The sequence below is a fragment of the Loktanella salsilacus genome, assembly GCF_900114485.1.
Taxonomy (GTDB): domain Bacteria; phylum Pseudomonadota; class Alphaproteobacteria; order Rhodobacterales; family Rhodobacteraceae; genus Loktanella; species Loktanella salsilacus.
In genome coordinates this window covers 1-57,671 of the sequence record NZ_FOTF01000020.1, presented here as the reverse complement: position 1 = coordinate 57,671, position 57,671 = coordinate 1, and the positions used below count along the sequence as shown (strand labels likewise).

41 protein-coding genes, 1 tRNA gene and 1 pseudogene (1 of these 43 running past the window's edge) are annotated in these 57,671 nt (G+C 58.2%); 13 read left to right on the top strand and 30 right to left on the bottom strand.

From position 1 onward, the window contains the following. From BM131_RS15530 to BM131_RS15515, 4 genes are all read left to right on the top strand, one after another. A protein-coding gene (locus tag BM131_RS15530) for an ATP-binding protein (RefSeq protein ID WP_090190953.1) crosses the window boundary here: on the top strand, positions 1-1,067 show its 3' portion. Its footprint begins 253 nt before the window's first position; the window shows 1,067 of its 1,320 coding nt (coding positions 254-1,320); its start codon lies beyond the left edge, outside the window; its stop codon occupies positions 1,065-1,067. A gap of 352 nt (positions 1,068-1,419) precedes the next feature. Beyond that, positions 1,420-2,352, top strand: coding sequence for an MYG1 family protein (locus tag BM131_RS15525; RefSeq protein ID WP_090190951.1), 933 nt, complete (start codon positions 1,420-1,422; stop codon positions 2,350-2,352). Positions 2,353-2,424: 72 nt separating this feature from the next. Then, positions 2,425-2,498, top strand: a tRNA-Cys gene (locus tag BM131_RS15520). An 89-nt stretch (positions 2,499-2,587) separates the two neighbouring features. After that, a complete protein-coding gene (locus BM131_RS15515) occupies positions 2,588-3,967 on the top strand; it encodes a tyrosine-type recombinase/integrase (RefSeq protein WP_175499380.1) in 1,380 nt (459 codons plus the stop codon). 120 nt (positions 3,968-4,087) lie between these two features. On the opposite strand, the gene BM131_RS15510 is transcribed toward BM131_RS15515, so the two are convergent. Together BM131_RS15510 and BM131_RS15505 are read right to left on the bottom strand one after the other, a co-directional pair. Continuing rightward, complete coding sequence (locus BM131_RS15510; RefSeq protein ID WP_139222654.1) at positions 4,088-5,107, bottom strand: hypothetical protein; 1,020 nt, start codon at positions 5,105-5,107, stop codon at positions 4,088-4,090. Between the two features lie 278 nt (positions 5,108-5,385). Next, a complete protein-coding gene (locus BM131_RS15505; protein WP_090190947.1) occupies positions 5,386-6,021 on the bottom strand; it encodes a recombinase family protein in 636 nt (211 codons plus the stop codon). A 250-nt stretch (positions 6,022-6,271) separates the two neighbouring features. Here BM131_RS15505 and BM131_RS20675 point away from each other — a divergent pair, with 250 nt between their 5' ends. Continuing rightward, on the top strand, positions 6,272-6,406 hold the full coding sequence (locus BM131_RS20675; protein ID WP_281245350.1) for a hypothetical protein: 135 nt from the start codon (positions 6,272-6,274) through the stop codon (positions 6,404-6,406). A gap of 325 nt (positions 6,407-6,731) precedes the next feature. Here the strand turns inward: BM131_RS20675 and BM131_RS15500 are convergent, their stop codons facing one another. The 18 genes and pseudogenes from BM131_RS15500 to BM131_RS15405 form a co-directional block, all read right to left on the bottom strand. Continuing rightward, the gene (locus BM131_RS15500) at positions 6,732-7,556 is read right to left on the bottom strand and encodes a ParB/RepB/Spo0J family partition protein (protein WP_175499379.1); all 825 of its coding nucleotides are present in this window, start codon (positions 7,554-7,556) and stop codon (positions 6,732-6,734) included. 467 nt (positions 7,557-8,023) lie between these two features. After that, a complete protein-coding gene (locus tag BM131_RS15495; RefSeq protein ID WP_139222652.1) occupies positions 8,024-8,377 on the bottom strand; it encodes a hypothetical protein in 354 nt (117 codons plus the stop codon). 35 nt (positions 8,378-8,412) lie between these two features. Continuing rightward, on the bottom strand, positions 8,413-8,760 hold the full coding sequence (locus BM131_RS20755) for a hypothetical protein (RefSeq protein ID WP_425434309.1): 348 nt from the start codon (positions 8,758-8,760) through the stop codon (positions 8,413-8,415). A 339-nt stretch (positions 8,761-9,099) separates the two neighbouring features. Next, positions 9,100-9,294 carry a hypothetical protein gene (locus tag BM131_RS15485; RefSeq protein ID WP_090190941.1) on the bottom strand — a complete coding sequence of 65 codons (195 nt, stop codon included), beginning with the start codon at positions 9,292-9,294 and terminating at the stop codon, positions 9,100-9,102. A 309-nt stretch (positions 9,295-9,603) separates the two neighbouring features. After that, positions 9,604-9,964: pseudogene (locus BM131_RS20545) on the bottom strand (transposase); the annotation flags it as partial. A gap of 619 nt (positions 9,965-10,583) precedes the next feature. Then, positions 10,584-12,350: an adenine deaminase gene (locus BM131_RS15465; protein WP_090190934.1), complete on the bottom strand. Its 1,767-nt coding sequence runs from the start codon at positions 12,348-12,350 to the stop codon at positions 10,584-10,586. Further along, positions 12,340-13,248 (bottom strand): nucleoside hydrolase, encoded by a 909-nt coding sequence (locus tag BM131_RS15460; RefSeq protein ID WP_090190933.1) that lies wholly within the window; start codon positions 13,246-13,248, stop codon positions 12,340-12,342. The genes BM131_RS15465 and BM131_RS15460 overlap by 11 nt, the downstream gene beginning before the upstream one ends. Further along, on the bottom strand, positions 13,245-14,258 hold the full coding sequence (locus BM131_RS15455) for an ABC transporter ATP-binding protein (protein WP_090190931.1): 1,014 nt from the start codon (positions 14,256-14,258) through the stop codon (positions 13,245-13,247). The genes BM131_RS15460 and BM131_RS15455 overlap by 4 nt, the downstream gene beginning before the upstream one ends. Next, entirely contained in the window at positions 14,251-15,027 is a 777-nt protein-coding gene (locus tag BM131_RS15450) for an ABC transporter permease (RefSeq protein WP_090190929.1), read from the bottom strand. Before BM131_RS15450 ends, BM131_RS15455 begins: the two co-directional genes overlap by 8 nt. A gap of 4 nt (positions 15,028-15,031) precedes the next feature. Beyond that, positions 15,032-15,853: an ABC transporter permease gene (locus BM131_RS15445; RefSeq protein WP_090190928.1), complete on the bottom strand. Its 822-nt coding sequence runs from the start codon at positions 15,851-15,853 to the stop codon at positions 15,032-15,034. A 63-nt stretch (positions 15,854-15,916) separates the two neighbouring features. Further along, complete coding sequence (locus BM131_RS15440) at positions 15,917-16,936, bottom strand: ABC transporter substrate-binding protein (RefSeq protein ID WP_090190926.1); 1,020 nt, start codon at positions 16,934-16,936, stop codon at positions 15,917-15,919. Further along, positions 16,933-17,910 carry a LacI family DNA-binding transcriptional regulator gene (locus BM131_RS15435; protein ID WP_090190925.1) on the bottom strand — a complete coding sequence of 326 codons (978 nt, stop codon included), beginning with the start codon at positions 17,908-17,910 and terminating at the stop codon, positions 16,933-16,935. Before BM131_RS15435 ends, BM131_RS15440 begins: the two co-directional genes overlap by 4 nt. Positions 17,911-18,468: 558 nt before the next feature. Continuing rightward, complete coding sequence (locus BM131_RS15430; RefSeq protein WP_090190923.1) at positions 18,469-19,530, bottom strand: dipeptidase; 1,062 nt, start codon at positions 19,528-19,530, stop codon at positions 18,469-18,471. Further along, complete coding sequence (locus BM131_RS15425) at positions 19,527-20,285, bottom strand: ABC transporter ATP-binding protein (RefSeq protein WP_090190922.1); 759 nt, start codon at positions 20,283-20,285, stop codon at positions 19,527-19,529. Before BM131_RS15425 ends, BM131_RS15430 begins: the two co-directional genes overlap by 4 nt. Then, complete coding sequence (locus BM131_RS15420; RefSeq protein ID WP_090190920.1) at positions 20,282-21,115, bottom strand: ABC transporter ATP-binding protein; 834 nt, start codon at positions 21,113-21,115, stop codon at positions 20,282-20,284. Before BM131_RS15420 ends, BM131_RS15425 begins: the two co-directional genes overlap by 4 nt. Further along, positions 21,112-22,023 carry an ABC transporter permease gene (locus tag BM131_RS15415; protein ID WP_090190919.1) on the bottom strand — a complete coding sequence of 304 codons (912 nt, stop codon included), beginning with the start codon at positions 22,021-22,023 and terminating at the stop codon, positions 21,112-21,114. The genes BM131_RS15420 and BM131_RS15415 overlap by 4 nt, the downstream gene beginning before the upstream one ends. Further along, entirely contained in the window at positions 22,020-23,084 is a 1,065-nt protein-coding gene (locus BM131_RS15410) for an ABC transporter permease (protein WP_090190917.1), read from the bottom strand. The genes BM131_RS15415 and BM131_RS15410 overlap by 4 nt, the downstream gene beginning before the upstream one ends. Next, the gene (locus BM131_RS15405) at positions 23,081-24,682 is read right to left on the bottom strand and encodes an ABC transporter substrate-binding protein (RefSeq protein ID WP_090190915.1); all 1,602 of its coding nucleotides are present in this window, start codon (positions 24,680-24,682) and stop codon (positions 23,081-23,083) included. The genes BM131_RS15410 and BM131_RS15405 overlap by 4 nt, the downstream gene beginning before the upstream one ends. Positions 24,683-25,447: 765 nt before the next feature. Here BM131_RS15405 and BM131_RS15400 point away from each other — a divergent pair. The 3 genes from BM131_RS15400 to BM131_RS15390 all read left to right on the top strand — a co-directional run bounded on the left by BM131_RS15400 (position 25,448) and on the right by BM131_RS15390 (position 28,720). Further along, the gene (locus BM131_RS15400; protein WP_090190914.1) at positions 25,448-26,419 is read left to right on the top strand and encodes an ABC transporter substrate-binding protein; all 972 of its coding nucleotides are present in this window, start codon (positions 25,448-25,450) and stop codon (positions 26,417-26,419) included. Between the two features lie 144 nt (positions 26,420-26,563). Next, positions 26,564-27,601 (top strand): ABC transporter permease, encoded by a 1,038-nt coding sequence (locus tag BM131_RS15395; RefSeq protein ID WP_090190913.1) that lies wholly within the window; start codon positions 26,564-26,566, stop codon positions 27,599-27,601. 12 nt (positions 27,602-27,613) lie between these two features. Then, positions 27,614-28,720, top strand: a complete 1,107-nt coding sequence (locus BM131_RS15390) for a quaternary amine ABC transporter ATP-binding protein (RefSeq protein WP_090190912.1) — start codon at positions 27,614-27,616, stop codon at positions 28,718-28,720. Positions 28,721-28,868: 148 nt separating this feature from the next. Here the strand turns inward: BM131_RS15390 and BM131_RS15385 are convergent, their stop codons facing one another. From BM131_RS15385 to BM131_RS15345, 9 genes are all read right to left on the bottom strand, one after another. Then, on the bottom strand, positions 28,869-29,189 hold the full coding sequence (locus tag BM131_RS15385; protein WP_245754271.1) for an antitoxin Xre/MbcA/ParS toxin-binding domain-containing protein: 321 nt from the start codon (positions 29,187-29,189) through the stop codon (positions 28,869-28,871). A gap of 312 nt (positions 29,190-29,501) precedes the next feature. Then, entirely contained in the window at positions 29,502-33,005 is a 3,504-nt protein-coding gene (locus BM131_RS15380; RefSeq protein ID WP_090190910.1) for a hypothetical protein, read from the bottom strand. Positions 33,006-33,018: 13 nt separating this feature from the next. Next, positions 33,019-46,005: a DUF7507 domain-containing protein gene (locus BM131_RS15375; RefSeq protein ID WP_425434308.1), complete on the bottom strand. Its 12,987-nt coding sequence runs from the start codon at positions 46,003-46,005 to the stop codon at positions 33,019-33,021. Between the two features lie 12 nt (positions 46,006-46,017). Then, entirely contained in the window at positions 46,018-46,689 is a 672-nt protein-coding gene (locus BM131_RS15370; protein WP_139222650.1) for a hypothetical protein, read from the bottom strand. Between the two features lie 601 nt (positions 46,690-47,290). Further along, positions 47,291-47,779, bottom strand: coding sequence for a cytochrome b (locus tag BM131_RS15365; RefSeq protein ID WP_175499377.1), 489 nt, complete (start codon positions 47,777-47,779; stop codon positions 47,291-47,293). Between the two features lie 123 nt (positions 47,780-47,902). After that, positions 47,903-48,394, bottom strand: coding sequence for a nuclear transport factor 2 family protein (locus tag BM131_RS15360; protein WP_245754270.1), 492 nt, complete (start codon positions 48,392-48,394; stop codon positions 47,903-47,905). A gap of 52 nt (positions 48,395-48,446) precedes the next feature. Then, positions 48,447-49,289, bottom strand: coding sequence for a nuclear transport factor 2 family protein (locus BM131_RS15355; protein WP_139222649.1), 843 nt, complete (start codon positions 49,287-49,289; stop codon positions 48,447-48,449). Positions 49,290-49,325: 36 nt separating this feature from the next. Next, positions 49,326-50,189 carry an SDR family oxidoreductase gene (locus tag BM131_RS15350; RefSeq protein ID WP_090190902.1) on the bottom strand — a complete coding sequence of 288 codons (864 nt, stop codon included), beginning with the start codon at positions 50,187-50,189 and terminating at the stop codon, positions 49,326-49,328. A gap of 30 nt (positions 50,190-50,219) precedes the next feature. Next, the gene (locus BM131_RS15345; RefSeq protein ID WP_090190901.1) at positions 50,220-50,504 is read right to left on the bottom strand and encodes a DUF2218 domain-containing protein; all 285 of its coding nucleotides are present in this window, start codon (positions 50,502-50,504) and stop codon (positions 50,220-50,222) included. A gap of 94 nt (positions 50,505-50,598) precedes the next feature. Here BM131_RS15345 and BM131_RS15340 point away from each other — a divergent pair, with 94 nt between their 5' ends. The 5 genes from BM131_RS15340 (at position 50,599) to BM131_RS15315 (ending at position 56,239) form a co-directional block, all read left to right on the top strand. Continuing rightward, positions 50,599-51,486, top strand: a complete 888-nt coding sequence (locus BM131_RS15340) for a LysR family transcriptional regulator (protein ID WP_090190899.1) — start codon at positions 50,599-50,601, stop codon at positions 51,484-51,486. A 203-nt stretch (positions 51,487-51,689) separates the two neighbouring features. Continuing rightward, positions 51,690-52,748 carry a LacI family DNA-binding transcriptional regulator gene (locus BM131_RS15330; protein WP_090190896.1) on the top strand — a complete coding sequence of 353 codons (1,059 nt, stop codon included), beginning with the start codon at positions 51,690-51,692 and terminating at the stop codon, positions 52,746-52,748. Then, positions 52,745-54,262 carry a sugar ABC transporter ATP-binding protein gene (locus tag BM131_RS15325; protein ID WP_090190894.1) on the top strand — a complete coding sequence of 506 codons (1,518 nt, stop codon included), beginning with the start codon at positions 52,745-52,747 and terminating at the stop codon, positions 54,260-54,262. Before BM131_RS15330 ends, BM131_RS15325 begins: the two co-directional genes overlap by 4 nt. A gap of 50 nt (positions 54,263-54,312) precedes the next feature. Then, complete coding sequence (locus BM131_RS15320; protein WP_090190892.1) at positions 54,313-55,263, top strand: ABC transporter permease; 951 nt, start codon at positions 54,313-54,315, stop codon at positions 55,261-55,263. A gap of 28 nt (positions 55,264-55,291) precedes the next feature. Continuing rightward, the gene (locus BM131_RS15315; protein WP_090190891.1) at positions 55,292-56,239 is read left to right on the top strand and encodes an ABC transporter substrate-binding protein; all 948 of its coding nucleotides are present in this window, start codon (positions 55,292-55,294) and stop codon (positions 56,237-56,239) included. A gap of 128 nt (positions 56,240-56,367) precedes the next feature. Here the strand turns inward: BM131_RS15315 and BM131_RS15310 are convergent, their stop codons facing one another. Then, a complete protein-coding gene (locus BM131_RS15310; protein ID WP_245754269.1) occupies positions 56,368-57,258 on the bottom strand; it encodes a sensor histidine kinase in 891 nt (296 codons plus the stop codon). Between the last annotated feature and the right edge of the window lie 413 nt (positions 57,259-57,671).

Sequence of the window (57,671 nt, the reverse complement as noted above, 5' to 3'; positions counted from 1 at the left end):
AGCTTGCAGTCTCATGGCCCTACGACATCCCCGATATCGTTAGTGACCGGCAATGGTTCGACTTTACCGGGCGTACCGTGGCCATCCGCCTGCGCGAGGCTGTGCCGCAAATCGGGGCCGTCTCTATGGCGGACCGCCGCCGCGTGACTGTCTGGATCGCGACCGAACAAGGCCCGATGTCCGTCGATATTTCCCGCACGCGGCTCTCTGCCTCGAACCCGCATCAGTTGCTCGTCATTATGGTCGTGCTCGGCGCCGTGCTCACCGCGATTTCTTACATCTTTCTGCGGAACCAACTGCGCCCCATCACCCGTATGGCCCGCGCCGCCGCCGATTACGGCAAAGGCCGCATCACGCCCTACCACCCCGGCGGCGCGGCAGAGGTGCGGGCCGCCGGCATGGCGTTCCTCGATATGCGTAACCGGCTAGAGCGGCAGATCCAGCAGCGCACCATGATGCTGTCTGGCGTCAGCCACGACCTGCGCACCCCCCTGACCCGCCTGCGCCTTGGCCTATCCCTGCTCGACGACGAAGAGGCAGAGCCGCTAACGCGCGACGTCGACGAAATGCAGCGCCTGCTGGACAGCTTCCTTGACTTCGCCCGCTCTGACGCTGGCGACGCGATGGAACGGGTCGATCCGGCCGGTATCGTCCGCGATCTGGTCGCTGACTTCACCCGCATCGGCCTTGCGGTCACGCTGCAACCCGGCAGCGGCCCGCAGGTCACCATCCCGATGCGCCCCGCCGCAATCCGCCGCGCGCTGGACAACCTTGTCGGCAATGCCCTGCGTTACGGCAACAAAGCGCATATCGCCGTCCATGTCACCGACCGCGCGATCCGCTACGTTGTCGAAGACGACGGCCCCGGCATTCCTGCGGATCAGCACGACGACGCGATCCGCCCTTTCACCCGCCTTGATGCTGCGCGTAATCAAGACAAGGGCGCAGGCGTCGGCCTTGGCCTTGCGATTGTCGCCGATATCGCCCGCAGCCACGGCGGAGTGTTGCGTCTGTCGGCTAGCGACACGCTGGGCGGGCTTAAGGCAGAACTGGTCCTTGCGCGGTAACGCACGCCCGCTTCAACCGACACTGGTGCAGGCCCGCGACATGGTGCCGCCCCCCGGCTTACTGTTATTGCACCCACACACTATTTCTGACCGTTCAGCTACCAGCGAACGCACCACCCAAAAATTCTTAACCCTTTGTTCGAAAAAACGATTCTTTTACATAATATGTATCGCATGCGAAACATTGCGTTTTTGAAATGTATTTTTCCATTCAGCCAAACCGTCCCCGACCAACGCACCTCCCCTAAAGCGGGTGCCAAATATGCCGCGGCCCCCAAAAAACCCGTCATTTCGAGTTGAACTTGACACTGTTTAAAGGTTTCAGAGGGTAACAATCAAAGGCGCTATTACCATGACGACATCATATTTGGTGACCCATTCCGGCGGTTTTCACGCGGACGAACTCATGTCCAGCGTTGTACTCACGCGCCTGTTCCCACAGGCCCAGATCGTGCGCAGTCGCGACGCAGCATGGATCACCCCCGGACCGGACCGCATCGTTTATGACGTCGGCGGCGGGTATGACCCTGACCTGCGCCTTTTCGACCACCACCAACGCGACGCCCCGCTGCGCGACGATGGCCAGCCGTTCAGCTCTTTTGGTTTGGTGTGGAAACACCTTGGCCGCGATTACCTTGCCGCCCACGACATCCCTGCGCATGACATTGAAACCGTCCACGCCAAGATCGACGCCGGCTTCGTGCTGCCGATTGATCTGCTCGACAATGGTGCCGTGAACCCCTCTGTTGCTGGACCGCTCTCGGGCATGATCCTGCCCAGCCTGCTGGAAACGCTCAAGCCCGTCTTTGACCAAGGCGGACCAGAGGCCGACATGGCCGCCTTTCACGCCGCCCTGAACATCGCCCGCGCCTTTCTAGAAGCCCGCGTCGCCCGCAGCGCCGCAGGCCTGCGCGCCGACGACATGGTGATGAACGCAATCGCCGCCGCTGGTACAGGCCGCGTGCTGGAACTGCCGATGGGCATGCCGTTCCGCCCCGCCGTGATCAAGGCCGGTGCCGATCAACTGCTGTTCGTCATCACGCCCCGCGGGACCGACGACTGGACGCTTGGCGGGATCTCTAAAGACCCCAACAGCTTTGATCTACGCGCCGACCTGCCCGCAGCATGGGCCGGACTGACAGGTGCCGCTTTGGAAGAGGCTAGCGGCGTGACCGGTGCCAAATTCTGCCACAACGGCCGTTTCATCGCCGCTGCATCATCCTATGAGGCGATCCGCGCTATGGCCGACCAAGCCGTCACACAGGCCGAAGCAGACGGCCTTTAAGCCATTTGCGAAAAGCACTTGCACCGGACCGCCGAAAACCATAGGTCACACCTCACAAGACCCTATCCCGGCGGCGAGTTGGCGGAGAGGTTACGCAGCGGATTGCAAATCCGTGTAGACCGGTTCGATTCCGGTACTCGCCTCCACTTTATCTAAGCCATTGCTTAGTCTAAGATTTTCATGATGTTGTCCGTCGTTCTGTTGTCCGTTACGTACCACAGTTATGGACGACGACATGCGATACCTCACCCAACCACGTGGCGCTGGCTTTGTTTTTCGGATGGTAACGCCACCTGAACTTGTGGGCGTTCTCTGTCCTTGGACTGACAAGCCGTTCGGCAAAGAGATCAAACACGGCCTAAGCACACGCCAGAGAGCTGAAGCCCGTCAGAAGCGCGACTTAGTTCTAGGAAAGATCAGACAGCTTCAGCTTGGCGTTACAGATGCAGGCAAGTTCTCTGCTGACACCGCGCGAGAAATTCGGGCCGACATAGCCAAGCTTAGGCACGCCCCCGGTAACTACGATAAAGTTGAAGCGATGGAAGGCGGCCTGTCCGACATTCTCTACGCCGCCGAGCAGAGAGGCGTCGCCCTCACTCAACTCAAGTCTTTCGCGAAAGTAGCCTTGGGTGACGGCATCTTGCTTTCCGATGCTGTTGAGCGGTGCATCCAAGACCGCAGCCCCAATTCAAAGGCAGGCCTCAAGGTCCTCGCGCCGACAACTGTAGCCGCCCTTCGTACTGCCGTTGGCTACCTGAAGGAATTCATGGGAGACACCGACGATACGTTGTCGTTAGCTGACGTGAGCGCCAATGATGTGCGGGCGTTCATTCGCGTCTTCTTGCGTGATGTGAGGACGGTTCGCGCCCCAAACGGCTTGTCTCGTGGCTCAATTGACAAACAAGTGACTATGCTCAGGGGCTTGTGGGCATGGGCGGAACAATTTGACTTCATTGCACCTGACGCCTCTTCGGTCTGGGATCTTCCCCGCCCTATTCCGCAGCAAAGAGCTGATGACGCGGTATCTCGCGACACGTTCCGGCCAGAAGAGTTCCAAGCGCTCGTAGACCCCCTGCCGATTGGTGATCGTGGAGGTGATCTGCTGCGCCTAGCGCTAGCGACAGGCTGCCGGTGCGACGAGATTGCAATCCTTAAGGTAGCTGACGTGGCCCCCGGCGCGGAATACTTCGTGGTAGCGAAGGGAAAGACCAAGAATGCTCGGAGGATTGTTCCGATTGTTCCTGCCGCGCGAGCCATCATCGCCAATAGGATCGCAGAACATGCAGCGACAGGCCGCGTTTTCCCTGAATGGCCCATCAGGCCCGCAAGTGGCAAGGCCGCAGCGCTATCCCAGTGGTTCACTCACTACCGCCGCAAACGGCTTGGACGGGAAACTGACGGCAGGCTTACGTTTCATTGCCTACGTCACACATGGCGGACCGCCGCCCGCCGCGCTGACATCCCACAGGCAGACATTGATGATCTTGGTGGTTGGTCCGGCGAGAAACGGTCCGACAAGGTCTACGACCACGGCAGGCTTCTTGAACAGCTTGCGCCGATGCAGGAGAGAATTTGGGGGCAACTGATCAGCGAAGGCTTTTCGCTATTCCCGTGACGCATGAACTGGTCCGTCAAAACACAAATTGTTAGCCAAATGGATGGCGAAGGTTTTGTAACTACTTCGAAGCAAGCTCACTTCTCACTACCTTGTCGAAGATCTGCCTGTCTATTAAAGTCATTCGACCGCCCCCCCGGTCTCGCCCTCACTCCCAGAAATCAATCTGAGCAACTTCGACAATCCCGAAAACAAGCTGTCAGCATCGACGAACGCAAGAAGGGTAGTGGCTACACCAAGCGCAAGAGCAGTCAAAACACCTGTAGCGAGGCCCGGCCATACTTCGTCGAGAAACGATCTTTGGGCCTGAGCCAAACGGATTTGCGCTAGGGGAACGGTCGTTTGATGAACTCGCAGCAGAACCAACATAGCGATCATGGCAATAACGGTGACGTACAATCGATTAACTACGCCGGGGACTCCGGGAAGCCAAATTAGAAGAGCCAAGAATACTCCGGTGTTAAGCAATGAGCCGTGTTTGCGGTAAAGTGTTGCAACCTTCGACTGCTTGTCAGCGAGTTGAGCGTTGACCGCCTCAAGGACCCCCGTGACCCAGACTTCGTCACCCCCAGCGACCCTTATCTCATTCTTTTCATAGCGGCCAAGCTCGATAGTAACGGTTCGATCCAGTCCGTCAGGCCCTTGGGAACGAGCATCCAATCTCATCTGTTGAAGTATTCCCAATTCCGCCGCACTCGCGAGGAATTCAGGTGCGAGAGTTGTTTGGCCAGCCTCCTTCTCAGAATTGCCTAGTGCGCTGTGGTTAACCAGAACTGTGCTGCCCGGGAGCTTTTCCTGTAAAAATTCGATGAGTCTCTTGATGTCTCCGAATGCTAAACGGACGACACCTAGCTGCCGATTATGAATGTGGAGCCGAAGCCCCAAGGCTTGTTCATAAGGTAAACTAGTTTTTTCAATGTGGTCATGCGGGAAGAGCTGCATCGTTCCTGCATTGCCAACGCTTGTTTCCCAACGCCCTCCAAAAGCCCCTCCGTCATTGAGTTGAAGGTTTGCTTGAAGTGAGACGACAACATTTTCTTCCTCAATGCCGCCCTCAGCTTTGTTTTGCTTTAGTTGCCCGTCGAAATTTAAGTATTGACCATTGAATGTTCCGACCACATCAAACTGGAGTAATCCCACGGCATCATCGTTTAGGCGAAGTCGCCCCTCGACTCTGTCTCCGGGGCCAGTTGTCATGTACTCAAGAAACAACCTGCCAGTGTTCGTACCGTAGATGTGACCCGCCATGTGTCGAATGGGCTGGAGCTCCGCTTCTGTCTCAATCGGCCTAATATTCATCCGTTACGTCCGTTAGATGCATCACGATACCTTTGATCAGGCCAATCGCTTATGTGAATATTCGGACACATCTCAACGCTCGCGGCAACCTATAATTGCAATATCGTTAGTTCCAACATTCACATACCCCATTTCGCAAGGGCTGCCTCCGCATCTTTCGGCTTGTCTCTGATCCGCAGTACCGTTTGACGCGTCAGACCCGTAGCTCTTGCAATAGCCGAAGTGCCGTCGCCTAGACTCAAACGGTTCTGCACTATCTTGAAAGTTGCACGGCTGTAGCTTGGCTTCTTGCCCCGGTATCGGGTCTCATCGCCCTTAGCAGCCGCAATCCCGGCCCGCTGAGCTTCTTTCGTTGCCTCTGCCTGCGCTTGTGCTGTCGCGGCCATGAAGGCGATCAGAGCGTCCCTCACAGCTGCCTGCATTGCATCCGTTGTCGCTCCATCGAAGGTAAGGCCGTTGATCACAGTCTTGATGATGACACCGCGCCGCATGAACTCTCGGATCGTGTCGGTGACGTCTTCATAGTTTCGGCCCAGACGATCAACCCACCGGACGACCAGCACATCGCCCGACCGAAGAAGGTCAAACAGACGCTTGCCTTCGGGACGCTCTGCCAGCCGTGTGCTGACACCTGAAACACCGTGATCGCTCACGACGTGATCAATGGTAAAACCTGCTGCCTGCGCTTGTGCTGTCTGGTGGGCAATGTTCTGGTATGCAGTCGAAACGCGAGCGTAGAGGATTGTTTGGGTCATAGTAGCCTCAGGGTGTACGATGGGGTTATGTACATTGGTATGTGTGACCGTTGATGGGTGTCAACCCTATCGTACACCTTCAAGGCAAGGTTCTGATGTGTCCGATGTGGTATACCCTTGCGGACACTCGCGACCCCACGCTTACCAGACCCATCCGCCCCATGCTAAGACATTGAGCAACAGGGACTAACGCCACTTGGCATAGCTGCCGTAAGTTGCACGAACACACTTGCAACCGAAAGGCCAGCCAATGAAGACCTACGCTTTCACCGCCCTCGCGTTCACCATCACCCTGATCGACCACGGCCCAGCTCTGCCACTGACACGGCCCATTGTGGTTCCTGATGTTGGCCCCGGTGAGCGCGGGCTGTGCATGGCAGGCTGAAGCTGCTCATCACCTGCCCCGAACCACGCGGTATCTGACGGCCAGCTGCCCCGCCTTACATCGATCCGATTGACGTAGCCTAGAGAACGGCTGTAGCGGCCCTCTCTTTGCCCTCATGCTTTTTGTAGTGTTCATGGCTTGCTGCAACAGGATGCTTTGAGCGGGGCACTGAGTGGCGCTGACGACCCATTGCTTGACTAGACCCCCACCCCCTCATTCATCCTGCTACCGTGGCCCCCAGTGTATCGATGGGGGGAAGCGGCAGCGCGGGCTATAACGTAAAGCCGCTCAGAAATTTGCCGTGAAAATGGTCCGTGTGCTGTCATCACCCGAATGGTTCGTCATCGTCGTCTGGCACTTCTCCCTTGAGGCCGTCCAATAGCGTGACAGTTCCGTCAAACTCATCGATGTCCACCTCGTGGAAGCCGTGGTATTCCAGCCCTCCTCTGAAGCGGTTATCGCCCAATATCTCCCAGACTGCCTCAAGCACAACGTCAGCTTTCCACTGCGCATAGGGGCCAATGGGACCACTGATCTGTTCTTTTATCTTAGCTATCGCATCCTCACGCCACTGCGCTGCCCGGTCCTCGTCGAACTCGCCCTCGTCCACATCCCTACAGGCCCGCTGAGCCTCTTTCCATGTCTTTGGCAGATCACACCACCCTGCGGCCTCTAGTTTGTCCCGTACAGGCCTCATACGGCCCACCGTTGATGTGCTGCGGTTGCATATCCGGCTCACCTCAGCCTTTGAAAGCCTGCGCTGTTCGCATGTCAGTTCCCATGCCCAATCCGACCTGTCCTCGTCGGCCATTTGAAGCCGATGCTTTGAGTTCTCGCGGATTGCTACGCGTTTCCCTTCCTCTTCCGTGCAGGCGTAAACCAGTACAGGGACGCTGCGTTGCCACATGGCCTGTCGGTATGCCTCCAGCGAATGGTGGCCGTCCAGCACCACGAACAGCCCATCGTGTTGCTTGCGGACACTGATCGGGTCTAGCGCGTCACCACGCTTCAACGTCGCTCTCAAGTTCGACACATGGCCGTGGTTGATGCCGTCTTGCCGGGGCTGGAACACCTTCGGATTGGTTGTGATTTTTTCAAGCTTTACAGTTGTCTGCTTTGGCTTCGGTAGTGCATTGATATTACTGTTCATATGGGGTCTTTCGTCGCCGATGAATGGGGCGTCAGGGTGTACTATTGGTACAAACCATAGGTGGTACCCCCAGCTTACGCTGAAGACCCTCAGGCTTCCTCTAGCTTCACCCCCACCCCACCGGGGCATGTAAGGCGTAAGCCAGCTCTCGCCTCCTACGGTGCTGCTGTTCAATGGTGGAACCCAAAGCCTGCTGAAGCTGCTCGTTCGTGGCCTATCGCGGTCATGTCCCACGCTGGAATGTGATGAACCTAAAGCCAGCCCTACCCACTTCAGGAAGTTCAAGCTTATCCAGACCCTCCTCGTCCTCCGAGAGGACAGGCAAGCTTAAGATAAGCTATAGCTTCCCCCTTCAGGCTTTTCTTTGTCAGGGACGGGGGAAGGGGAATTCTTAGGGAAGCTATAGCTATGGTGGAACTCAAATGGTTGCGCCGCCATATGCCGGAACTAAACGGGAAGTAGGAAAGTTAAAAATCAAACATGCTGAAAAATGCGCCATGATCGATGAGGCAGTACAAGGTGGCCAAGTCATCTAATTCAATATCGTAGGACACCCACGATCCGTCCTCAAACAATGTCATCATCATGTGAAGCTCGCTCGAGTACTGGTACCCACTTTCGTGCATCCGCCCAGACAAAATTAGTTCGTGCTCTTGTTTCGCTTCCGTAACGTTTTCCGCTACGCGCTGCCAAAATATGTCTTGCGTAAGGCATCCCCAATTAGGTTCTGCCGCTGTTGATGTTGCCGCTGCAATTAAGAACACAGTTGTTATGGTTTGATGCGAAGAAGTCCTAAAGAGCATTGCGGCAATCCTTGTCATGTTTGTTCTCATTATCTGCCTAACAACCTATCGATCTAGCTCTTGCCAGCTCTAGGTCCCGGCCCTCGTTGATCTGTCAGCGCCGTCACGCGATCCACTGCCCGATCTAGGCGCTTTCTGAGGTCGTCCACAGTGTCCCTGTCGCACTCCACCCGTCCCGCCTCACCCTTCAAGTTCCAGCTCACAGACAATCCCACCACCGACTTGCCCCGTTTCTGGGGGACTATGCTCACCGCTAAGTCCGTCAGTGCGTTCACCTCTGTCATCGCAGGCTGGATCGCTTGCAGGCTCAGGTTCTTGTAGGGGCGAGCTTGTCGTCCTCCACGCTCAGCTTCTTCCTTAACTACCTTTGCCCTATCCAGATGTTGGCAGAAGTCATGCACAGTTTTCTGTCGCAATAGGGTTGCTCCTTCAAGTTTACCTCATTGACAGCCAACGGCATGTATTGGACGTTGTCCATCGTGGACTACAGTTTGAATGGACAACTTCAGGCGACTTCTGGCTTATTAAACAATAACTTAGACTTTCAGGCGTAGTTTCCGGTACTCGCCTCCAATGATTTCAGTGACTTGCGTCATAAGCTCACTTCTTAAGTGTAGTTTTTGAAACAGCCGTTGAAACATTCACGTTTAGGACCTGTTCTGGACCATGCGATTACCGGCGTCCTGAGCACGTGTAGCCAGTTCGCGTTGCCTCACCTGACCACCATACTTTTTCAGCAATCACACACCTGAGCGCCCGGTAACGGCCTTGACCATCTCTTCATCGCGTCCGGACTGGTAGAGTTCGATTGTCGCATTCTTGCGCAAGCCGTGCATGACGTAGTTCAATGCGTCTGGATGTTGCATTTCTGATTTCACCTTGCGCATCTCGTCGGCAATCGCATGTTGGTGTACCGGACGTCCGCTCTTATCCATGACGACCGTCAGACCGTTCTTTTCGACCGTCGCTAGATGGTCCTTAAGGCGATCCGTCAGCGGTATCCAAAGAGGCTTGTCGGTCTTACCTTGAGTGAAGTCGTAGACCCCATCCTAAATGTGGCCCCACCGGATCGTCACCACGTCACCGATCCGCTGTCCTGTGCCTAAACACAGTTCATAGGTTAGACCTGCGCGGGGCGGAGCAACGGCTTCAAACTCTGCTTTGACATCATCCGGCAAAGGCCCCCAGCCGTCGCTTGTCTGCTTAGACAGAGGAATACCCTTTGCCGGGTTCCCATGCTCTTTCTTGAGAAAGCCGCTCAGACGTCCACGCCCCCCCCTTTTCGCCCAGAAACTTGAAGCCGTCCGGTGTGTTTTAAGGTGCGCCGCATCGAAGGAAATCGTCTTGTTGTCGGGTGCCTTTGCCGCCAAACCCGTCATAATCTGCGCGAAAATGCCCATGTCGCTCCACATTTTCTAGCGGTTGCAGAACGTCTGGTGAGAGCCATACTCACGGTTCATCTCGCCAGCGCAAGCCGTTGCGATTGATGAATACTAGGCCGCTGAGGACAAGCTGGTCGTCCACACGCAGCACGCCATGGCTCTTCGGGAAATACGGCGAAATCTGCTCCATCTGAGCCTCGTTCAGCCAATACAGATTGCCCATAAAGCCCACTTTCGTTCGGGGGCGGTGAGGTCAGGCAGGCGTCGCAAGTTCAGTCAGATTAATGGGTCCTGTCCCTAGGAAGAACAATATAAACAACGTCAACGTTTGGATCAGAAAGCAGGTCAGCCAGGTCCATGGATAGTGTTGAAACCCGTATTGTGACTCAAACTGTTTCAACAGATCTGGGTTTCGGCCGTGAATGAAATAAAGCTGGGAACCATTGCGCTTGACGATCCTAGCAATGGCCTGGTGAGGAATAAAACCTGTGCTGATAAGTGCCAAATTCAGCGCCATCTTTTCCTCATAATTCTTCTATTTATGCTGGAGCGACTAAAGAAAAGAGAAGATAGGCCCCAACCTACAGATAAAAGCGAGAACGGGAACGTAGCACTGCGACAACACGATCAATTCAGGAAATCTACACTGCATCAATGCCTTATTTTAATTTCTCGCAACCGCCTATAGTCGGTTACAATCGGCCGATATCGTTGTCTTGCATAGAGGGTAAGTATTCAAGATTTTCAAAATAACAAACGCGCCTTAGCCCCCGAGCATTTAGCCAATATTTATGTCCACGGAGATATGCAAACATCGTCGTGTCATGAATTATTTAAGTCAATTACGAAATTACGCAGCTTTCGAGGACTACGTTTTCGAAAACATCAACAAGACCAACATCGCTGAGGCGTGGACCTGCATTACAGACTAAGGACGCCCCGAACAACGCCTTGAAGACAAGGTATGGCGGCTGCCAATCCACGAGCGTGTCCAATGTTGCGCGAAGATCTGCAAATTCCTTTGCGACATCTTCAAGCGGCTGTTCACTGATAAGACCGGCAATAGGCAAAATTAGTTTCGCAACAACCTTACCGTCAGCCACGACAACAAGCCCGCCTTGCATTTCGCGTAGTGTATTCGCAGCCACGGTCATATCGTTGGGATCACGCCCGAAGACTGTGATGTTATGGCTATCGTGAGAAACAGTCGACGCAAAAGCACAGCGCCACGTCCCCCAGTTTTCCAAGAATGCGACCCGCGTTGGAGTGTTGAGACCGTAGCGGTTACAAACAGCCATTCGGATCATGTCATCGGGCAACACGAGATGGCCCTCTTTAACCTCGACATCGCGGGCACCCCATTGCGGGAAACGCGGCTTAGATAGCGTGGCAATGTGCACAACTGTACCTTTGGCCGCGACACCGAAGTCTGCGGTATCGAATTTCCGCGTTTGGACCGTATTCGTAATTGCGGGCAGCACGGGGATATCTTGTACCGGTTGACACAACTCACCTGCGAGGGCCGCCAATTGACCAGCTACAAAAACATGTGATGCGGTAACCTTGTGCAGATCGGACAAAAGTACAAAATCGGCCATTTTCCCTGGCGCAACGAGGCCAAGTTCAGGCCGTCCAATGCGGCACGCTGCATTCAGTGTGGCCGCGCGGTAAGCCCAAGCAGGCGGCACACCGTTTTCGATGAGCATCGCGATCACATGGTTTAGCCCGCCTTTGGCGTATAAATCATCTGGAAACACGTCGTCGGTGCACAGTGTGACTGTTTGCGGGAGGTGCCCCAAATCAATGATGGCTTTGGCAAATTCTGGTATCAGGTGGGGGTGCGAGCCGCGCAGCTCGATGGTCATCCCCGCCTCTAAGCGGGCGATCAGGTCGGCGGCTGACGTGAGCTCGTGATCTGTCTCGACGCCTGCGGCGACGTAGGCGGCCAAGTCGCCACCTATGAGGCCACGGCCATGCCCACAGACCCGTTTACCGCTTGCGAGACCTGCGGCGACGATCCCTTGCACGCGCGGGTCGCCGTCCAGCAGTTGGTGCATTGTCATGAGCTCAGCGGCACCGTGGATGTCGGGGCGGGCCAGTAGTTGTGCGATTTCGGAAGGCCCAAAATCTCCACCGCTCACTTCAAACATGGGCGCCGATGGCACGCAAGTGGGTGCAAGCGGTAGCAGCCGTATAGGCAGGCCTTTTGCCGCGTCGCAGGCGTAATCAACACCGGCAATACCAGCCACGTTTGCCAGCTCGTGTGGGTCCCAAAGTGCAGTCGTCACGCCGCGCGGAACCACCGTGCGGGCATATTCGGCGGGCGTCACCATAGAGCTTTCGATGTGTAAATGCGTGTCGATAAAACCAGGCACGACATATGCGCCCGTTGCATCAATTTCGGCGTGGGCTTCGCGTGTAGGATCTGGCGCGTGAACGCTGGCGATGAGCGGGCCAATGAGGCCGATATCAACGAGCCGTTCGCGACCCGTGACCATATCGAGCATCACCGCGTTGCGCACAAGCATATCAAACGGACGCAAACCACGCGCCGCTTTGACAGCATCGGCACGAAGGATCGGGTCATTCAGGTTAACATCAGTTGGCATTGGCGTGGTTCCCTGTGAGCGCGTCCAGACAGATTTCTGCGGCCTCTAATGTGGTTCCAACAACAAGGCGAGTTGATCCATTGGTCGTGTGTTTGAATGTTGTCTGTCCCTGCGTCGCATTCAAGGCCACTGAAACGGACATGTCACACTGGCGGTATTCGAAGGCGTCTGGTTGAGACGCAACAAGTGCGGCAAGCGGGTCATAGATCGACATGGTCGGGCGTCCCCTCGTTAGCCCAATATCTAGATACCCGCCAAGCAGGTCGGCGGTGAGGGGGTCGGTGCGCGGAAGTTGGTCAGGGCCAAAGGCCACTGTGCGGCAAAACATGAGATCCACCACGTCAAGCGGGAGGCCAGCCTCTGCGACGATTGCGGCCGCGTCTGGATCAGCCAAAGCGTTAAATTCGGCCAGTGCCGAGTGATTGCCCGCACCGTCGCTGCCGCCCATCCAGATAAGGCGCGTGATGTTTTGCGCCAACTCGGGTGCGTCTTGCACAAGACGCGCGATGTTTGTGAGCGGGCCAATCGCCAGAATGTCGCGCCGCATGCCGTACTGTGCCGAGCCGAGCCAGCTTTTAAGCGCTGTATGGGCGTCCGTGGTTTCTCTCAGCGGTCCGCCATCTGGTATATGCTGGCCACGGCTTTGCATGCCGCGCGTTCCCAAAATACGCTCTGCCGTTTCTGGATTGCGCAAGAGTGGGCGGGCCGCACCCGCGTAGATCGGCGCGTCCAAACCGTAAGCCTGACGTGCGCCAAGGGCGTTTGAGGTGACCTGCGCCAGTGTGGCGTTTCCAGCCACGAGCGAAATGCCCGCAATGTCATCACCCAAATGGCGCAGCGCCAAAAGTGCCCAAAGATCATCGAATCCAAAGTCCGTATCGACCCAGAATGTGCTCATGCGGACAGTTGCCTCGCGTTAGATTTCGGAAGATCAAACGCAATGTTTTCGCCAAGCGGGACTTCTAAAGTTTCAATTGGCGCGTCTGCTTTGATCTGACCAAGGGCGGTATCAATGACATATTCGCGGTGTCCTCCTGCAAAGCTACTAGCGGAGACGCGGCCACTTAACGGGCCCTGACCGACCTGCACGCCGCTTGGGCGCCACGCAAGCATCGGTGAGGTTGCTTTGAACCCTAGCGGGAGTTGACCAAAATCAGACACAAGATTTTCGCCTTGGACGCGGAAGATGTTTTCGAAACCCATGAATTCCGCCGCAAACGCCGTGGCCGGTTCGGCATAGAGTTGATGCGGTGTGCCCAGTTGTTCGATCTTGCCGTCTTTCATCAAAACAATCCGGTCTGCCAGCGCCAAAGCTTCGGATTGGTCGTGTGTGACGAACACCATTGTGACGCCGGTTTTCTTTTGGACGCGCTGGAGTTCGGTGCGCATTTCTAGACGCAGGCGTGCATCGAGGTTTGATAGCGGTTCATCCAGCAGCAGCACCTTTGGCTCCATCACCAATGACCGTGCAAGGGCGAGTCGCTGTTGCTGGCCGCCTGACATCTCTGCGGGTTTACGTTTTTCGAACCCTGCCAATCCGACGGTCGCGATACCTGCCTCGGTACGCTGGCGGATTTCTGTCTCTGGCATCTTTTGCAGGCGTAACCCGAAGGCCACGTTTTCAAAGGCGCTAAGGTGCGGGAACAGTGCGTAGGATTGGAACACCAAGCCGATGCCCCGTTTGTTGGCCGCGACGCGGGTAACGTCGCGCCCGTCAATAACGATGGTGCCAGACGTAGGTGTCAGCAGCCCCGCGATGGCACGCATGGTGGTGGTTTTGCCGCAGCCCGATGGCCCCAGTAGCGCGATCAGTTCGCCTTCGACGACATCAAGGTTCAGGTTTGGGACTGCAACCGTTTTGCCGTAAGACAGGGTGAGGTTACGGAGGCTTACATATTTTTCAGACATAGCGAGAAAATCCCAATAGGCGTTCGGCGATAAAGACGATGGCAAGTGACATGAAGGCCAGAAGCGCAGAGAGTGCAGCGACTGATGGATCATAGGTGATTTCCATGTATGCGAGCATATCGATGGGCAACGTCCTTACTCCCGGCCCTGACAGGAACAGCGACACGGGCACCTGATTAAAGCTGGTCACAAAGCCCAGAATAAACGCGGCAAGCACGCCGCCGCGAATGTTAGGCAGCACGACTTTTGTGAATGCTTGCAGGCGGGTACAGCCGAGCAACACGGCGGCCTCCTCCATGTCAGAGCGCAGGTTGTTCAGGCTCGATGACACGACGCGCACGGCATAAGGCAATACAAGCGCAGTATGCGCCATGAACAGTGCCACCGTGACAGTAACATCCAATGGAATGACCATATACCGCAGCAGCGCCAAACCGACGATAATGCCAGGCACGATGATGGGCGAGGCCACGACTGTGCGGATGGTCTCTGCACCGGGCAATTCGTAGCGGTTCAGAGCGTAGGCCGCAGGAATACCCAAAAGCAGCGCCGCCAATGTGCCGAAGATGGCAAGACCCATCGAAAGCACAAAGCTTTGACGGAAGCTCTCAATGGTGAAAACCTTGAGATACCATCTGAGCGACAAGCCGTCGGGCGGGAAAGCAAGGGATTCACCGGCAGACGCGCCCGCGAAAATGATGATGATGAATGGCCCAATCAGAAAGATGAGGGTCAGGCCGATGATCGCCCAGCTTGTTAGATTTTTCATGGGGTTACTTCCGCGCCGTGGCGATCCGCTTTAGCAGCAGATTTGCCGTAAAGGACATGATAATTAAGATCATTGCGATGACACTGGCCGACACAAAGTCATTCGAAACGTTAACCTGTTGGTAGAGCAGCGTTTCCAACATCAGCACCTTGGAGCCACCCAGAATGGCGGGCGTAATGTAGGCAGTCAGCGCGCCAGTAAACACCAGCGTGCCTCCAACGACCAAACCTTCTTTGGTAAGCGGCAGGATCACACGGAAAAACACCTGAAACCAGTTGGCCCCCAAGACACGCGCGGCAGGAATAACGTCGCGCGGGATATTCTCCATCGCCGATAGCAGCGAGATAATCATCAAAGGCATAAACAGCTGCAAGAGGCCAAGGAAGACCGCCGTTTCGGTGAACAGCAGCCGGATGGGCGTGTCTGCTAGGCCCAATCCAACCAAGGCGTCGTTCACGATACCAGTCCGACCCAAGATCACGATCCACGCATAAGTCCGCGCGACGGGAGAGATCATAAGCGGTAGAATAACGAGCCCAAAAACGCGGCCCCGTGCTACGGGAGATAAATTGCTAATACTAAACGCGGCGGCATAACCGATCACGGCAGCCGTACCCGCAACGAGGACGCCCAGTTTAAGCGTGCGCAGGAAAACGGTTTGGTTCAGAGGTTTGGAAAAGAAATCTGTGTAGCCGCTTAGCGTCCATCCCGCGTCTGATTGAAACGCCTCTGACAATAGAATGCCGACCGGTAGGATAAATAGAAGAAGCGCGAATATTGCGGCGGGCAATGCCAGCGCAAGACCTTCGCGAGTATTTGAGAACATCTGCTGGCTCCATTTTGAACTGGAAGGGGGGATGAGGGGCGACCCATCGACCGCCCCGCAATTTCACTGGATAACTTCAGTGTTCCACTGCTCGACCCAAGCCTCGCGGTTGTCGATAATTTCAGCAGGCGAAAGAAGGTTCAGCGAATTGATCAGGTCCGCACCATACGTCAGGTTGTCCGCAATTTCATCGCTAACGACAACTTCTGCATTTGCTGGGCTATCGACCAAAGCCTCTGCAACTTTGGTCTGCACTTCTGTTGACAACCAATAGTCCATGAATTGGTAAGCCAAATCTTCGTTACCGTTGCCTTTAGTCATGACCATAACATTCATGCCGCCGGCTTGGCCTTCGGCAGGTTCAGCCCATGCAAAAGGCAGTGGGGAATCCTTAAAGGCACTCCACGCAAATCGGCCAACCGGAGCCGCAATCACCTCTTCTTGGTTCATCAATTGCGTCAACTCGGAAGAGCGCGAGTAAAATGTCACGATATCGTCTGCGTGCTTTCCCACCTCTGAAATCACGCCCGTAAGGTCACTACCGTCGTTGCCAGCGGCCTTATCGAGCATCATCAAAGTCAGAGGGCCCTGCGTTCCGGTGATGTTCGGGAGCGCCACATTTCCAGCGAGCTTTTCATCAAGCAAATCGGCCCAGCTGTTGACCTTGATTAGATCGGAACGATAGACAATCGAGCTTGCATAAAAAGTGTATCCAACGGCAAAGTTATCGCCGATCGGATCCTGCGCTGCGCTGTAAAGCTTGCTGAGGTTTGCAAGCTTCGAGACATCAAGTTGTGCCAACAAATCTTTGCGTGCTAATTCTAGCGCATCTTGCGATGCGATGACCGCCATATCGATCACGGGGTTTGAAGCGTTCGCTTCGATCTTGGCCATCCGCTCGACGCTATTGCCAGTTTCGACGACAAGCGTACAATCGCAAATCTCTTCAAACGGATCGTAAAGAATCTCTTTGTATTCATCCTGTGCAAATGAATAAACCGAGATTGTCAGCGTCTTGTCTTGCGCAAACGCGCTTGTCGCAAGCGCACAGCAAAGGGCTGAGAGTGAGATTGCATTTTTCATTGTAGGATCTCCGGTTTAGTTTTCGAGTTTTGTTTGGTGGTAGAGTTTCGTATTACAAGGCGCATCGCGACGTTTGCGTTTTGCGCGGGCAGGGTTTCGCCCTGAATTTCGAGGATCAGCCTTTCGATTGCCAAACCAGCAATCTGTTCAACATCCTGTGCCACTGTCGTCAGTGTGGGGTGCATCGCGATTGCGAATGGCAGATCGTCGAATCCTGTCAGGCTGACATCATGCGGCACGACAATCCCGTTGCGCGTTAAATGAGAATGAACACGAAGCGCCAACAAATCTGATGTCGTAATAACAGCGGTCGCGCCGTTTTGGATCGCCGATACAAGCTGATCAATCCCGCTCTCACCCCAGATTTCTTGCAGGTGAATTGATGGATCAAAACCGGCGCGCATCCCTGCGACCCGATCCCGCTGCACCTCTGAAACGCGGTCTTCACCAAGCAGGATAACATGGCGGTGGCCCAGCGACGCAATATGCTCCGCGATCATTCTACCGCCCCCCGCATGATCCGCACTGACCGAATTGTCGGGGTCTGAGGCCGTGTTGATAATCACTGTCGGAACATTCTGCAGCCCCGGCGCTGTGCCTTTTTGCGGCACGATCAAGAGACCATCCACGCCCCTGTCCAACAATCTGTTAATTGCTTGCGTCTGCTCGTCGGGATTACCGCGTGAATCCGCAATAAGGATACCCAACTGCCGATCCGCAGCCACCAAAGACAAATGCTGTGCGATGCGCGGGAACAGCGGGTTGGTCAAATCGGGCATGACCAATCCAAGAATACCAGTCTGACCACTGCGCAAAGCACGACCCGCAAGGCTGGGACGATACCCTAGATCGTGTGCGCGCTTCTTAATCCGCTCAACCATGTCGGAAGAAACACGTCCTTTCCCAGTCAGCGCATTCGAAACGGTCGCGGCCGAGACACCCATATCCATAGCAATTTGTTTAATAGTCGTCATGCTTCTCGCCCCATTGGTAAAACGATTAAGCAACCGAAGTGGGACGTGTCAACGTTTTTTGATTAAACGATTAATCTTTAACCACTTCTAATATTGAACCCGAACGTTCTCGTGGGTAATGACGCGGAGGTTGCACTTTCGGTGGCCCTATCGCCCCGTCATGCCCTCGATCTGGGGTAAGGGTGTTGACTGCGTGACGCGTTCGGATGGCCGTTTTCGTAGAAGACATTGCCGCCATTACGGCCGTCGAAATGATCGTCTGAAATCTGACTTTTTGACGTATCGCTTTTGATCGCGGCTACAGCTTAGGTTCTGACCTCAGACATTGTCAGCCTGCGACACTTATTGCGCGCCCTGCCCGCCTCTAGAAGAGTGCCTTTGACAATGCCCGCACGACGGCGTCGAAAACCTTGAGCAGACTGAGGTTACGACTGGAAAGGCGCATGAATATGGGAAACCACAGCTCCCCGCGTCCCAAAAATGCCAACCTCGCCGCACCGACGTGGCAACGCATTTTAGCGCTAGTCGCCCTAGGATGGTGGCGCAACCGGGGCCGGGTCAGGCTTTCCACGTCCTGTCCAACACGCCGAACCAGTTGTTATGGCACAGCTTTTCAAGCAGGGGCGCGTCAAAGCCATGTGCGCTAAGGGCATCGCGGAATGCACCAAGGCCTGCGACGTCGGCCATGGCCTTAGGGACCTGCGCCCCGTCAAAGTCAGAGCCAAAGCCAACGTGATCTTCGCCTAATCTACCGATCAGGTGGTCGAGGTGGCGCAGCATTGGATCGAAACCGCGGTCTTCGGCCTTGGCCCCGTCTGGATTCAAAAAGCCGGTGGCAAAGTTCAGTCCGACCATGCCGCCTGTGTCGCGGATCACGTCTAATTGTCGGTCTGTCAGGTTGCGGGCCGACGGTGTGATCGCATGGGCGTTTGAATGGGTCGCGACCAGCGGTGCATCGGACAAGGCCGCGACATCGTTAAACCCAGCCTCGTTGAGGTGCGACAGGTCCAGCATAATGCCAAGTTCGTTGCACAACCGCACAAGGTCTTTCCCCGCTTCCGTCAGTCCGGGACCGGTATCTGGGGATGACGGAAAGGCAAAGGGCACACCGTGGCCGAATACGGTTGGGCGGCTCCAGACGGGGCCAAGCGACCGCAGGCCCATGTCATGAAATAGATAAAGCGCATCAAGGTTGGCTGCGATCGGTTCCGCCCCCTCTATATGCATGATGCCCGAAATGATGCCCTTGGCCTGACAGTCGCGCAATTCCGCGACCGTGCAGCAGATGCGAAATTGCCCATCGGAGGCGCGTTCCATCCACTTAAGGTGCCCGGCCATCGCCAGTGCCGTGGGCTGCGCAGCGTCATGTTCAATTAGGGGCGGCAGCGGGACGTCATAAGGCGGATGTGCCATCATGTCGTCGATATCAATGGGCTGATCGGGCGATGATATATAGATTGCGAAGAACCCACCACCAAAGCCGCCCTTCTTCATGCGCGGCAAGTCAAGATGACCTTGTCCGGTATCGGTCAGCCACGTCTGGCGGCGTTGATCCGGGTCACGTAGCAGGCGAAGCAGGAAATCGTTGTGACCATCAAATATCATCGGAACGTCGGTCATGGGGCTTTGAATCCTTCGCTGGCGACCAGCAATTGTTGCGTGTATTTTTGCGTTGCATCCCGGCCTTGCAAGGCGGTTCGGGTCAGTTCTTCGACGCGAGTTCCGTGCTGCATCACCAGAAGGCGTTCGCACATATGCGCCACCACAGCGAGGTCGTGACTGACCAAAAGATAGGTCAGTCCTTTTTCTATGCGCAGTGCGTCCAGCAAATTCAAAACCTCGGCCTGAATGGATGCATCAAGGGCAGAGGTCGGTTCGTCCAGCAGCAGGATTTGCGGTTCAAGGATCAGGGCGCGGGCGATAGCGACGCGCTGACGTTGGCCTCCGGACAATTGGTGCGGAAAGCGGAAGCGAAATCCACCGCCGAGGCCCACGTCGTTCAGTGCTTTTTCAATCCGGTCTTCGGCGTTCTTAAACCCGTGGATCGCCAGCGGCTCCGACAGCACCCGGTCAATCGTATGGCGCGGGTGGATTGACCCGTAAGGGTCCTGAAAAACCATCTGCACTTGGGCATAGAACGCCGGATCGCGGGGCGAAGCGAGCAGCTTTCCGTCAATCTTGATGGTGCCCGCGCTTGTTGGGGCAAGACCACAGATCGCACGCAGCACAGTGGATTTGCCAGACCCACTTTCGCCGACAAGGCCAAAGCTTTCGCCCTGTTGAACGTCAAAGCTGACGTTCTGGACAGCCTGAACTTGGGACTGACGCGACCCAAAGGTCACGGCCAGATCACGGACTTCGATCAGGGCGCTCATGCCAGCCACGCGGGATCACGGGTCAAGGTTTGCAGCGGACCGCTGTCGCCGTCAATCTGCGGCAGGCAGTTTAGCAGGCCTTGGGTATAGGGATGTTGCGCGCTGTGCAGGTCCCGGGCGGCGATTTCCTCGACCACACGGCCCGCATACATTACAAGCACACGGTCACAGAACGATGATACGAGCCGCAGGTCGTGGCTGATAAAGATCAGGCCCATGCCCCGGTCGCGCACCAGACCGTCAAGGATGCGCAGCACGTCGAGTTGAACGGTCACATCAAGGGCCGATGTCACTTCGTCCGCTATCAACAGGTCCGGTTCCGCAATTAACATCATGGCAATCATTGCCCGCTGGCCCATGCCGCCTGATAGCTCGTGCGGGTAGGCCTCAAAGACGCGCTCTGGGTCGCGGATTTGCACGGCTTCTAGCATCGCGACGGCCCGGTTGCGGGCGTCCGTGCGCGTAGCATCGCCGCGACGGCGATATGCCTCTACTATTTGGCGGCCGACCGTCATGACGGGGTTCAGCGAATACTTGGGGTCCTGCATGATCATGCTCATGCGAGGCCCACGCAAGGATCGCCACGTTTTGGCCGAGGCATGCCGTAGGTCGATCCCGTCGAAGCTGAGCTTGTCGGCGGTTACCGTGGCAGAAGCAGGCGTTAGCCCAAGGATCGCGCGTCCGGTCTGGCTTTTGCCCGATCCGCTTTCGCCCACGATCCCCAGCCGTTCGCGGCCTAGCGTAAAGGTCACATCGCGAACGACGCGCACGGGGCCATCGCGGGACGGAAAGGAAACGTTAAGGCCTTCGACTTGCAGCATGTTGGTCATGTTTCGCCTTTCGGGTCCAGCACATCGCGCAAACCGTCGCCCAACAAGTTAAAGCCCAAGGAGACAACAAAGATCGCAATACCCGGCATCGTGGCGACCCACCAGAAATCGATCATAAAACGGCGTCCAGCGGCGATCATGGCCCCCCATTCGGGCTGTGGGGGCTGTGCGCCAAGGCCAAGAAAGCCAAGGCCGGCAGCGGTCAGAATGATCCCGGCCATGTCCAGCGTGACGCGGACGATGACGGATGACAGGCACAGCGGCACCACGTGACCCCAGATGATCCGTGCGCTGCCCGCGCCTTGCAGGCGGATCGCGGCTATATAGTCGGCATCGCGGATTTGCAGTGTCTCGGCCCGCGCCAGACGGGCGTAGGGTGGCCAACTGGTGATCGCAATGGCGATGATTGCATTTTCAATTCCCGGCCCTAGGGCCGCGACAAAAGCCAGCGCCAAGATCAAGCGCGGAAAGGCGAGGAAGATGTCAGTGATCCGCATCAACACAACATCGACCCAGCCACCGAAATAGCCCGCAGTTGTGCCAACGGCCAAACCAATCGGTGTCGCAATGATCGCGACCAGCGCCACAACCATCAGAGTAAGGCGCGACCCATGCACGATCCGGCTAAAGATGTCGCGAGCCTGATCGTCAGTGCCCATCAGATGCGCCCAAGAGGGCGGCAGCAGGCGTTCTGTTCTTAAATCACCGCCTCTGATCGGGTCGTAGGGAGAGATGACGTTGGCAAAGATCGCCATCAGGATCAACACAACGACGATCCCAAGGCCCACCATCGCCAGCCGATTGCGCCGGAGTTGCGACCATGTGCGATACGCCTGGCCCAGTCGGGCTTGGCGGCGGGACGCGGGCCGGTCGCTTAGCAGCCAGTCGCGTGTGGAAACGTCGCTCATGTGCGCCGCCTAACGCGTGGGTCGAGCACGGTATACAGAAGATCAGATAACAAGTTCAGCCCCACGAAGATGATGCCGATGACCAGCGTGCCACCTAGCACGGCGTTCATATCGGCGTTTTGCAGGCTATTGGTCAAATACTGGCCAAGGCCCGGCCAAGCAAAAACGGTCTCGGTCAGCACGGACCCTTCCAGCAGGCCTGCGTATGACAGGGCGATAACGGTGACCAGCGGCACGGCGGCGTTGCGCAATGCATGGACCCAAATGATCCGCCATTCGGGCACGCCTTTGACCCGCGCCGCAATGATGTATTCCTGACCCAGCTCTGCCAGCATAAAAGACCGCGTCATGCGGCTGATATATGCCATTGAGAAATATCCCAGCAGCACCGCAGGCAGTGCCAGATGCGCAAGCACGTTGCGGAAGGCGTCCCATTGACCCTGCATCGCGGTGTCGATCAAAAGCAGGCCTGTGGTCTGGGTGACGGTGTATTCATAGGATATGTCGATACGTCCCGGTCCAGCAACCCATTGCAGCTTGGCGTAGAACACGAGCAGACCCAGTAGCCCTAGCCAAAAGATCGGCGCGGAATACCCCACAAGGCCGACCACGCGGATCACCTGATCGGGCAGCTTACCTTGACGCACAGCGCCCCAGACACCCAGCGGCACGCCAAATAGCGTGCCAAGGATGATACCGGCGGTGGCCAATTCCAGCGTGGCGGGAAAAACGCGGGCGATGTCCTCGATGATGGGCTTTTTGGTCAGAACGCTAGTACCTAGATCGCCGGAAAGCGCCTGTTTCAGATAGATAAAGAATTGATGATAAAGCGGTTTATCAAGCCCAAGAGCGATATAGGCAGCATCATAGGTGGATTTCGACGCCCGGTCGCCAACGACGGCCAGCACCGGATCGACAGGAACAACACGCCCAATCAAAAAGGTCACGACCAAAAGGCCCAGAAAGGTGACCGCGACTGTCGCGATCAATTTGCCGGCCTTCAGGCCATAGGTCGGAAGGGCGCGCCAGCGCCCCCCCGTGTTAGCAGGTGATACGCTCATTCCGACTTGGTCACGTTGCGGAAAGAGTTGTCGTTGAACGATGGCCCGATGATAAAGCCGTCAACATTGTTACGCAGGCCCAGCACTTCGATTTCTTGGAACATGATGACGAAGGGCGATACTTGCTGATGTTCTGTCTGTAGCGCGACATACATTTCAGCCCGCGCGGCGGCGTCCTTTTCTAGCACAGCGGCATCGGCCTGGGCGGTCATCTCGGGGATGTCCCACGCGTTGCGCCATGCCAACGGCTTGGATGCCGCATCGTCGCTGTTGTCAGGGTTGCGCGCAAAGGTATCGGCGTTGGTGTGCGGGTCCTGATAATCCGGGCCCCAGCGACCGATATAGATGTCATGGTTGCGGGCACGATATTTTGTCAGCGTTTGCTGGCCGTCACCTGGGATCAATTCCAGTTTGATGCCTGCCTGTGCCATCGTTTGCTGGATCGCTTCTGCAATCGCCGTGATTTCAGGCGTGTTGCGGGTATCCATCGTCACGGTAAAGCCGTCGGCATAGCCTGCTTCTGCAAGCAACGTTTTGGCCTTTTCAACGTCCAGCGCATAAGGATTGTCGTTCAGCGCACCTAAGAAACCCTCGGGCAGGAACGCTTGGTGGACCTTGACCTTGCCGTTCATGATCGTGTCGGCAATCGTCTGGTAATCGACCAGATATTTCATTGCTTCTGCGACCTTGGGGTTCGCCAAAGCTTCGTTTTTCTGGTTGAGACCCATGTAGTAGATCGAGCCCTTAATGCCGTTCTCGATCTTGATGTCGGGGTTGTCGGACAGCGCGACGATCTCTTCTGCGCCAAGGTTACGGGCGATGTCGATGTCACCTTGTTCCAGCAGCAAACGCTGTGTCGAACCCTCGGGGATATGGCGATAGATCGCGCGCATCATCGCAGGGGCATCGCCGCTGAAGTTGTCGTTGCGTTCCAGCACGACGACTTCGTTCGCACGCCAGTCACGGATGGTGAACGCGCCAGAACCGGCATAGTTTGTCTTCAGCCATTCATAACCAAAATCGCCATCGGCCTCGTGGCTTACAACCAGTTCCTTATCGACAACGAAACCAACCGTCGCGGTCAGGCAATACAGCAGCAGCGTGGGGGCATAAGCCTTGTCCATCTCAAGCTCGAACGTCATGTCGCCGGTTTGGCGGACCATTTGTTCGACGTTGTCGGCAGTCAAGCCGAACTGGGTCAGGATAAAGGCCGGGGATTTGTCCAACTTGACGGCCCGCTGCAGCGAATAGACCGGATCAGCAGCAGTAATCGGGTTGCCAGAGGCGAACTGCAAGTCGGGCTTGATGACAAAGCTAAAGGTTTTGCCGTCCTCTGATACCTCCCAGCTTTCGGCGATAACACCAAAGATGTCAGATACGTCGTTGACGTTATATCCGACCAAAGGCTGATAGCTGTTACCTAGAACCTCGGAGGCTGTGAACTCAAACACCTCTGCCGGGTCGAGAGAGATAATGTCGTCGATCTGCCACGCTTGAATGAGCGTGTCGGGCGGCGTTTCTGCCTGCGCGGGCGCGCTGGTCAGCCCCATCGCGGCCGAAACGATGGCCGCCGCAACAATTTTTGAAAAATGTGTCATATGGTTTTCCCTGTTGAGAAGACGATCGGTGGCACGCCGTTTTAAGGTCTGGCGCGGTCTCACCGTGGGGCCAAGTAGTGCGATAGGGCTTTGCCCTGTCAAGGACCTAGGAACCTGATTGCTCATTGTGCCTATTTTTAGGGCTTGAATAAACGGCGACACAACAAAGCCCCACTGCGCGTCTTGCAGCCAGCGCATGCCGTCGTCGTTGATCCTGTTGCCGATCGGCCCGCCAGTCGCGTGCCAACGCAGCAACCGGGCCGTCGGACCCATCAAATCCAAGAACCACCAGATCCGCAGGGTAATCCTCCCGTTTTTAACGGGACGTGGCCGTAAAACTTACGTAGTCATTTTCGGTTTTATTGCGGGCGTGATACCGTCGTTCAAACGCCCCTGTGCCCAAAACCTTTTGCATGAATGGCCGACCTTTTTTGTCGCCACCTGCGGCACGGTGAATGCTTAGGCTCGGGCGGCGGGAAGAGTGTAGGCCACCAATGAACGTGGTCCAAATTTGATCGAAGGCGACCCAGATCCGTCGGTGCGCCGCTGTTTCCCTTTCCGATAACGGTTGCTTTCTGTCGTCAATCGCGTAGGTGTGATCCGAAAGCGACGCAAATCTGTCGCAAATCGACCTTTTCCTATCTTTTAAAATGGATGGCGGGCTGATGCCTTAAATGGCGGCTGCGGCGCATTTGCGTCCTTGATGGGTTCTGCACGAAACGCGTGCGGTTCCGCTAAACGTGAATGATAGAAGTGAGACGCAATATGAAACGCTATATTCTTGGTGCCGCATTGGCAGCACTCGCCGCACCGACGGCAGCTTTGGCGCAAGACCAGTGCGGCGACGTCACCATCACGCAGATGAACTGGGATTCCGCGGCCATCGTGACCCAAGTGTCAAAGTTCCTGATGGAACAGGGCTATGGCTGCAACGTGACGGCCGTGCCGTCCGACACCACACCGGCCATGACCTCGTTGTCGGAAAACAACGAACCCGACATCGTGACCGAGCTATGGATCAACTCTGCGGGCGACGCATATACCAAGCTGAAGGCCGACGGGAAAATCGTCGAGCTTGGCAGTGTGCTTGATCCGGGCGGCGTCGAAGGCTGGTTCCTGCCGACCTATCTGGTTGAAGCGCATCCAGAACTTGCGACGATCGACGGCATCATGGCGAACCCCGAACTGGTGGGCGGCATGTTCAACAACTGCCCCGACGGCTGGGGCTGCCGCCTTGTCAACGACAACCTGATCCGGGCGTTCGGATTGGAAGACAAGGGCATCGAAATCTTCAACCACGGCTCTGGCGAGACTTTGGCGACATCCATGGCCTCTGCCTATGGTGACGAAAAGCCATGGTTCGGTTATTACTGGGGTCCAACGACGCCGCTTGGCATGTTCGACATGACAAGTATCGATCTGGGTGAATATGACGAAGTGGCATTCAAAGCCATGCAGAACGCCGATGCACCTGATCCTACGCCGTCGTCCTTCCCGTCGGCACCCGTGCTGACGATCGTGACGCAAGACTTCATGGACAGCCATCCCGACGTATCCGAGATGATGGGCAAGGTCACTTTTAAGACCGAAGTCATGAGTCAGCTTCTGGCTTGGAAGGAAGAAAACAACGCGTCCAACCAAGAAGCGGCGGTGTATTTCCTAAAGAACAACCCCGACGCATGGAGCAGCTGGATCAACGATTCAGCCCGCGAAAAGCTGGCGGCTTTGCTGCAATAGGCTGATCCGGGCGGCGTTACCGCGCGAGTGCACCGTGACGTGTCCAGACCCTGACAAAAGACAGAGCCGGATCCATCGGATCCGGCTCTGTTCGCATTAAAAATCAAGATAACATGGGGCGCAACATGCCCGGGTGAGGTATGTATGGCGACTTATGATTTCATATTTGACGGGCTGGGCCTGCGCAATTGGTGTGGTGCCAGCGGCGACGACAGCGGCGGCATGACATCAATGGCGCAATTGCTGGCGCAGACATCTGGCAGCGACGTTGTGGTATCGCCTTGGGAAACGCCTTTCCCTTCGATGGACGCCATGCACGAGGCCTGCACGTCTTTTCCGCAGTCGCGCGCGCTGACCAGCGGGCTAGAGGAAGGTTTCCTGTCGATCAAGAACGGCCTGAAGGTCGTCGTCGATCCACTGACACAACCGCTAAGCTGGGCGCTGAACGAGGCGCTTTGGGTGATGCAGGTGGTGCCGTGGTTCATCATGATCCCGCTACTGATGCTGATTTCCTATGTGGTCAGCCGGGAATGGAAACTGGTTGGACTGGTCGCGATCTGCTTCGGCTTCCTCGGTTTCGTTGATTACTACAGCTATACGATGCAGACGCTGGCCATCATCTTTGTCTGCGCGCTGACCTGCGTCGCGCTGGGGGTGCCCATCGGCATTGCCATGGCCCGCAGTGACCGCGTGCAGCGGATAATGATCCCGATCCTTGATATGCTGCAGACCCTGCCGCCCTTCGTCTACCTGATCCCGCTGATCTTCTTGTTTTCGGTAACAGAGCCAAAGCTTTATGGGATTGCGATCATCCTCTACGCCATCGTGCCCGTCGTCCGGTTGACCGATCTTGGCATCCGTCTGGTCGATCCCGACGTGATCGAGGCAGCAGACGCGTTTGGCATGACCAAACGGCAAAAGCTGCTCAATGTGCAGATCCCGCTGGCCTTGCCGAACATCATGGCCGGCGTGAACCAGACCATCATGATGAGCCTTGCGATGGTCGTCATCGCCTCACTGGTGTCGGCCCCCGGGCTGGGCGTGCTGGTGCTGCGCGGTATCCGGTCGCTTGAACTGGGCGTCGGTTTGCTGTCGGGCCTTGGTATCGTGCTGCTTGCGATCATTCTGGACCGCGTCACCAAGGCGGCACTGGCCCGCATCAACGTCAGCCAGTCGCGCTAAGGGGTAACGATTATGAACGATACAAGCATCAAGATCTCGATCCGAAAGCTTTACAAGGTTTTCGGTGACGATCCGCAACCTGCGCTGCAGTTGGTCATGGACGGCATGGGCAAGGCCGAGCTTCTTGAAAAGCACAATCATGTCCTTGGCCTGAACGACATCAATGTCGATATCCCCGCGGGCAAAACCACGGTCATTATGGGCCTTTCTGGGTCGGGTAAATCCACGCTGATCCGCCACCTGAACCGGCTGATCGAACCCACGGCGGGCGAAGTCTGGGTCGATGACGACAATATCCTCGAATACACCGACACGCAGCTGCGGCAGATGCGGCAGCACCGCATGTCGATGGTGTTTCAAAAGTTCGCTTTGCTGCCGCACCGGACAGTGTTGCAAAACGCAGGCCTAGCACCTTCGATCGCGGGTCAGAACGAACGCAAATACGCCGACGAAGCGCGCCGCTGGCTTGACCGGGTCGGTCTTGCGGGTCAGGGCGAACAATACCCGCACCAGCTTTCGGGCGGGATGCAGCAACGGGTCGGCATCGCGCGTGCGCTGACGAGCAATTCAGACATCATGCTGATGGACGAGGCATTTTCGGCACTAGATCCGCTGATCCGGACTGACATGCAGGACCTTCTGAACGAATTGCAGGCCGAGCTGCAAAAGACGGTCGTTTTCATCACCCACGATCTGGACGAGGCGTTGAAACTTGCGGACCACCTTGTGATCCTCAAGGACGGCTCTGTCATCCAGCAAGGCGAGCCGCAGCATATCCTGCTTAATCCAGCTGCCCCCTACATCGAAGACTTCGTCGCCGACATCAACCGCGCCCGTGTGCTGCGGGTCCGGTCCGTCATGGGTACATTTCGCGAGGCGGGCACTTATGCGGGCGACATCGACCACCACGATACGCTGGAATCCGTGATCGCAAAGTCCGAAGGCGACACGAATCTAAGCTACCGTGTCATGCAGGACGGTAAACCTGTCGGCCTGCTGGACATGCGTAAACTTGTCCGCGCACTGGTTCCGTCTGAACGATCCGTTGAGCGCGAAACACCTGATCTAAGCGACTTGCAGTCCAAGTCAGCTGAGACCGACGCGGCGTTATCGCAGTAATTGTCCCGCGCGGATCTGCGCGCGGGATTGAAATGATGACACTGCGGGCATTTGCCCGCAGTTGGCGCGGCCTCGCCTAGGACATCACAAAGATGCGGGTGATAAGACCCTTAGTGACCCAAGGCGGTGCCGACGATCGAAGGGGGTTTTACCCCTCAAGCACGCCGATGACGGCATCAGCGCCTGCGGGACTGGTGATCGCCATCGACAAGGGCGTCGCGCCCCCTAGATCGGGGTTCGGCTTTTCTAAAAAGCGCATGACCAAAATCCCGTTGCCGCTATAAAACTTATCCGCGACGACATACGCACGGGCAAGATCATATAGCGTGCGGCTTTTGGCAGGGCTTAATGGCTGCTTCTCTGCCTTGGCGCGGCGCAGCGCGCGCTCTGCAATCAGGTTCAGGTTGGGTACGGCGTGCATGACGTTTAGGATATTATCGACCGAGGATGCTGGCAGCCCCTTCGCCACAGCGCATTCAAGTGACGCCCTGTCGTTTATTTCTTCCGGCAGCCCTAGAAGCTCCGATATTCGATCTGCTGGCGTCATCCGCATCAAGTTAACATTCAAGTCGTGTCTCCTTTTAGGTGACCTACTGCCGACTGACTTTTGAAGTTTGATAGGTGGATCGTCTTTAATGCCAGTCGGAATATCCGCCCCCTACATCACCAAAGACCAAATAACCACCGCACCGGCAAAGACTAGCTTTGGCCGGTGCGGTGCATGACGCCGCTAGTCGCTGATGGACGACCTGATCTTCTAATCTTTGCCTAAACCCAGAGTTTAGAACTTCGCGACCAGATTGAGGAATACCCCTTGGTCGTCATAGATAAGATCCGTCAAATCGTCAGAGAATTGCGAGAAGTTGTAGCCAAGGCCGATCTGCATGTTGGGATGCACCTGCTTGAACGCCGCAACCAAAGCGCCGCGATCCTGCGTACCGGCGTCGACAAGTGTCAGCTGACGCACTTCGGCCAGAATATCCCAATCATGAACAAGGTGATAGCGGGCACCCAGCACCGCAAGCCAAGCGTCGTTCCGCGCAAATGTGTCTGCCGGATCAACCGCTGTTTCGGCGCTACGATAGCCAAGCTTGCCGTTCACGGTCCAGAACCGGTCCACGTCATATGATCCGTCCAGACTGACCACGTGACTGCGCTGAACCGGCCCGGTATCATCCGTGCCGTCCAGTGTCTGACCAATCTGGTCATCCAGATAACGGTAACGCGCCAGAATATTCAGACGGTCGTCCTCTACGGGCCGCAGGGCATAACCAATGCTGACGTCTGTGTAATCGCCGTCGCGAAAGGACGTCTCGTCGCTGCGCGAACGCAGGGCTTCGGCCTTGGCAATGATGCGCTGTGCGTCGTCAAGTTTGTAAGACAGATTAGCGGCCACCAGCACTGTGTCGTTATCCAGCGGATCGCCTGATAGGGTGCCATTTTCGGTGCGGTATTCAACGCGCGCTTGCGCCGACAGCGTGTCGCTGGCGTAGCGTGTCCCGAAAGAATACGCCCGGCGATCAAAGTCATTATCGCTGCCATCCTGAACCTGACCAAGCTCTATCGCGACGGTGTAAGTCAGCTGTGCGTTGGCGGCGTAGGTCACGCCGTAGGCAGAGGTCAGCGAGTCCCGCTGCCCGAACATGTCGTAGGTGTTTTCCCCGAAGATCGACAGATCGGATGACAGATCACGCCGTCCGCCGACAACCACGCGGCCCCGGTCGCGGCCGACCAGATCGACATCATCCAGATCGCGGCCCGGCTCAAGGGTATAGCCGATGTACTGTGTATCGCCATCGCCCCCTGTTCGCGTGGCCAGCACGCGTGCACCTGCACCCTGCGTGCCATCCGAAACTTCACCTTCTAGCACCCAGCCAGTGCCGGTGTCATAGCTAAGGCCAAGGCCAATGCGGTCATCTGCGTCTAGCCCGTCGTTCTGCACCGTTGTCTGGCCAAAAACATAGACTTCGCGCTTGTCATCAAACGCATAGTTCAGCCGGGCAGCGACGTCGGTGCGGCTGCCGTCTTCATCCGTGTCGTCCCGGTCCAGCCTTGCGGCACCAAGCGTATAAGACAGAGTGTCCGACAACTGATGCGTCAGCTCGACTTCGCCCTCTAGGTCGCTATCGCCCGCTTGGTTGGTATAGCTGTCATAGCGCAGCGCGAGGGTCGTCGTCTCGCCGACCTTTACATCTGCGAAAACGCCCCAAAGATCTTCGTCCCCGGTGTTGTCCGTGACCTGCGTATCAAGAGAGGAGAACCCCTCTTCGCGCTGTTCGGCATAGCCGCCGACGACACCTTCTCCGCCAAGGCCAAGATCGACCAGATCAGCGCGGCCTTCGACACGCACCGACTGGCCGCGGCCCGTCGCAGCTGTTTCCGTCTCGGACGTCAAGCCGCCATTATAGGACAGCAACGTGTCCAGCCCTTGGCCTTCGCTTTGGGCGGCATCCACGCGCACATAGGTGCGTTCTGTCGGGGCAAACAAAATATCGCCGCCAACCAGCGTGTGGTCACGCACGCCCGTATCGTCACGCGCCGCCGAGGCACCAACACGCAGCTGCGGGGAAACCCAGCCTTCTACCCGCGCGCCGGTCGCATAGCCATCAACGTCGCCCGCAACGGGCGTATATTCATACTGCGCAACCAGCACGACGTTATCGCGGCCTGTGCCTGTGGCAGACACCAGCCCGTTCCCGGCAGAGCCAAACAACGGCTGCACCAAGGTGATAACACCCTGAATGTAATTGATCTGGTAATCGACACCCGGCACCAGAAGGGTGCTGTCGATCACACGGTCAGACTCGGGATCGCGCACCTGAACATAGACTTGCTCTGTCCCCTGCCCGATGTCCTGCTGACGCAGAAAATAGACGGATCCGCCGGTGCCGCGAAAGGCTTCGCGCTGCGGGATCATATCGGGCTGGGCGGCATGCGCGGTCGCCTGATAGCGCGGTGTGCCAAACACGGTCTGGTCGCGCGCTTCGACATGCGCTTGCAGGCCATAAAGAGTGCGGTCGTTACGCACGAAGGCGTTGTCGCCCAAGGCTGCGACAAAGTCGCCGAACTGCACAAAATTACCTTCGCGGGCGACCCGGACGTAGATTTTGCCAGAGGTCGGGGTGCGGTCGATGATTTCGGAATCGTCACCAAAGGTCGGATAGTAATCGGATGGGTCAACGCGAAGCAAAAGCTGGCGCGGGTCCTTCTCGTCCAGATCGCGGAAAATATCCTCTAGCGGGCCCTCGCCCGTGTCCACGGACGCGGTGACGGCGTAGCCGCTTGCTGTTTTGCCGTCGATAAAGCCTGCGATGCGGCCTGTCGCATAGGTTTCGCTGCTATCATCGCGGCCACCCGTGCGGTAGCCAAAGGTCAGATCGGCCGTGCCAACGCTGAACCAATCCGCTGCCGGAATGTCGATATCGCGGGTCAGGTCGACACGCTGGCCCGGCCCGGCCACATCGACATCAACCTCGTATTCACCTTGCGGCAGAATGCGTTGGATGACGAACCGCCCGTCTGGGTCCGGCCGCAACGTTTCGCCCAAGGCCCGCACGGTTGCGCCCGGCACGACATTGGCCCCCGAAACAGTGACCGCGCCGCCGAAAACAGGAATGCGGCGACGGCTGGCGGTATCGCGGCCTTCTTCCACATCGCGCACGCTACCGGATGGCAGGGCAACGCCCAAAGGTTGCGGTGCCGTTTCGTCAAAGCGTCCGTTTGCGTCATAGACGCGGTGGACTGCGACCAGTTTGCTATCTTGGGGCAGATCGACCGTGACCTGTCCGTTCACGTCAACGGGCAGGATCGATACGGTGCGCGGCCCGCCCACGGCTTCAAGGTCGATAATCCGCATTTCAGCCCGCGCGACATAGGCCGGGTAGTTCATCGCCGATTGCAGCGTTACAGGGCCGCCATCTGTCTGCGTCGACTGTTCCAGATCAAGCCGCGGCACCGCGCCCAAACCATCAAACGTCACGCGAATATCGGCTTCGGCCAAGGCGATATCGACCTTGCGCACCTTTTCGATGACTTTTGCATCCCCAGCGATGGGCGTGCCGTTCAGCGAAATGGCAAACCCAGTGGCGGGCAGGCTCGATTTTTCGGTGTTTTTGCCAACAGGTAGCGCGATGACATCGCCCGCATTCGTGACCTCGCAGCCAATCGGAAGCGGCAAGATATTGGCCCCGCAATCCTGCGCCAAAAGCCCTGACCCAAGCCCAGACAATGCCGTCGCCGCCATCAAGGCATTGCGGATCGCGCGCGTGCGATAAGATTTCTGCATGGGTTTCTCCATCTTATTGCAGCGCCTGAATGGTGCGTTCGATCAGCAAACGGTATCGGCCGGTTTGGCGCCACCGGACGCGGATAATCTCTTCAACCGCGTCCATGCGCGCCCGGGCCAGCGCACGGTCTTCGCCTTGCAGATAGTAGCTCAGACGCAGCACCGACGGCACGTCACGGATCTGAGCGATCAGGCTGTCGACACCGGCCGGCAGGGCCGGGATCGGGGTCGCTGTGCCGCTGACAAAGGCCTCGGCGGTCAGGTCAATATCGACGACATTGGCGATGGCTGCACCAAAGTTCATCTTGGTCACAGTGCCCGGCGTCAGGCGCACAACACGGGGGTTTTCCGTGGTGACGCGGTAGCCTGTTGGCAATGTGCGCGTGTCCAGCTTCAGTGTGAAGTTCGACCCGATATCGGCAGGCAGCTCGGCGCAAGGGACGCTAAAGCGGCCAAAGGCATCCGTGGTGATGATCGTGCCGCTTACCGTCGACAAGCGCACCCCGGCCAGACCGGGTTCACCCTGCGGAAGCGCGGTGATCGCGGGATCATTCTTACCGCCGATATAGGTCTGGTCGGTGATCTGTGCCCGCGAAACCGATGTCGGCCCATCCTGATAGCCGTTCATGTTGCGATCATCATAGACCTTGCCGATCACATCGCCGCAATCGAACACCGCTTCTGGTCGACGGGTCACAGTCGCCTCTGCCCGGTTCGAGATGATATTCTGCCCCGGATCAAGCACATAGGCGGTGTTGGTCAGGTTGCCGTCGCCGCCCGTGACGCGCGTATCAAGGGTGATCGTCACCTTCTGCAACGGCCCAAGGGTGATGTTCTGCCACTCCAGCAGACGGCCACTTACGACCGGCTGCGGCGTATCAGCCCCGTCATAGCGGGCAGAGCCAGGCGTAAAGGCCAGCCCATCAGGCAAGCTGTCGATCAGGGTCAGACCCGTTTCAACGCTTTGGTTCATGTTCTCGAAGGTCAGGGTATAGCCGACCGTCCCGCCCAAAATGGCCGTTTCCGTATTGGCCAGTTTTACGACCCTGACATCCGCATCCGGAAGCGCCGGCACGGCAACAGCGCCAGATACGCCGTCGACGATCCGATCCGTTTTTGCCAGCGCCACGTTTTCCTGCGCGGGATAGCCCGCAGTCGGATCAATAAGCACGGTAAAGGAAATCGCACCCGTCTGACCCACAGCAAGGTTCACGTCGCCGCTGAGGGTATCAATATTAGTTTTGCCATTGAAACCCGCCGCACCGCTGCCGGTCCCCTCGAACCCGGATGCAACGGGCCGCGTCACCGCGATAACCCGCCCCGGGGAAGCAAAGGCCTGCAGATCGTCAATGACCTGTAGCCCGGTTTGCGTGACCGTTCCGGTGTTTTCGACTTCAATTGTGAAATCAATCGCCACGCGGTCAGCCGCCCGCCGTTCCCAAGTTCCAGCGGACTTGGTGACTGCGATGGATGAAATCCCGTCAAGCAGCAGTACCGTGGGATCGTCAGTCGTATTGCCGTCGTCATCCAGACCGTTGTCCGAACTATCCGTCAGCACACCGCCCGCCGTCGTCTCGACTGTGGCAACAGCCGAGTTGATCAGGCCGCCCGCGTCCAGATCTTCTTGGGTCAAAGTGTAGGTGACTTCGAACAGGTTCGTCGCGCCAACATCCAAAATCCGCGCATCATTGCCCGATACAAAGACAACCGCCCCGGAATCGCGCGGGTTTCCAGCCATATCCGTCATCGTGTCGGTGACGACCAGTTCAGTCAGGGTCACATTGCCGGTGTTCTCGACCGTGATTTGATAAACGATGACATCACCTACAGCACTGCCCGTCTGGGACAGCACCTTTGTGACTTCCAGCCCTGGTGCAGTCGAAATTGGCAGCAGCGTTGGGTCGTCCAAAGTATTGCCGTCGCCGTCGACGCCGTTGTCAGACACATCGGTCAAAACCACCCCGCCCGGCAAGGTGCCGGCCACGGTGGCGGTATTCGCCAAACCGCCCGCGTCGATATCCGCCTGCGTCAAGGTATAGCTCAGCGTCCAGACACGGCTTTCCGTTGGCAAAAGCGGATCGGTCGCAACCGCAGGATCCACCAGCACAGGCGCCGCGCCCGTGATCACTGTCCCATCGGCCCGCGTGAACGTATCGCTCAGCGCAATGTCCGACAGGCTCACGTTGCCCGTGTTCACCGCCGTCAGCGTAAACACCACCGGATCACCCGCAATCAGGCCGGATGTCGTCAGCACTTTCGTCAGTTCAATCCCCGGCACCGCCGCAATCGGCAGAACCGTGGCGTCGTCGGCTGTGTTACCGTCGCCGTCCACGCCGTTGTCCGAGACATCGCTGATCGGCGCATCCGACGGATCAAGACCCGTCACCGTCGCCGTGTTCACTAGCCCGCCCGCATCCAGATCGACCTGCGTCAGCGTATGGCTCAGCGTCCAGACACGGGTCCCGTTCGGCAGCAGCGGATCGCCCGCAACCGCAGGATCCGCCAGCACAGGCACCGCGCCCGTGATCACGGACCCGTCCGCCCGCGTAAACGTATCGCTGATCGTCAGATCGCGCAGGCTGACGTTGCCCAGATTCTCAGCCGTGATTTCAAACACAACCACATCACCAATCGCAGAGCCCGTGTCGCGCACGACCTTCGTCACCTCAAGTGCAGAGACATTGATCGGTCCCGGCACAATAACGCTGCCTTGCCCCGCGACCGCATTCCCCTGCGCATCTTCGCCCGCCACGAAGGCGGTGTTCGACAGGCTGCCCGCGTCCACGTCCGCCTGCGTCACCGCGCGGCTGACAGAACAGTCGCTATTGCTGTCGCCCGGCGCGAGTTCCGCCACCGTGCAGCTATAACCCGCGTCAATCGACGGGTCCGTCACCACCAGATCGAACAGCGTCAGGTTGCCGTCGTTGCGCAGCACCAGATCAAAGGTCACCGTGCTACCCGCCAGACCAAAGGGCGACACGCTGGGCACCTTTGACAGGCTGAGCGCATTGCGCGCCGCGGGCGTATCCAGCGTCAGCGTATCCGTCGCCGTCCGCCCAGCCCCCGTCGGTGTGATCGCGCTGACATCAGCCGTATTGACCAGCGTCCCCGCATCCACATCCGCCTGCGTCACCGTATAGGTGTCGGCGCAAATCAGCTGCGCACCCGGCTCCAGCACTGCAGCCGCACAACTCAGATCCGGCAAAAGCGCATCCGTCGCCGCGACAGACCGCAGGCGTTGATTACCCGTATTCTCGATCGTCAGCGTATAGGTCAGCACCTGCCCCGCAGCCGTGATCGGCAGCGTCGCCGCCGATTTCACCAAGGTCAGGGCCGAGGTTACATCCGCAGCAGAGACCACCCGCGCAGGGCGCGAGGACACAAGCGTCGTATCGCCGTCCGCACCGAACAGTGTCGTGGCCACGGCCTCGTTGATCACTTGGCCCCGGTCCAGATCGTCTTGGTTCACCGTATAGGGCGCCGTACAAACCGCCGTATCGCCAGACGCCAGATCGCGCGTGCTGCCCTGGCTGTCAAAGCAGACCACCGGATCAGTCAGCAGCGTATCCGTCACGCTCACATCGCGCGCAAAGGACACATTGCCGGTGTTTTCCACGATAAACTGATAGGTCAGCACATCACCCACCGCCGTGAACGCCGTGCCAGCCACGCCGTTCACCTGCACAAGCGCCTTGCTTACGCCCAGCGACGGCACGCCATCAAGCGGCACAGTTTCGGATGTAATCGGGCTGCGCACCGGACCCGCAATCGCCCGCGCCGTATTGGTCACAGCCGTCAGCGTCACGTCATTGCCCGTCACCGTATAGGTGCTTTCGCAAATCGTCTGCGCGGCGGGCGCAAGCCCGTCCGGCAGTACCGGACAGCTGACCGCCGTCAGGTTGTCGGTCACCGTGATCGCATCGGTAATCGTCGTATTGCCGGTGTTCGTCACCACGTAATTATAGGTTACAACCGCATCGATGACGAAGTACTGCGCCTCGATCACAGACGACGTCGTCGTGCCGTCAAAGATCGACACCGCCGTCTTGACCATCTCTAGCGCGGGCGTCTGCTGCGCCTGCACCGTCACGCTGCTGGGCGCACTGACGACCGCACCGCTTTGCGCCAGCGCCGTGTTCGTCACGCTGCCCGCATCGATATCGGCCTGCGTCACCGCATAGCTTGCCGTGCAGCTGGTCCGCGCCAGCGGGGCCAGCGGGCCTGACGGACAGCTGATCGTGCCGCCCGCATCCGTGATCCGCGCGTCCACAATCGTGATGGCATCGGTCAGGGTCACGTTGCCCGTGTTCGTCACGTCAAAGCGGTAATCCAGCACATCGCCGACCGCGCTGAACGTCGGGCCACCCGCCGTCAGCACCTTGACCAGCCGCAGCGCCGGGGTTGCCGGAATCGTCAGCACAGCCGGGTTGCCGTCGCCGGCATCCGCATCCACCGTCTGCGCCGTCACCACCGTGCCGCCGGGCGCCGTGCCCGTGGCCACCGCGATATTGGCGATCCCGCCCGCATCCACGTCGGCCTGCGTCAAACGATACGTCGCGCGCCAGATCCCGGTTTCATTCACCGCCAAGGTGCCCGCAGGCGAGTTTTGATCCGACGACCGCAGCACCGGACCACTGGTCAGCGTCAGCGCTGTCCCATCCGCCCGCGTCAAGGTGTCAGAGGCGATCGCGACACTGCGCAGCGTCACATTGCCGGTGTTCGTCACGTTGATGTCAAAGACAACCAGACTGCCGACCGTCACCGGACCGCTGCTGATCACCTTCACCGCGGCCAGCGCAGGCACCGCCGCGATCGGCAGAACCGTCGCATCGTCGGCTGTGTTGCCGTCGCCGTCCACGCCATTGTCCGACACATCGCTGATCGGCGCATCCGACGGATCTAGACCCGTCACTGTCGCCGTGTTCACCAACCCACCCGCATCCACATCGGCCTGCGTCAGTGTACGGCTCAGCGTCCAGACACGAACCCCGTTCGGCAAAAGCGGATCGCCCGCAACCGCAGGATCCGCCAGCACAGGCACCGCGCCCGTGATCACCGTGCCATCGGCCCGCGTAAACGTATCGCTGATCGTCAGATCGCGCAGGCTGACGTTGCCAAGGTTCTCAGCCGTGATCTCGAACACAACCACATCACCAACCGCAGACCCCGTGTCGCGCACGATCTTTGTCACCTCAAGCAATGGCGCAGGCGTGATCGGCAGCAGCGTCGGATCGTTCAGCGTATTGCCGTCACCGTCCACGCCGTTATCCGACACGTCACTGCGCGTGCCGCCGCCCGGCAAAGTGCCGGCCACGGTGGCGGTATTCGCCAAACCGCCCGCGTCGATATCGGGCTGCGTCAAGGTATAGCTCAGCGTCCAGACACGGGTTTCCGTAGGCAAAAGCGGATCGGTCGCAACCGCGGGATCCACCAGCACAGGCGCCGCGCCCGTGATCGCTGTGCCATCGGCCCGCGTGAACGTGTCGCTCAGCGCAATGTCCGACAGGCTCACGTTGCCCGTGTTCACCGCCGTCAGCGTAAACACCACCGGATCACCCGCAATCAGGCCAGAGGTCGTCAGCACTTTCGTCAGCTCAATCCCCGGCACCGCCGCAATCGGCAAAGCCGTCGCATCGTCCGCCGTGTTACCGTCGCCGTCCACGCCGTTGTCCGAGACATCGCTGATCGGCGCATCCGACGGATCAAGACCCGTCACCGTCGCCGTGTTCACTAGCCCGCCCGCATCCAGATCGACCTGCGTCAGCGTATGGCTCAGCGTCCAGACACGGGTCCCGTTCGGCAGCAGCGGATCGCCCGCAACCGCAGGATCCGCCAGCACAGGCACCGCGCCCGTGATCACGGACCCGTCCGCCCGCGTAAACGTATCGCTGATCGTCAGATCGCGCAGGCTGACGTTGCCCAGATTCTCAGCCGTGATTTCAAACACAACCACATCGCCAACAGCAGAGCCCGTGTCGCGCACGACCTTTGTCACCTCAAGCAATGGCGCAGGCGTGATGAGGAGTTCAGCAGGGTCATCAAGGGTATTGCCGTCGTCATCAATGCCGTCATCCGAGACGTCAGTCACAGCGATGTTCGCCGGTGTCTGGGCCGCAAAGGTCAAACTGTTCGTGATCCCGCCCGCATCGATATCGGCTTGTTCAAGCGTATAAAGGACGTCGTAGGTCCAAGTCTCGCCGACTTCGAGCACGTCCGGCAGCCCAGCGTCGCCGCCTGTTTTAACGGGTACGGGCAGCGGCGTGATCGCCGTATCATCAGCGCGGCGCAGGTCATCCGTCAGCACGACATTGCGAAGGGTCACGTTTCCCGTATTCGCAAGCGTCACGCGGAAGGTGACCACGGTGCCGGCAACGGCCGGGACAGTCAGCGGCTCTAGCGTTTTCGTGCCTTCCAGCGCGCCAGCCTGCTGGAGCGTGACGGTCGCGGGGTCCTCGTTATCGCCCGTGCCCGTTCCGGCCAGATCGTCGACATCGGTGCCATTTGGGTCCGTCGCGGTCACGGTCAGAACGTTGGACAAACCACCAGCGTCGATGTCGTCTTGCGTTAGTTCATGCGTCGCGCTGTAGGTCCAGACTTCCCCCACGTCGAGGATATCGGGGTTCAGAGTATCACCGCCCGTTTTGACAAGCACAGGCGCAGGCGTGACGACGGCGCCACCGGACCGGGTCAGCACGTCGTCAAATGTGACAGAGGACAGGCTGACGTTTCCGGTGTTTGCCACGGTGATCGCGTAGACAATGTCATCGCCAACCGCGGCAGCGCCCGTCGGCTGTGTGGCGACAGATTTGGTTGCCAAAAGGTCCGGTGCTGGCAGCGCGACAGAGACGCTTTCCTCTGCGACAGCAGACGGATTCACCCCGTCGGGGCTAACGCTAGACAGGGTCGCCGTATTGGTCAGCGGCGTGTTTGCGTCCACATCGGCCTGCGTGACCGTATAGGTCGCGGTCAACGTCACGCTTTGCAGCGGGACCAGACTTGCAATCGCGCCACTATTGGATAGCGTCAGTGCAGATGTACCGCCAGCAGAGGTGTGCTGGTCACCAACGCTGATATTTGTCAGCGTCGTGTTCCCAGTGTTCGTGACCTGGTAGCTATAGGTGATGACCTGACCTGCCACGACCAAGGCATCATCGTCGGCCAGCTTGGTCAGGGTCACAGCGCTGACACGGTCGGCGGCGACAGTTTGCGTATCCTGAGAGGTGAGCGGCGTCAGCGGGTCGAGCGGATCTGCAATCGTCACATCCGCGATATTGGTGACGAAGCCGGCGTTCACGTCGGCCTGCGTCGTCAGATATGTGCCGCGGCATTCGATCGCATCGCCTGGCAAAAGGCCGGTGGCCGGAAAAGCGTCACAGACCAAATCCGCCGCGGGGATTTTGTCATCGGTCAGCTGAGGCAGGTCCGTCAGCGTGATATTGCCTTCGTTAGCAATCACATAACCATAGGTTAGCGCGACATCCGTCGTGCTAAAACTGGTCTGATCAACAGATTTCGTCAGCGACACCTTGGGTTCGCGCACAGGTCCGTTGCTGATCAGGTCAGACGTTGCAGGCGCCAGAGTCGTACCCGGCGCGCGCGGGTCAGCCGTGACGCTGCCTTGGTTTGCGATGGTATTATCATCGATGTCAGTCTGCGTGACCGCGTAGGTAAACAAACAGCTGTTATCGATATCACCCGGCGCCAGCGGCGCGCTGACGTTGCAGGTTCCCGCAACAAGGCTGTCAGTGACGGCGACATTGTCTAGCGTGATATTTCCGGTGTTTGTGACCGTCATCCGGAAGGTCAGAACCTCGCCAACCGCATTGTAGACAGGCGGGTTGATGACGGTGCCGTCAGAGTCGATCTGCTCTTTCAGGATTGCTACGGCGGGCAGCGGCGGATCAAGATCCTGCAAGTTGGTCACGGAGCCCAAGACGTCATCGCCCTGCGGGTCTGTGGCCTGCGCGGATGCGGTGTTCGACAAGACGTCGTCTGCGTCGATATCGGCCTGCGTGACCGTATAGGTCCCGGTGCATTCCACGAATTCCGTGGGAAGCAGGGTGATATTGGTACCGCTTGGGTCACAGGTCAGCGCAGGAATAAGCGGATCTGTGACGACAACACCGCGCAGCGTTTGGTTGCCAGAGTTGGTGGCACGGATCGTGTAAGTCAGCGCGTCCCCGGCAACAGCGACCGCAGGTCCTGTTGTGACGGCCTTGGTCAGGGTAAGGCCCGGGGTTTCCGCACCCGTGATCGTGACTTCGACCGCGCTGGATTCAACGGGGATAGGGCTTGGCGACAGACGCGCAAAGGTGGTCTGGGCGGTTGCCTCGTTCGTGACAAAGCCCCGGTCCAAGTCTGCCTGCGTAACGACATAGGGCAAGCCCAGATCGAAGGTATTACAAGTATAGCGGTCGCCGATGTTGAAATCTTGTGCCGGGTCACGTGGACGGCATTCGAAATTCCCCAGTTTGTCGTCCTGAATAAAGACCGGCTCGACAAGTGCGACACCGCTCTGACCAGGTTCCCGCACGGGGTTGATGACGGTGTAGCTATAGTAAAGCTTGTCTCCGACCGCAGAGAATGTAGCCCCTACAGGGTCCGCGACCTTTTCAACGTCAACGGCAGGCTTTGCGTCGACAGGATAGATCGCAACGGTCTTGGGGGAGGTAATGGTTGCGCCATTAAATGTGCCGCTGGCGGATGCAGTGTTCTGAACAGAGCCAAGATCAAGGTCGTCGCTGACCACCGTATAGGTCGCGGTACAGGTGGTGGATTCGCCCGGTGCAAGCGCGCCGCTCGCGGGTTGGGTACAGGTCACCGTCGTGCGATTGTCAGCGACGCTGAAAGGTCCGTCAATCGTCACGTTCCCCGGCGTGCCCGGTCCGGTCAGCGGGTTTGTAATGACATATTGGTAGGTCAGAACCGTGCCGGCCTGAAAGGCGTTCGCAGGTGTGACGTCTGTGATTGTCTTGGCAATGACCAGACGCGGGTTCTGCACCGCGTTAACGGTCGCCGTCGCATCGGGCGAGGTGACCGCTGCGCCGTCAAAGGCCGTTGTCGCGCTTGCCGTATTGGTAAAGAAACCCGCGTCCAGCGCGGCTTGGGTCGCATTCCATGTCGTCTCGCAGGTGGCAGAGGCACCGGGGGCCAGACCCGCAGGCGCACAGGTCAGATTAGCCGGAATATTGACGTCATTGATGATGGTATCGGCGGTCGTTGTGACGTTACCGCTGTTTTTGACGATGAACTGATAGACAATCGGCGCATTCAGGACGGAAAAACTGGACGGCGTTAATGGTTTAACCCGCTTGACCAGCGACAGCGCGGGCAGCTGGTCAGCATTTGCGCGGACCGTATCCGTCGCAGAGGTCACAGCCGCAGTACCGCCGGGATAGGTGGCAGAGGGGACGACGGGCTGCGTCACACTGGCAGAGGCGGTATTGTCAAAATAACCGCGGTCCAGATCGGCCTGCGTGACCTTTTTGCTGCCTGTGCAGGTCAGGGTCGCCAAAGGCGCAAGGCCGCCAGCCGGAAGCGCCGGGCAAACTGCGGGCACTGCGGCGTCGTTAATCGTGATCGGCTGAGTCAGCGTGATGTTGCCCGCGTTCTGGACAACAAAATTATAGCTGACGGTCGCGCCAACGGTGGCAAAATCATCGCCCGCAGCAATTTGCTTGTCGATGCTCAGCGCTGGCAGCTGCGTAGGACCGGCAAGCGTCAGCGTGTCTGATCCGCTGACAGGGCCGCCGCGCAGGCTTTGCGCTGTAGCTGAAACCGTGTTGGACAGGGTACCCGCATCGACATTCGCCTGCGTCACCAAAAGCGGCGCAGTCGTCATTGGCGATGTGTCATCACAGAGCGTCGTCGACGCCCCGGGCAAAATCGGCCCCGTCGTACAGGCAAAGCCAGTCAGCGGATCGCTGACCGCGACAGAGGTCAAGGTCACGTTGCCTGTGTTATACACCTCGAAGGTGAACACTTCGCTAGTCCCTGTGGCACCAAAGACGCCATCGGCAGAGGATTTTTCGATCCGGACGGCAGGTGCCGCAGCAGGACCACTTGCGATGGCTGTATCTTCGTCAAAGGCAGCTATGCCATTGCCGCCCGTCGCATCGACCCGCGCCGTATTGGTAAACGTACCGGCGTCGACGTCATCTTGGGTGACTGTGTAGGTGGCGGTGCAAGAGTTATCGACCTCTCCCGGCTGCAAATCAGGGACGTTGCAGACAAGGTCAGGATCAAAGAACTCATCGGTGATCACGACGCCAGTTTGAGTCACGTTACCGGTGTTTTCGACTTGGAAGGTAAAGACGACAGGATCATTGGCAGCGGCGTATGCGTTGCTGGCGGCTTTCGTCAAAGCGATGGCCGAATTCAGGGTCGGACCCGCAACCGTGACGGAATCCAGCTGCGGCGCCACGTCGTCGGCAACGGCCTGCGCCGCGTTAACGTAGTCGCCCGCATCGATGTCGGCCTGTGTAATCGTATAGCTGCCACGGCAGCTGTCATCCGTCGCGGTCGGCGCAAGTGACGGAATTGTGCAGGACAGGCCCAGCACTGAATCGGTCACAACGACATTGGTCAGCGTCAGGTTGCCATCATTTGTGACGGTCAGCGTATAGTCGATCACGTCGCCGGGTGCGTCAAAGCTGGTGACGCTGGCGGTCTTGTCGAACGTCAGAACCTTGGTCGCAGCGGCCGGATCAATCGCGATGCTGAGATCATCGGTGCGTGTCGCCTGCCCGCCTTGCGGTCCGGTGCCGACAGCGGTGACCGTATTGTCGATCATGCCGCGGTCCAGATCGGCCTGAGTGACCGTATAGGTGCCCTGACATGTCTGCGGCGCACCCTGCTGCAGATTGCTGATCGGGCAAGATAGGCCCGGAATAAGCGGATCGGTCAGGACGACACTGGTCAATGTCTGCGCGTTCAGGTTCGACACTGCGAACGAGTAGGTAATGACCTCACCGACAGCCGAAAACGCCGAAGGACCGGATTTAACAACGGTGAAATCCGGCACGTTGGATGACAGCACAACCGCTGTCGCTGTTGCTGATTGCACAAGCGTCGTATTGCCATCGCGCGTGAAGTCAAAGCTGGCGTGCGCAGTGTTTGCATAGCTGCCGCTGTCCACATCGGCCTGCGTCAGCGGAACAGAGGTGCCGAGACAGTCAAACGACTCTGTCGGGGCTAATACGGGTGGCTGGGCACAGCTGAGGGTCGCGGGATCAATCTTGGCGTCGGTGATCGAAATCGGCTGTAGATCGATGATGTTCGTCTCGCCGCTATTGGTCACGGTGAAACGATAGTCGATGGTGTCACCGACATCTGCAAAGCTAGCAGTCAGCGCGGTCTTGGCCAGCGACAGGCCCGGCGTGCCATTTTGCGGAATCGTGGCGCTGTCTGTATTGGATTGGGTCTGGCCGTCCGTGGCAAAAGCGTTGTTCGTGACAAGCCCGTTCAGAAAGTCGGCATTTGTCACGACGTAGGTCGCGGTACAGGTCAGCGTGTTGTTTGGCGCAGTCGGCGATAGCCCCCCAGCAGGCAGGGCCGGGCAAGACACGGGCGTCTTGTCGTCGGTTACCGTGATGGGCGCCGTGATCGTCACGTTGCCCGTGTTGGTGACAGTATAGGTGTAATCGACCGGCAGACCGGGTGCGAAATCTTCGGGTGCAATCGTCTCAGCGACCTTGTCCATGGTCAGGGCAGGCAAACGCTGCGCATCGACGCGCAGGCTGGTTGTCACTGGTGGAACGGCGCCGCCCAGCGGGCCGGTGCCATTGGCGGTCGCCGTATTCACGACTTGCCCGGCGTCCAAATCTTGCTGCGTGACACTATAAGTGGCGCTGGTGCAGATGACCGACGCGCCGGGGGCCACGACACCCACGGGGCAAGTCACCGCAACCTTGTTATCGGTGACAACCGGATTGGTGATAGAGGCATTGCCGGTGTTTTTCAGCACATACTCGTACACAAGCGGATCGCCGACCGCGGTAAACGGTGTCACCGTGCCGGCCTTCAGGCGCTTTACGATGCTTTGCGACAGGGTCAGCGTCGCGGGCAAAGAATGGGAGTCGTTTGCCGAACGGGTCACGCCATTGATCGTGATTGTGGCCGTGGCGGTGTTGTCGATCTGTCCGCGGTCAATATCGGCCTGCGTCACACTATAATTCACAGTGCAGCGCACAGTCGCACCGGGCGCCACGGCGCCTGACGGACAGCTTGCCGGGGCGGTCACTGTATCGGTAACAGTCGGCGGGCTTGGCCATGTCACGTTGCCCGTATTGGTCACGTCGAACCTGTAGGCGATCACGGCACCCACAGCGCTGTAAGTCGTCTGAACCGCTGTTTTGTCGATCGTCAGCGTCGGCAAAGCGGCCGGACCGGGGACATTCGCAGTCGCGGTGCGGGACACCTGCGTGTTGCGCGGGTCCGTGCCACGCACCGTGGCCGTGTTTGTCAAAGGCTGGTTGCTGCGCGCAAAGGCATCCACATCGGCCTGCGTGGTCCGGTAGGTGCCGGTACAGGTCGCGGTATTGACGGTGTTAGTGGTCGACAGGGGCAGCAGAGTGCCGATCGTACAGGACAGTGCCGGAATTTTCGGATCCGTCACCACGACGTTCGTCAACGTCGTGTTTCCCGCATTCGTCGCAGTAAATGTATAGGTGATCGTCTGGTTGATGGCGGTAAAGCTTGTGGGGCTTGCCGTTTTCGACAAGTTCAACACCGAATTCTGTACCGGCCCGGTCAGCGTCACAGTATCCGTGAAACTACCAAGTTGACCGAAAGCCGGGGTCGCGCTGCTGGTCGCGATATTCGTCAGGGTCCCGCGATCTACATCGGCCTGTGTCACTGTATAAAAACCAACGCAATTTGCCGTCGCCAAGGTGCTTGGATCAGCGCCCGGATTGGTTTTCGCCAAGGTCGTCGTGTCACAAGATACGCTTGGAATCTTGTTGTCCGTGACGCCAACATTTGTCAGCTCGACAGAGCCAATGTTGCGGACAGTTTAGTCATAGCGCAGGACATCACCCACAGCAGAGAATGTCGTGCCTGCGTCAAAGCGTTTATCAAATTCCACACCCGGCGCGATGGTCCGAAGGCCAGTATCCTGCAGGGAACTCCCATAGGTAAAATCCCAAAAGTTGTCGTTGGGATCAACGTCAAAAACTTGGTTCGTTATCTTGCCGGTTTGTAGGATATTGCTAAGCAACGCGGTGTTCGTCGAAGAAAACCAGCCTGTGTTCAGCGTATTGTTGCCAAAGCCAGTTTCAAACCCGCGCGACTGTGCACCGCTCAAGTCTGTCTTTTCAGTGGTAAGGGCGGACCAATTGCCGATATTCACGCCGTTTACCAGCAAAGAGATATCGTTAAAGTCGAACCCGTTGCTCTGAGTGTCGCCATCGTACGCCGTCAGGCGCACGTCCATGCGCGCAATGGCCCCGCCAAAATAGGTCGCACAATCAGAGAAACCGCAGTTTAAATTGATCGCGCTGTTAATCGTGAAAGGGTTGCCGCGAAACGCCGTCGGTGTCCCGTTAGAGTTGTATCCGACGTAAGCACCAGATGGATCGCTGAATTGGTAGTAAATGTTGCCATTCACACCCGTTAGGATCGTCACGACGCCGCCAGCCTGTGGATACTCTGATGGCAACGTAACGCCCGTTGTGGGAACGGTCATTGTAAATGTCGTGGCTGACACATCAGTCGGCGAAAGTAGAAGCAAGGCAGAGGCGACGAGCCCGCAGATCTGTGATTTAAACGCAAACTTCATAACAGATCTCCAGCCGTACATCCCTTCTCTTTCTCATCATTTCACGCTTTTCTCTATAGCTCGGCATCTGCGTTAAGAGAATTTTAAGGCAATTCAACCAAACGTTGCAGTTCAGCATCACAGTGTTTTGACCTGCGCCAGAATATCGCGCAGAAGATGCAATGTTTGTTTTCAACGACCGCATTTGGACCGCTTTAGGTTGGATACCAACCGAGAAGAGGCTCGAAAGATGAACAAACCGATCAGTTTATAGCTTCGCCTAAAAATGGAAAACCAAGCGGCTTTTTATAAGCGACGCAGGGTAGTAGCCCATCCAATTATTCAGAAGGGCCAATCCCAAAGCGCGCCCATCGCGTGGCACGGCAACGGCCGCTGCCGCCACGATTTCCCTGACTGTGACCAAACTCGGATCGCAACAAGACGCCTGATATACTCAATGTTGCCGCCTCGGCCCCCGCCACACCAAAAGTGCGCAGCATAACGGGGACCCCGGCAAAAACGGGCCCGCTTAGTCGGCGGCGCGCATCATCCGGCGCATCAGGCCGGTTTTGAGCACGAACTGCTGGAAAAGTGCCGCAGCAAAGTGCAAGGCGACGATCGCAAGAAGCGGTAGTTTCAGGGTCGTGTGGATGTAATCCGACGTTTCACTGCCACCAAACCATGCCAGCAGGCCGGTAATCGGCAGGATGATCATGAAGGCGTAAAGCGTCCAATGCGTCAGAAGTGCCAGCCCTTTGAGGATCGGCGCTTCATGTTCAGGCAGCGCAGGCACGCCGCGTGTGAACCGTACCGTCAGACGCCAGATCGCCAGCAAAAGGATCAGCGATCCGCCGATGACATGGTAATAGACCAGCGCTGTCATGGCAGGCACCTCGCCCGCGGCGAGCGCCTCCCATGCGGCGACGATGGGATAGTGCAGCGCGAATTGTGCGACGATCAGGGCCGCAATCATCCAGTGCAGACTGATCTGGATCCGAGAATAGCCTTTGGGTGCCATGATGTTATGCCTTTTTCTGTGCGGCGGACCGCGCCAAATTCCACCATCGCGCCCGGCGTGGATGGTAGGGTTACTAAGATGCGGCAAAGGGGCGGTCATCCCGCCCCCTGCCCCCTCACGGCTTTAGCCGTGATACGCTTGGCTGACGGCGTAGCTGTCTTCAAACCAATGCCACAGCACCACCTGACCATCCCGCACCTTGGCACGCAGCGCGAAAGTGAACTCGCCAATCTCCTTGCCGGATTTGGTCGTCACGCCATTCATTTTGCCAAAAACGGCGACAGTGTCACCAGAGGCAAAGGCGTCCGTGTTGTCCCAAGCGGTCGTCTGGAAATTTGCGCCAAAGATCGGCAGGAACGTCAGGATTGCCTCTTTGCCGTTCCACGGACCGATCCATGGCAGGCTTTTGTCGCCCTCATTGTGCCAGACCATATCGTCGGCCATTAGCGCATTCATCGTCTCCATGTCGCCAGAGCCCATGGCCCCCATGAATGCCATGACGGTGTCAAAGCTTGCTTGTGTGGTCTCGTCCATTTGGTCAGCTCCTGCTTGCGTGCCAAGGATCAGCGCGAGTGCGCCGCCCAGTGACGTTTTAAGAAGTGTTCTGCGGTGCATAATGCGCCCCTTTTGATAAGGCGGCCCCTTGCCCAAGGGGCCGCGCCTGCGTTTAGAATTTGCCAGCGTCGTTATGTGCTGCGTCCGCAGCTGGCATCGGGGCGATCACGTCCCAATGTTCGACAATCAGACCGTCCTGCACGCGAAACAGGTCGTAAAAGGCTTGTGGCTCATCCCCGATCGCGCCGTCCGACATGGTCAGCACAAAGTTGCCTTCGCCGATGACCTTGTAGACCTCGTTGTAGGTCATGGTGATGCCTTTGGCGGCCATCTCGCCCATGAAGGCACCGAAGCCGTCCAGACCGTCAGCAACCATCGGGTTGTGCTGGGTGTAGGATGCGGGGTTGATATAGTCGGTGAACTGGATTTCTTCGTGCGTGATCAGCGCCTTATTGATGAAATCTGCAACCAAGGCCTTGTTCGCCTCGGTCTTGTCGACGTCCGTAATTTCGGTAGCGCCGTCGATCTGAGTGTGACCCGACGGGTTTGGCGCAGCTTGAGGGATCAGGTTGTCCCAATGCTCTACGATCTTGCCGTCTGCGACGCGAAAGACGTCAAAGGCGATCATTGGCGACGGGCCAAAGCCTTCATAACGGCCGTGAAAGACGACAAGGTCGTCGTCAGCGATGACACGGGCGAAATCGGCTTTGAAATTGCCGCTGGCGCTTAGCATCTTGATCATGTCTTTCAGACCGTCCGTGCCGCTTGGCACATCGGGGTTGTGCTGGATGTAGCCGGGGGCAAAGTACTGATCGACGGCGTCTGCGTTGCCAGCGCCCAGCGTCGCGCTTAGGGCCTCGATCGCAAAGGCTTTGTTTTCGGCGATGTCTGCGATGGCGAGCATCGGCAGGGCGGTCGCGATGGCCGCAGATGCCAGCAAGGTTCTTATATTCACGGTGTTCTCCTGTTTTTTTTGGGGGGGGTAATTGGGTCAGCGCAAGGGGTTCAGTTCCGCACCAAGCGCACCGAAATAGGCGTCCCAGCTTTGATGCGGGCGGCCTGTGATGGCCGCGACATCGCCGGGGGTGTCGTTTGCGCCAAGGCGGATGCCTTCGTAGATTCCGGCAATGATCGGGCCATAGAAATCGCCCAGTTCAGCCGTGCGGTCCGCGACGTATGCGGCCGGCGTCATTTCGCGGTACGTCAGTCGCGTGCCAAAAGCGCGGTTCAGATAGGCGACCAATTCGGCCTGCGTCATCGGCGTGCCGTTCAGGTTTACCGTCTGCCCATCATGGCCATCGGTCGTCAGCAGCGCTGCATAGGCGCGGGCTAGCTCCGCGCGGGTCGTGTAGCCGCATTTACCGCTGCCAGCGCTATTCGCGACCTTGCCCCGCGCGCGGTACGTGTCGATATATTCGACGTCGGGTTCGATATAGATGCCATTGCGCCCGATGGCCCAGATCAAGCCGCTATTGCGCACGTCAGCTTCGGTCTGGCGGTTGCTTTGCACCACGGGGGAAAAGGGCGTGCCCGCTTCTAGGCCTTGAATGCTGGTATAGACGATCTTGCGCACGCCAGCGGCGCGGGCAGCATCAATCGCGTTGCGGTGCTGCTGAATGCGCACGTCCGGCGCGGCAAGGCCGGACACCAGCAGCAGCGTATCAACACCCGCCAATGATGCCTTGAAATCATCGGGTTGATCATAGTCCCCCGGGCGCACGTCGATCCCAAGCCCCGTGACTTTCGCAGGGGTGCGGGCCAGACCGATAATCGGTTGGTCCAACTTCATATCCAAAAGCGCTTGCGCGATAGCACGGCCAAGCTGGCCTGAAACGGCGGTGACGGCGATCGTCATGGTACGAACTCCTTGAAGGGGGTGGCAGGTTTAGGCGGCGTGTTTCCACGTCAGCGACAGGTTTTCACGAAAGGCGAACCGGGCAAGGTGGTCGCCGATGACCTGCTCTAACCGGGCCAATGCGTCCGCCTCTCCGGTCACGGTCAGCGTCAGCGTGTCGCCTTGTGCCTGCAGGGTGCTGGTCCCGAACGGCAGCGTGATTTGACCTGCCTGCGGCGTGAAAGTGACTGGCACCTTGTGGGCGAAATGCTTGCAAAGCTGCTGCAGATATCCACTAGCGCGGGTCGTCGAAATTGTTGCGGTGCTACTTGGCATCTTCGTCTCCTGTCGTTGAGAAACAGAAATAGACGCTACGCCGCCTTTCGATTAGCCTGATAATCACGACAAGATTTAACGAGAAATTAGAAAGATGATCGACGACTACCGCAGTTTGGCCGTCTTTGTGGCCGTCGCCGATGCGGGCAGCCTTAGCGCGGCGGGGCGGCGGTTAAAGCTGTCGACCTCGGTCATCAGCCACCATTTGTCCCGGTTAGAAGCCAAGCTGGGCGTCACGCTTTTCTTTCGATCCACCCGGTCGCTGTCCCTTACGCCCGAAGGCCACGCCGCCCTGCCCCCCGCCCGCCGGATGATCACCGCGGGGGAAGAAGCGATTGACGCGCTCAGCGCAGGCAGCAGCGAGCCGGTCGGTGCCCTGCGCCTGACAATGCCAGCCTGGGGCGAAAAGATGCCGTTGCGCCAGACGCTCTGGGCGTTTGCCAAGGCGCATCCCCTGATTGCCATTTCACTGCACAGCAGCGACGCGCCCGTCGATCTGGTAAAAGAAGGGTTCGACATCGCGATCCGCCTTGGCGTGTTGGCCGACAGCAGTCTGAAAAGCCGCCGGATTGGCACATTCGAACGGGTCATGGTGGCCGCGCCGGACTATCTGGCCAGCCGGGCACCCCTAAAGACCATCGAGGATCTCGCTGCCTGTGATTTCGTCGCCCTAACAATGCTGCCTGACATGCAGACGCTGCAATGTGGCGGCAGGGCTGTGTCGTTCCAGCCGGAAAACATCAGGCTAGAGGTCGACACAATCGGCTCTGCCGTGTCTGCCGTCATGGCAGGGCTCGGCGTGCAGCACCTTCCAACAGGAGAGATCACCGCCGAACTGGCCTCGGGTGCCCTTGTCCAAGTCCTGCCCGACTGGCGTTTGCCCGACCTTGGCATTTATGCAGTTTGGCCTGACATCGGACCACAAAAGGCCCTGACACGCCGCTTAATCGACTACTTTGTCGCGCGCGCCGCATCCGACTGAAGGTCAGGGTCTTGCGACAGGCGTCTTGAAGCACGTCACCGATCCCGACGGCAAGACACTGCAGGCAAAGGTCATTGCGCATGATGACGGCGGGACGGGTGTACCGAAGCATCTTGCACCCTCTGCAAATGAAAGACGTCTATCAGAAATCATTTGACGTAGCGGCAATGCGATGATCCTCTACAACCGGGAGGACTCATATCGTGAAGCGCGCACCGACTCTGGTTGATGTGGCGTCGCAGGCTGGCGTCAGCTATGCGACCGTCGATCGCGTCATAAACGGGCGCGGAGCCGTGGCCGAGAAGTCGCGCGCCTCTGTGCTTAAGGCGGTCGCCGACCTTGGCTATGTGCGCAATGTCGCGGCTGCCAATCTGGCGCAGCGCCGAATCTACCGGTTCTGTTTTGTCATTCCCGAAGGCACGAACACCTTTTTTGACCGCGTCTGCACCATCCTACGCAACGCACATCCACCCGCCGGAACCGACCGCGTCCAGATCGCAATCGAACGCGTTGCCGCCTTTGATCCGGCGGCGCTGGCCCATTGCCTAACCAAACTGGCACAAATCGACGTGGACGGTGTCGCCCTTGTTGGGATCATCGGCGCAGGTGTTGATGACGCCATCGCTGCCCTGCGGGCGAAAGGGGTTGCGGTGCTTGCGATGATCTCTGACATGCCCGCACCACAGCGCGACGCCTATATCGGGATCGACAACGCCACGGCCGGGCGGACCGCAGGCGGGCTCATCGTGCTGGCGCACGGCGGCCGGGCTGGCAGAGTGCTGCCGATCATTGGCGCAATAACGGCCCGTGACCATGCTGAACGTTTAGCCGGCCTGCGCGAGACACTCGCCCCGACCACATTGACGACAGCGCCGCTGGTCGAAGGGCGCGACCGCCACGATGTGGTTGAAGCCCGCCTGCGCGCCGTCCTTGCCGCCGACCCGCAGATTACAGCAATTTACAGCGCCGGTGCGGGCAACGCCGGCTTGATAAGGGTCATCGCCGCGCTGCCTGCAGATCGCCCGCGCCCGGTCATCGTTCTGCACGAACTTGTCGCCCATAACCGCGCGGCGCTAGAGGCCGGCCTGATTGATATCGTTATTGATCAACGGCCAGAGGAAGAGATTACACGCACGCTTGCATTGCTTCGCAGCCTTGCTGACCGGCACCCCCTGCCCGACGCACCCCTGATCGTGCCCGCGATCTACATCCGCGAAAACCTGCCGGGCACCCGCGCCCCTTCAGAAGGCCCTGCCACATGACTGCTGCCCCCATCCTCGCCCTACGGGGCGTCCACAAAAGCTTTGGCCCCGTCGAAGTTCTGTCAGGCATCGACGTGACATTGCTTAGCGGTGAAGTGCTCGCCCTGATCGGAGAGAACGGAGCAGGCAAATCAACCACCATGAAGATCCTCGCGGGCTATCAGCCCGCCACCGCGGGCCGCATTATGCTGGACGGCAAAGAGGTCCGCTTTGACTCTTTGCATGATGGCGAAGCTGCGGGGATCGTGTTGATCCACCAAGAATTCAACCTTGCTGAACAGCTCACCGTTGAGCAGAATATCTTTCTTGGGCGCGAGCTACGGCGCGGCCTGCTGCTGGACAAGTGGCGGATGCGGGACCTGACGCAGCAGTACCTTGGCCGCCTTAAATGCCGCATCGACCCGGACACCCCCGTGTCCCGCCTGTCAAATTCAGACAAGCAAATGGTCGAAATCGCCAAGGCGCTTAGCCGCGATGCGCGCGTCCTTATCATGGACGAGCCGACAGCCGTGTTGACCGGATCAGAGGTAGAGGTGCTTTTCGAACAGGTCCGCGCATTGCGCGCGGCGGGCACAGCCATCCTTTTCACCTCTCACAAACTGGGCGAAGTCGCCGCGATCGCTGACCGCGTGACAATCATGCGCGACGGGGCCGTTGTGCGCAGCGACATGGTCGCGGCCATGACAGAGGATGACATGGCGACGGCGATGGTTGGGCGTGACGTATCCGCCCTTTATCCGCCAAAGCCGGGCGTGGCGCATGATGCGCGCATTGCGCTGCAGGTACAGGGGCTGACGGTGCCCGGCCACGCACAAGACATCAACTTTACCCTGCATCAAGGAGAGATCCTTGGCATCGCTGGCCTGATCGGCTCTGGCCGGACGGAAGCGATGGAGGGCCTTTGCGGCCTACGCCCAGCGACAATATCCGCGCTGCAGATCGAAGGGCAGCCCTTGGCTATACGCAACACGGCCGACGCGTTGAACAATGGCCTGTGCTATATGACAGAGGACCGCAAATTGCGCGGGCTGCTGCTGGACAAGGGGATGCGGGTCAATCTGACGCTTCAGGCGCTGGCCCGCTTTGGCCGTATCCTGATTGATCGGCGTGCAGAGGATGCGGCACTTGCGCAGGCGGTCAAGGACTTCGATATCCGCGCAGGCAGCGCCGATGTTCTGGTCGGCAATCTGTCGGGCGGGAACCAGCAAAAGCTGCTGCTGGCCAAAATCATGCAATCCGAACCCCGCATCCTGATCGTCGACGAGCCAACACGCGGCATCGACATTGGCACGAAACAGCAAATTTACACCTTTCTACGCGCGCTCGCGGCCTCTGGAAAAGCGATCATCGTCGTGTCGTCAGAGATGCAAGAGATCATCGGCCTGTCCGACCGCGTTCTGGTTATGCGGCAGGGCCGGATTGCTGGCACGCTGGACGGCGACGCCATCACCGAAGACGCAATTGTGCGCTGCGCCATGGGCGTGGGTGCTGACCCAGACGAAAGGGCCGCCTGATGGCAACCGAAACAGCAAATCCCCCGCGCAGACGCAGCCGGATACCGTCAATGAGCGTGCTTGGTCCGATCTTGGCGCTGGTGATCTTGATCGTCATTGGCGCTGCGTTGAACGGCAATTTCCTAAGTGCGGGCAATATCAACAACGTGCTGTCACGCTCTGCCTTTATCGGGATCATCGCGGTTGGCATGACCTTTGTCATCACGGCGGGCGGGCTGGACCTGTCGGTGGGCTCTATGGCGGCATTTATCGCAGGCATGATGATCCTTGTGATGAACGCCGCCCTGCCCACGTTGGGCGTCGGCATCCCGATCATTCTACTGGGGATGCTGGTGGCCCTGATCGCCGGGATCGCAGCGGGCATGTTAAACGGTTTTCTGATCACCACCTTAGGGATCGAGGCCTTTATCGTGACGCTGGGCACGATGGGCATCTACCGCAGCCTTGTAACATGGCTCGCCAATGGCGGCACCCTGTCGCTCGATTTCGATCTGCGCACCTTCTACCGCCCGGTCTATTTTGACGGCATCCTTGGCGTGTCTTGGCCAATCATCGTCTTTGCCGTCGTCGTTATCTTGGGCGAAATCCTGATGAGCCGCGCCCGCTTTGGCCGTCACTGCGCGGCGACCGGATCGAACGAGCACGTCGCCCATTATTCATCCGTCAACGTAGGTCGCACGCGGATGCTGACCTATATCATGCTCGGCCTGCTCGTGGGCGTCGCCACAATCATGTATGTCCCGCGCCTTGGCTCTGCCTCTGCATCCACTGGCGTTCTGTGGGAACTTGAAGCCATCGCCGCCGTGATCATCGGCGGCACGGTCCTAAAGGGCGGCTTTGGCCGGGTCTGGGGCACCGTGATCGGTGTGCTGATCCTAAGTTTAATCGACAACATTTTGAATCTGACCGACCTCGTCTCGCCCTACCTGAATGGTGCGATCCAAGGCGTCATCATCGTACTGGCTGTCATTTTACAGCGAGAAGCCAAGGCGAAGGGCTGACAACTTCGCTGCTCTGGGAGGAGAAACAATGTCTTATTTGAAAACGATACTTGCCGGGACCGCCGCAATTGCCATCGGCACCGCGGCCATGGCGCAGGATACCAAAGTGATCGGCGTGTCAATCCCGGCGGCGACCCACGGCTGGGCGGGCGGCATGAATTTTCATGCGCAAGAGGCCATTGAGCGTTTGGAAGAGGTCTATCCCGACCTTGATTTCGTGCTGGCCACGGCGTCCGACGCGGTCAAGCAGGTCAACGACATCGAGGACATGGTCGCAACCCGCAACATCAGTGCGCTGGTGGTGCTGCCCTTTGAATCTGATCCGATCACCCCGCCCGTCCAATCCGTTGCCAACAGTGGAGTCTGGGTCACGGTCGTCGATCGCGGACTGTCGATCCCGGGGATCGAGGATCTTTACGTTGCCGGTGACAACCCGGGCTTTGGCACCGTATCGGGCGAATTCATGCGGTCCCAAATGCCCGATGGCGGCAAGATCGTCGTGCTGCGCGGCATCCCGACGACCATCGACAACGAACGCGTTGCAGGGTTCGAGGCAGCCATTGAAGGATCAGGGATCGAGATTGTCGGCATGGAGCACGGCAACTGGAACCGCGACGACAGCTTCAACGTCATGCAGGATTTCCTGTCAAAGTATGACCAGATCGACGCGGTCTGGGCCTCTGACGATGACATGGCGGTCGGCGTGCTTGCCGCAATCGAGGCGGCGGACCGGCAAGACGTCAAATTCGTGCTGGGCGGCGCGGGCATGAAGGAAATGGTCAAGCGCGTGATGGACGGCGATGCGATGATCCCCGCGGACGTCACCTATCCACCCTCAATGATCGCGACGGCGATCGAACTCACGGCCGTTGGTATGACCTCTACCGCGCCGGTGTCCGGCACCTTTACTATCGGGTCCGTGCTTGTCACCCCGGACAATGCCGCACAGTTCTACTATCCCGACAGCCCATTCTAAAAACATACGGAAGTCAGCCTAGACGGGGCTGACTTCCTTCCCTGCGCGTGACGACCACATTGCGGGGACACGACCGGACCCGGACAGGCCAAGCACCAAATTCCTAGCAATACTGGTTATTCATACGCTTAGCTGGGATCGGGTGACTTACTTTTTTGAAGCGATAAGGTGAATGTGCTGCCGACGCCGACTTCACTGCGAACACTGATGGTCCCACCTTCAAGGTGAGCGAGCTCTCTTGCAACGGATAGGCCCAATCCGGTCCCGGCAGCACTGCGGGAAAATGAGCCATCGGCCTGGTGGAACGCATCGAATATCTTCTCAAGCTCGTGGGGTGCGATCCCCGTCCCTGTGTCAGAAACCTCGATATGAACCTTGTCCTCAGACTCGTTGACGACGACAGACACCTTGCCCGCATCGGTGAACTTGATGGCATTTCCGATCAGGTTGATGACAATTTGCCGCGTGCGCGTCACGTCTGCCAACATCAGACAGGGGGCCATTGTGGCCTCAAGCTTTAGTCCTTTTTCGTCCGTGAGGGTCCTCATCTGGTCCACCACGGGGTTAAGGACCTCTAGCACGTCACAAATCTCTGGATCGACCTCTAGGCGGCCTGTTTCCATCTTTGCGTAATCCAGCAGTTCGTTGACAAGGAACAGCAAATGCTCGCCGGATCGTTCAATTTTCTCCATACCTGTGGTCGCGGTCCGCAGCACATCCTCTACGCTGCTTTGCAGCAGCGCCGGATCAACTTGGCCAAGGTGACTGACCTCCTCCAACCGCTGCGCAGGAGGCATCTTGCGCAGGTTTTTTCCAAGCCGTGCGTAGCCCAGAATGACCGTCAATGGCGTCCGAAGCTCGTGGCTCACGACGCTCATGAAGTTCATCTTTGCCCGGTCGGCGACTTCGGCTGCCTCTCTTGCCTGCTGTAGGGCGACGATATCCCGGCGCGCCTGCGCTTCACTGGTTTGCAGTTGGCCCGACACGCGCAGCAAATGCCGGACAATCCACAAAAGCACGCCGCCGCTTGCTAAACCCACGGCGATTAAAACCGGCAGCATTTTCGCCAAAAGGTCAGTGCCCGGATGAGCGGCCTTCCATCTGAGCCATGTATGGATGCCCCCGTTGGTGCAAGTGATTTTTGAACGGTGCGAGCGTGTGATCGGGTGCTGTCATGTATCAGGCCTCTGTGTGCGGCGTTGATGTGACCGCGGGCCGGTATGGCGATGCGCGGACCAGAAGCAAATCAACAAACCGAGCTCTTTGGCTCCTGCGCAAATGCTGCTTTCTCTGACCCGGATCTGATCGATCCTTTGCCCTTACTGTTCAGTGACCTCCTCACACCCCCAACTTACCGGGACGTCGTGACGCGCAATCTTCGCTACGCCATCGTCGCCACCGGATTCCGGTAATCCTGTTGTTTCGTCATCAT

Excerpts from the sequence above, each read along its gene's own strand:
- BM131_RS15320 (WP_090190892.1), top strand. The coding sequence starts at position 54,313 with ATGAGCGTGCTTGGTCCGATCTTGGCGCTGGTGATCTTGATCGTCATT.
- BM131_RS15380 (WP_090190910.1), bottom strand. The coding sequence starts at position 33,005 with ATGCAGAAATCTTATCGCACGCGCGCGATCCGCAATGCCTTGATGGCG.
- BM131_RS15450 (WP_090190929.1), bottom strand. The coding sequence starts at position 15,027 with ATGAAAAATCTAACAAGCTGGGCGATCATCGGCCTGACCCTCATCTTT.
- BM131_RS15515 (WP_175499380.1), top strand. The coding sequence starts at position 2,588 with ATGCGATACCTCACCCAACCACGTGGCGCTGGCTTTGTTTTTCGGATG.
- BM131_RS15485 (WP_090190941.1), bottom strand. The coding sequence starts at position 9,294 with ATGGATAAGAGCGGACGTCCGGTACACCAACATGCGATTGCCGACGAG.
- BM131_RS15345 (WP_090190901.1), bottom strand. The coding sequence starts at position 50,504 with ATGCCAAGTAGCACCGCAACAATTTCGACGACCCGCGCTAGTGGATAT.
- BM131_RS15500 (WP_175499379.1), bottom strand. The coding sequence starts at position 7,556 with ATGAACAGTAATATCAATGCACTACCGAAGCCAAAGCAGACAACTGTA.
- BM131_RS15390 (WP_090190912.1), top strand. The coding sequence starts at position 27,614 with ATGAACGATACAAGCATCAAGATCTCGATCCGAAAGCTTTACAAGGTT.
- BM131_RS15415 (WP_090190919.1), bottom strand. The coding sequence starts at position 22,023 with ATGAGCGACGTTTCCACACGCGACTGGCTGCTAAGCGACCGGCCCGCG.
- BM131_RS15460 (WP_090190933.1), bottom strand. The coding sequence starts at position 13,248 with ATGAGCACATTCTGGGTCGATACGGACTTTGGATTCGATGATCTTTGG.
- BM131_RS15445 (WP_090190928.1), bottom strand. The coding sequence starts at position 15,853 with ATGTTCTCAAATACTCGCGAAGGTCTTGCGCTGGCATTGCCCGCCGCA.
- BM131_RS15425 (WP_090190922.1), bottom strand. The coding sequence starts at position 20,285 with ATGAGCGCCCTGATCGAAGTCCGTGATCTGGCCGTGACCTTTGGGTCG.
- BM131_RS15430 (WP_090190923.1), bottom strand. The coding sequence starts at position 19,530 with ATGACCGACGTTCCGATGATATTTGATGGTCACAACGATTTCCTGCTT.
- BM131_RS15340 (WP_090190899.1), top strand. The coding sequence starts at position 50,599 with ATGATCGACGACTACCGCAGTTTGGCCGTCTTTGTGGCCGTCGCCGAT.
- BM131_RS20675 (WP_281245350.1), top strand. The coding sequence starts at position 6,272 with ATGAAGACCTACGCTTTCACCGCCCTCGCGTTCACCATCACCCTGATC.
- BM131_RS15350 (WP_090190902.1), bottom strand. The coding sequence starts at position 50,189 with ATGACGATCGCCGTCACCGCCGTTTCAGGCCAGCTTGGCCGTGCTATC.
- BM131_RS15315 (WP_090190891.1), top strand. The coding sequence starts at position 55,292 with ATGTCTTATTTGAAAACGATACTTGCCGGGACCGCCGCAATTGCCATC.
- BM131_RS15360 (WP_245754270.1), bottom strand. The coding sequence starts at position 48,394 with ATGCACCGCAGAACACTTCTTAAAACGTCACTGGGCGGCGCACTCGCG.
- BM131_RS15455 (WP_090190931.1), bottom strand. The coding sequence starts at position 14,258 with ATGTCTGAAAAATATGTAAGCCTCCGTAACCTCACCCTGTCTTACGGC.
- BM131_RS15505 (WP_090190947.1), bottom strand. The coding sequence starts at position 6,021 with ATGACCCAAACAATCCTCTACGCTCGCGTTTCGACTGCATACCAGAAC.
- BM131_RS15325 (WP_090190894.1), top strand. The coding sequence starts at position 52,745 with ATGACTGCTGCCCCCATCCTCGCCCTACGGGGCGTCCACAAAAGCTTT.
- BM131_RS15365 (WP_175499377.1), bottom strand. The coding sequence starts at position 47,779 with ATGGCACCCAAAGGCTATTCTCGGATCCAGATCAGTCTGCACTGGATG.
- BM131_RS15410 (WP_090190917.1), bottom strand. The coding sequence starts at position 23,084 with ATGAGCGTATCACCTGCTAACACGGGGGGGCGCTGGCGCGCCCTTCCG.
- BM131_RS15465 (WP_090190934.1), bottom strand. The coding sequence starts at position 12,350 with ATGCCAACTGATGTTAACCTGAATGACCCGATCCTTCGTGCCGATGCT.
- BM131_RS15525 (WP_090190951.1), top strand. The coding sequence starts at position 1,420 with ATGACGACATCATATTTGGTGACCCATTCCGGCGGTTTTCACGCGGAC.
- BM131_RS15435 (WP_090190925.1), bottom strand. The coding sequence starts at position 17,910 with ATGACGACTATTAAACAAATTGCTATGGATATGGGTGTCTCGGCCGCG.
- BM131_RS15440 (WP_090190926.1), bottom strand. The coding sequence starts at position 16,936 with ATGAAAAATGCAATCTCACTCTCAGCCCTTTGCTGTGCGCTTGCGACA.
- BM131_RS15495 (WP_139222652.1), bottom strand. The coding sequence starts at position 8,377 with ATGACAAGGATTGCCGCAATGCTCTTTAGGACTTCTTCGCATCAAACC.
- BM131_RS15405 (WP_090190915.1), bottom strand. The coding sequence starts at position 24,682 with ATGACACATTTTTCAAAAATTGTTGCGGCGGCCATCGTTTCGGCCGCG.
- BM131_RS15395 (WP_090190913.1), top strand. The coding sequence starts at position 26,564 with ATGGCGACTTATGATTTCATATTTGACGGGCTGGGCCTGCGCAATTGG.
- BM131_RS15420 (WP_090190920.1), bottom strand. The coding sequence starts at position 21,115 with ATGACCAACATGCTGCAAGTCGAAGGCCTTAACGTTTCCTTTCCGTCC.
- BM131_RS15370 (WP_139222650.1), bottom strand. The coding sequence starts at position 46,689 with ATGACCGTTCCCACAACGGGCGTTACGTTGCCATCAGAGTATCCACAG.
- BM131_RS15400 (WP_090190914.1), top strand. The coding sequence starts at position 25,448 with ATGAAACGCTATATTCTTGGTGCCGCATTGGCAGCACTCGCCGCACCG.